Source organism: Stenotrophomonas sp. YJH_SMC_138 (assembly GCF_059369855.1).
In genome coordinates, this window is sequence record NZ_JCAFTB010000002.1 from 54,784 (window position 1) to 108,191 (window position 53,408).

Annotated in this window: 60 protein-coding genes (2 of these 60 only partly in view); 15 read left to right on the plus strand and 45 right to left on the minus strand. The window is 67.8% G+C overall.

Annotated elements, in window-relative coordinates; genetic code table 11:
- Window positions 1-622: the 3' portion of a YitT family protein gene (locus AC5P7I_RS05365; RefSeq protein ID WP_014036228.1), read on the plus strand. 86 nt of this gene lie to the left of the window's left edge; the window shows 622 of its 708 coding nt (coding positions 87-708); its start codon lies off the left edge, out of view; the stop codon is at window positions 620-622.
- A gap of 60 nt (window positions 623-682) precedes the next feature.
- Here the strand turns inward: AC5P7I_RS05365 and AC5P7I_RS05370 are convergent, their stop codons facing one another.
- A complete protein-coding gene (locus tag AC5P7I_RS05370; RefSeq protein ID WP_262088352.1) occupies window positions 683-1,228 on the minus strand; it encodes a DNA-3-methyladenine glycosylase I in 546 nt (181 codons plus the stop codon).
- Window positions 1,225-3,012, minus strand: coding sequence for a DUF4153 domain-containing protein (locus AC5P7I_RS05375; RefSeq protein ID WP_164077237.1), 1,788 nt, complete (start codon window positions 3,010-3,012; stop codon window positions 1,225-1,227). The genes AC5P7I_RS05370 and AC5P7I_RS05375 overlap by 4 nt, the downstream gene beginning before the upstream one ends.
- A 91-nt stretch (window positions 3,013-3,103) precedes the next feature.
- Between AC5P7I_RS05375 and AC5P7I_RS05380 the strand changes: the two genes are divergently transcribed.
- Genes AC5P7I_RS05380 through AC5P7I_RS05390 form a run of 3 tightly spaced genes read left to right on the plus strand, consistent with a single transcriptional unit; the run spans window position 3,104 to window position 5,123 of the window.
- Window positions 3,104-3,670 carry a YqgE/AlgH family protein gene (locus tag AC5P7I_RS05380; RefSeq protein ID WP_014646224.1) on the plus strand — a complete coding sequence of 189 codons (567 nt, stop codon included), beginning with the start codon at window positions 3,104-3,106 and terminating at the stop codon, window positions 3,668-3,670.
- On the plus strand, window positions 3,663-4,157 hold the full coding sequence (ruvX, locus tag AC5P7I_RS05385; RefSeq protein WP_046429259.1) for a Holliday junction resolvase RuvX: 495 nt from the start codon (window positions 3,663-3,665) through the stop codon (window positions 4,155-4,157). The genes AC5P7I_RS05380 and ruvX overlap by 8 nt, the downstream gene beginning before the upstream one ends.
- Before the next feature lie 15 nt (window positions 4,158-4,172).
- Window positions 4,173-5,123 (plus strand): aspartate carbamoyltransferase catalytic subunit, encoded by a 951-nt coding sequence (locus AC5P7I_RS05390; RefSeq protein ID WP_014646226.1) that lies wholly within the window; start codon window positions 4,173-4,175, stop codon window positions 5,121-5,123.
- 92 nt (window positions 5,124-5,215) lie between these two features.
- On the opposite strand, the gene AC5P7I_RS05395 is transcribed toward AC5P7I_RS05390, so the two are convergent.
- The 17 genes from AC5P7I_RS05395 to AC5P7I_RS05475 all read right to left on the minus strand — a co-directional run bounded on the left by AC5P7I_RS05395 (window position 5,216) and on the right by AC5P7I_RS05475 (window position 19,385).
- A complete protein-coding gene (locus AC5P7I_RS05395) occupies window positions 5,216-5,707 on the minus strand; it encodes an REP-associated tyrosine transposase (RefSeq protein ID WP_164077236.1) in 492 nt (163 codons plus the stop codon).
- A 171-nt stretch (window positions 5,708-5,878) separates the two neighbouring features.
- Complete coding sequence (locus AC5P7I_RS05400) at window positions 5,879-6,679, minus strand: carboxylesterase family protein (protein WP_080469254.1); 801 nt, start codon at window positions 6,677-6,679, stop codon at window positions 5,879-5,881.
- A gap of 71 nt (window positions 6,680-6,750) precedes the next feature.
- Entirely contained in the window at window positions 6,751-7,017 is a 267-nt protein-coding gene (locus AC5P7I_RS05405) for a hypothetical protein (protein ID WP_032958486.1), read from the minus strand.
- A 105-nt stretch (window positions 7,018-7,122) separates the two neighbouring features.
- Complete coding sequence (mgtE, locus tag AC5P7I_RS05410; RefSeq protein ID WP_008266103.1) at window positions 7,123-8,484, minus strand: magnesium transporter; 1,362 nt, start codon at window positions 8,482-8,484, stop codon at window positions 7,123-7,125.
- A 228-nt stretch (window positions 8,485-8,712) separates the two neighbouring features.
- Window positions 8,713-10,482 (minus strand): phosphoenolpyruvate--protein phosphotransferase, encoded by a 1,770-nt coding sequence (gene ptsP, locus AC5P7I_RS05415; RefSeq protein ID WP_032958484.1) that lies wholly within the window; start codon window positions 10,480-10,482, stop codon window positions 8,713-8,715.
- A gap of 2 nt (window positions 10,483-10,484) precedes the next feature.
- Complete coding sequence (locus AC5P7I_RS05420; RefSeq protein ID WP_005408385.1) at window positions 10,485-10,754, minus strand: HPr family phosphocarrier protein; 270 nt, start codon at window positions 10,752-10,754, stop codon at window positions 10,485-10,487.
- Window positions 10,747-11,139 carry a PTS sugar transporter subunit IIA gene (locus tag AC5P7I_RS05425; RefSeq protein WP_032958481.1) on the minus strand — a complete coding sequence of 131 codons (393 nt, stop codon included), beginning with the start codon at window positions 11,137-11,139 and terminating at the stop codon, window positions 10,747-10,749. Before AC5P7I_RS05425 ends, AC5P7I_RS05420 begins: the two co-directional genes overlap by 8 nt.
- A 498-nt stretch (window positions 11,140-11,637) precedes the next feature.
- Window positions 11,638-12,522 carry an RNase adapter RapZ gene (gene rapZ, locus AC5P7I_RS05430; RefSeq protein WP_014646231.1) on the minus strand — a complete coding sequence of 295 codons (885 nt, stop codon included), beginning with the start codon at window positions 12,520-12,522 and terminating at the stop codon, window positions 11,638-11,640.
- A gap of 27 nt (window positions 12,523-12,549) precedes the next feature.
- Window positions 12,550-13,500 (minus strand): HPr(Ser) kinase/phosphatase, encoded by a 951-nt coding sequence (hprK, locus tag AC5P7I_RS05435; protein ID WP_005408388.1) that lies wholly within the window; start codon window positions 13,498-13,500, stop codon window positions 12,550-12,552.
- Window positions 13,497-13,949, minus strand: a complete 453-nt coding sequence (locus tag AC5P7I_RS05440) for a PTS sugar transporter subunit IIA (RefSeq protein WP_032130191.1) — start codon at window positions 13,947-13,949, stop codon at window positions 13,497-13,499. The genes hprK and AC5P7I_RS05440 overlap by 4 nt, the downstream gene beginning before the upstream one ends.
- Window positions 13,950-13,970: 21 nt before the next feature.
- Window positions 13,971-14,288 (minus strand): ribosome hibernation-promoting factor, HPF/YfiA family, encoded by a 318-nt coding sequence (gene hpf / locus AC5P7I_RS05445; protein ID WP_005415556.1) that lies wholly within the window; start codon window positions 14,286-14,288, stop codon window positions 13,971-13,973.
- Window positions 14,289-14,346: 58 nt separating this feature from the next.
- Window positions 14,347-15,768, minus strand: coding sequence for an RNA polymerase factor sigma-54 (locus AC5P7I_RS05450; RefSeq protein WP_014646233.1), 1,422 nt, complete (start codon window positions 15,766-15,768; stop codon window positions 14,347-14,349).
- Window positions 15,769-15,808: 40 nt separating this feature from the next.
- Window positions 15,809-16,528 carry an LPS export ABC transporter ATP-binding protein gene (lptB, locus tag AC5P7I_RS05455; RefSeq protein WP_005415558.1) on the minus strand — a complete coding sequence of 240 codons (720 nt, stop codon included), beginning with the start codon at window positions 16,526-16,528 and terminating at the stop codon, window positions 15,809-15,811.
- Window positions 16,528-17,094, minus strand: coding sequence for a lipopolysaccharide transport periplasmic protein LptA (gene lptA, locus AC5P7I_RS05460; protein ID WP_032959333.1), 567 nt, complete (start codon window positions 17,092-17,094; stop codon window positions 16,528-16,530). Before lptA ends, lptB begins: the two co-directional genes overlap by 1 nt.
- Before the next feature lie 101 nt (window positions 17,095-17,195).
- Window positions 17,196-17,771 carry an LPS export ABC transporter periplasmic protein LptC gene (gene lptC / locus AC5P7I_RS05465; RefSeq protein ID WP_014646235.1) on the minus strand — a complete coding sequence of 192 codons (576 nt, stop codon included), beginning with the start codon at window positions 17,769-17,771 and terminating at the stop codon, window positions 17,196-17,198.
- Window positions 17,768-18,316, minus strand: coding sequence for a KdsC family phosphatase (locus AC5P7I_RS05470; RefSeq protein ID WP_014036245.1), 549 nt, complete (start codon window positions 18,314-18,316; stop codon window positions 17,768-17,770). The genes lptC and AC5P7I_RS05470 overlap by 4 nt, the downstream gene beginning before the upstream one ends.
- A 67-nt stretch (window positions 18,317-18,383) precedes the next feature.
- A complete protein-coding gene (locus tag AC5P7I_RS05475; RefSeq protein WP_014646236.1) occupies window positions 18,384-19,385 on the minus strand; it encodes a KpsF/GutQ family sugar-phosphate isomerase in 1,002 nt (333 codons plus the stop codon).
- Window positions 19,386-19,439: 54 nt separating this feature from the next.
- Between AC5P7I_RS05475 and AC5P7I_RS05480 the strand changes: the two genes are divergently transcribed.
- From AC5P7I_RS05480 to AC5P7I_RS05490, 3 genes are read left to right on the plus strand one after another with little or no spacing between them, the layout of a single operon-like run.
- Window positions 19,440-19,670: a BolA family protein gene (locus tag AC5P7I_RS05480; protein ID WP_005408396.1), complete on the plus strand. Its 231-nt coding sequence runs from the start codon at window positions 19,440-19,442 to the stop codon at window positions 19,668-19,670.
- A gap of 21 nt (window positions 19,671-19,691) precedes the next feature.
- A complete protein-coding gene (gene murA / locus AC5P7I_RS05485; protein ID WP_014646237.1) occupies window positions 19,692-20,963 on the plus strand; it encodes a UDP-N-acetylglucosamine 1-carboxyvinyltransferase in 1,272 nt (423 codons plus the stop codon).
- Window positions 20,960-21,277 (plus strand): hypothetical protein, encoded by a 318-nt coding sequence (locus AC5P7I_RS05490; RefSeq protein ID WP_032957609.1) that lies wholly within the window; start codon window positions 20,960-20,962, stop codon window positions 21,275-21,277. The genes murA and AC5P7I_RS05490 overlap by 4 nt, the downstream gene beginning before the upstream one ends.
- A gap of 139 nt (window positions 21,278-21,416) precedes the next feature.
- Here AC5P7I_RS05490 and AC5P7I_RS05495 read toward each other — a convergent pair whose 3' ends face one another.
- The 7 genes from AC5P7I_RS05495 to purM all read right to left on the minus strand — a co-directional run bounded on the left by AC5P7I_RS05495 (window position 21,417) and on the right by purM (window position 26,346).
- Window positions 21,417-22,100: a DUF3108 domain-containing protein gene (locus tag AC5P7I_RS05495; RefSeq protein WP_014036249.1), complete on the minus strand. Its 684-nt coding sequence runs from the start codon at window positions 22,098-22,100 to the stop codon at window positions 21,417-21,419.
- Window positions 22,101-22,102: 2 nt separating this feature from the next.
- Entirely contained in the window at window positions 22,103-22,930 is an 828-nt protein-coding gene (locus AC5P7I_RS05500) for a DUF3108 domain-containing protein (protein WP_049405384.1), read from the minus strand.
- A gap of 68 nt (window positions 22,931-22,998) precedes the next feature.
- The gene (gene purN / locus AC5P7I_RS05505; RefSeq protein ID WP_014646240.1) at window positions 22,999-23,658 is read right to left on the minus strand and encodes a phosphoribosylglycinamide formyltransferase; all 660 of its coding nucleotides are present in this window, start codon (window positions 23,656-23,658) and stop codon (window positions 22,999-23,001) included.
- Window positions 23,655-24,317: a DUF2238 domain-containing protein gene (locus AC5P7I_RS05510; RefSeq protein WP_014646241.1), complete on the minus strand. Its 663-nt coding sequence runs from the start codon at window positions 24,315-24,317 to the stop codon at window positions 23,655-23,657. The genes purN and AC5P7I_RS05510 overlap by 4 nt, the downstream gene beginning before the upstream one ends.
- 41 nt (window positions 24,318-24,358) lie before the next feature.
- Window positions 24,359-24,781: a hypothetical protein gene (locus tag AC5P7I_RS05515; protein ID WP_014646242.1), complete on the minus strand. Its 423-nt coding sequence runs from the start codon at window positions 24,779-24,781 to the stop codon at window positions 24,359-24,361.
- Window positions 24,778-25,266 (minus strand): hypothetical protein, encoded by a 489-nt coding sequence (locus tag AC5P7I_RS05520; RefSeq protein WP_032957615.1) that lies wholly within the window; start codon window positions 25,264-25,266, stop codon window positions 24,778-24,780. The genes AC5P7I_RS05515 and AC5P7I_RS05520 overlap by 4 nt, the downstream gene beginning before the upstream one ends.
- 21 nt (window positions 25,267-25,287) lie before the next feature.
- Window positions 25,288-26,346, minus strand: a complete 1,059-nt coding sequence (gene purM / locus AC5P7I_RS05525) for a phosphoribosylformylglycinamidine cyclo-ligase (protein ID WP_014646244.1) — start codon at window positions 26,344-26,346, stop codon at window positions 25,288-25,290.
- Window positions 26,347-26,445: 99 nt separating this feature from the next.
- On the opposite strand from purM, the gene AC5P7I_RS05530 reads away from it, so the two are divergent.
- From AC5P7I_RS05530 to hda, 3 genes are read left to right on the plus strand one after another with little or no spacing between them, the layout of a single operon-like run.
- The gene (locus tag AC5P7I_RS05530) at window positions 26,446-27,585 is read left to right on the plus strand and encodes a DUF2066 domain-containing protein (RefSeq protein WP_032957235.1); all 1,140 of its coding nucleotides are present in this window, start codon (window positions 26,446-26,448) and stop codon (window positions 27,583-27,585) included.
- Complete coding sequence (locus AC5P7I_RS05535) at window positions 27,582-28,751, plus strand: AI-2E family transporter (RefSeq protein ID WP_053496371.1); 1,170 nt, start codon at window positions 27,582-27,584, stop codon at window positions 28,749-28,751. The genes AC5P7I_RS05530 and AC5P7I_RS05535 overlap by 4 nt, the downstream gene beginning before the upstream one ends.
- On the plus strand, window positions 28,751-29,458 hold the full coding sequence (hda, locus tag AC5P7I_RS05540; RefSeq protein WP_014646247.1) for a DnaA regulatory inactivator Hda: 708 nt from the start codon (window positions 28,751-28,753) through the stop codon (window positions 29,456-29,458). Before AC5P7I_RS05535 ends, hda begins: the two co-directional genes overlap by 1 nt.
- A gap of 505 nt (window positions 29,459-29,963) precedes the next feature.
- On the opposite strand, the gene murU is transcribed toward hda, so the two are convergent.
- From murU to AC5P7I_RS05560, 4 genes are all read right to left on the minus strand, one after another.
- Window positions 29,964-30,674: an N-acetylmuramate alpha-1-phosphate uridylyltransferase MurU gene (murU, locus tag AC5P7I_RS05545; protein ID WP_014646248.1), complete on the minus strand. Its 711-nt coding sequence runs from the start codon at window positions 30,672-30,674 to the stop codon at window positions 29,964-29,966.
- Window positions 30,671-31,696 carry an aminoglycoside phosphotransferase family protein gene (locus tag AC5P7I_RS05550; RefSeq protein ID WP_111205814.1) on the minus strand — a complete coding sequence of 342 codons (1,026 nt, stop codon included), beginning with the start codon at window positions 31,694-31,696 and terminating at the stop codon, window positions 30,671-30,673. The genes murU and AC5P7I_RS05550 overlap by 4 nt, the downstream gene beginning before the upstream one ends.
- A 64-nt stretch (window positions 31,697-31,760) precedes the next feature.
- Complete coding sequence (locus AC5P7I_RS05555; protein WP_005415577.1) at window positions 31,761-32,030, minus strand: GlsB/YeaQ/YmgE family stress response membrane protein; 270 nt, start codon at window positions 32,028-32,030, stop codon at window positions 31,761-31,763.
- A 69-nt stretch (window positions 32,031-32,099) separates the two neighbouring features.
- On the minus strand, window positions 32,100-33,593 hold the full coding sequence (locus tag AC5P7I_RS05560) for a M20 family metallopeptidase (RefSeq protein ID WP_262088419.1): 1,494 nt from the start codon (window positions 33,591-33,593) through the stop codon (window positions 32,100-32,102).
- Between the two features lie 199 nt (window positions 33,594-33,792).
- Here AC5P7I_RS05560 and AC5P7I_RS05565 point away from each other — a divergent pair, with 199 nt between their 5' ends.
- From AC5P7I_RS05565 to AC5P7I_RS05580, 4 genes are all read left to right on the plus strand, one after another.
- Window positions 33,793-34,119, plus strand: a complete 327-nt coding sequence (locus tag AC5P7I_RS05565; protein ID WP_014036262.1) for a ComEA family DNA-binding protein — start codon at window positions 33,793-33,795, stop codon at window positions 34,117-34,119.
- A gap of 351 nt (window positions 34,120-34,470) precedes the next feature.
- Window positions 34,471-35,553, plus strand: coding sequence for a L,D-transpeptidase (locus tag AC5P7I_RS05570; RefSeq protein ID WP_262088354.1), 1,083 nt, complete (start codon window positions 34,471-34,473; stop codon window positions 35,551-35,553).
- 17 nt (window positions 35,554-35,570) lie between these two features.
- Window positions 35,571-36,296: a murein L,D-transpeptidase catalytic domain family protein gene (locus AC5P7I_RS05575; protein ID WP_032957373.1), complete on the plus strand. Its 726-nt coding sequence runs from the start codon at window positions 35,571-35,573 to the stop codon at window positions 36,294-36,296.
- 34 nt (window positions 36,297-36,330) lie between these two features.
- On the plus strand, window positions 36,331-36,939 hold the full coding sequence (locus AC5P7I_RS05580) for a HutD/Ves family protein (RefSeq protein WP_014646254.1): 609 nt from the start codon (window positions 36,331-36,333) through the stop codon (window positions 36,937-36,939).
- Between the two features lie 147 nt (window positions 36,940-37,086).
- Here the strand turns inward: AC5P7I_RS05580 and AC5P7I_RS05585 are convergent, their stop codons facing one another.
- From AC5P7I_RS05585 to AC5P7I_RS05645, 13 genes are all read right to left on the minus strand, one after another.
- On the minus strand, window positions 37,087-38,691 hold the full coding sequence (locus tag AC5P7I_RS05585; protein WP_180835089.1) for a sulfite reductase subunit alpha: 1,605 nt from the start codon (window positions 38,689-38,691) through the stop codon (window positions 37,087-37,089).
- Entirely contained in the window at window positions 38,688-39,659 is a 972-nt protein-coding gene (locus tag AC5P7I_RS05590) for an FAD:protein FMN transferase (protein ID WP_262088355.1), read from the minus strand. The genes AC5P7I_RS05585 and AC5P7I_RS05590 overlap by 4 nt, the downstream gene beginning before the upstream one ends.
- Before the next feature lie 52 nt (window positions 39,660-39,711).
- Window positions 39,712-40,515, minus strand: coding sequence for a DUF4198 domain-containing protein (locus tag AC5P7I_RS05595; RefSeq protein WP_262088356.1), 804 nt, complete (start codon window positions 40,513-40,515; stop codon window positions 39,712-39,714).
- Between the two features lie 122 nt (window positions 40,516-40,637).
- Complete coding sequence (locus AC5P7I_RS05600; RefSeq protein WP_005408420.1) at window positions 40,638-41,156, minus strand: DUF2271 domain-containing protein; 519 nt, start codon at window positions 41,154-41,156, stop codon at window positions 40,638-40,640.
- Between the two features lie 26 nt (window positions 41,157-41,182).
- On the minus strand, window positions 41,183-41,821 hold the full coding sequence (locus tag AC5P7I_RS05605; RefSeq protein WP_014646258.1) for a PepSY-associated TM helix domain-containing protein: 639 nt from the start codon (window positions 41,819-41,821) through the stop codon (window positions 41,183-41,185).
- A gap of 191 nt (window positions 41,822-42,012) precedes the next feature.
- Window positions 42,013-44,433, minus strand: coding sequence for a TonB-dependent receptor domain-containing protein (locus tag AC5P7I_RS05610; protein WP_049441069.1), 2,421 nt, complete (start codon window positions 44,431-44,433; stop codon window positions 42,013-42,015).
- A gap of 145 nt (window positions 44,434-44,578) precedes the next feature.
- Window positions 44,579-44,980, minus strand: coding sequence for a hypothetical protein (locus tag AC5P7I_RS05615; RefSeq protein ID WP_197557522.1), 402 nt, complete (start codon window positions 44,978-44,980; stop codon window positions 44,579-44,581).
- A gap of 164 nt (window positions 44,981-45,144) precedes the next feature.
- The gene (locus AC5P7I_RS05620; RefSeq protein ID WP_032957365.1) at window positions 45,145-45,822 is read right to left on the minus strand and encodes a Fe2+-dependent dioxygenase; all 678 of its coding nucleotides are present in this window, start codon (window positions 45,820-45,822) and stop codon (window positions 45,145-45,147) included.
- Between the two features lie 10 nt (window positions 45,823-45,832).
- Window positions 45,833-46,552, minus strand: coding sequence for a tetratricopeptide repeat protein (locus tag AC5P7I_RS05625; RefSeq protein WP_014646262.1), 720 nt, complete (start codon window positions 46,550-46,552; stop codon window positions 45,833-45,835).
- A 68-nt stretch (window positions 46,553-46,620) separates the two neighbouring features.
- The gene (locus AC5P7I_RS05630) at window positions 46,621-48,915 is read right to left on the minus strand and encodes a TonB-dependent receptor (RefSeq protein ID WP_046429352.1); all 2,295 of its coding nucleotides are present in this window, start codon (window positions 48,913-48,915) and stop codon (window positions 46,621-46,623) included.
- 151 nt (window positions 48,916-49,066) lie between these two features.
- A complete protein-coding gene (locus AC5P7I_RS05635) occupies window positions 49,067-49,468 on the minus strand; it encodes a hypothetical protein (protein WP_041863144.1) in 402 nt (133 codons plus the stop codon).
- 173 nt (window positions 49,469-49,641) lie between these two features.
- A complete protein-coding gene (locus AC5P7I_RS05640; RefSeq protein ID WP_014646265.1) occupies window positions 49,642-49,974 on the minus strand; it encodes a non-heme iron oxygenase ferredoxin subunit in 333 nt (110 codons plus the stop codon).
- Window positions 49,971-50,510: a GNAT family N-acetyltransferase gene (locus tag AC5P7I_RS05645; RefSeq protein ID WP_014646266.1), complete on the minus strand. Its 540-nt coding sequence runs from the start codon at window positions 50,508-50,510 to the stop codon at window positions 49,971-49,973. The genes AC5P7I_RS05640 and AC5P7I_RS05645 overlap by 4 nt, the downstream gene beginning before the upstream one ends.
- Before the next feature lie 208 nt (window positions 50,511-50,718).
- Here AC5P7I_RS05645 and AC5P7I_RS05650 point away from each other — a divergent pair, with 208 nt between their 5' ends.
- Entirely contained in the window at window positions 50,719-51,369 is a 651-nt protein-coding gene (locus AC5P7I_RS05650; protein ID WP_262088357.1) for a transposase, read from the plus strand.
- Window positions 51,370-51,765: 396 nt separating this feature from the next.
- Here AC5P7I_RS05650 and AC5P7I_RS05655 read toward each other — a convergent pair whose 3' ends face one another.
- Window positions 51,766-53,022: a cysteine desulfurase gene (locus AC5P7I_RS05655; RefSeq protein ID WP_262088358.1), complete on the minus strand. Its 1,257-nt coding sequence runs from the start codon at window positions 53,020-53,022 to the stop codon at window positions 51,766-51,768.
- Window positions 53,019-53,408: the final stretch of a Fe-S cluster assembly protein SufD gene (gene sufD, locus AC5P7I_RS05660; protein ID WP_049441083.1), read on the minus strand. The gene runs 873 nt beyond the window's last position; 390 of the gene's 1,263 nt are visible here — the last part of the coding sequence; its start codon lies beyond the right edge, outside the window; the stop codon is at window positions 53,019-53,021. The genes AC5P7I_RS05655 and sufD overlap by 4 nt, the downstream gene beginning before the upstream one ends.

The following is a 53,408-nucleotide window of genomic DNA, read 5'->3' on the forward strand; positions in this document are numbered from 1 at the left end:
CAGTGCTGGCACCACCGCCGACGAAAAAGCGCTGCGTCACTCGATCGCCGAGGACGTGCAGGGCATGGTGCTGGCCACGATGGTGGCCTCGCTGGGCCTGGCCATCTTCGCCAAGGGCGGGCTGATGATCGGCGGCATGGCGGGCATGGCCTTCCTGCTGCACTACGCGATGGGCTGGAACTTCGGCCTGGTGTTCGTGCTGGTCAACCTGCCGTTCTATTGGGTGGCGCTGCGGCGCATGGGCTGGGAATTCACCCTGAAGACCTTCGCTGCGGTCACCGCCTGTGGCGTGCTGACCGACCTGCTGCCGCGCTGGATCGACTTCTCGCACATCAACCCGCTGTATTCGGCGATCGTCGGTGGTGCCTTGTCCGGCCTCGGCATCCTGTTCTTCATCCGACACCGCGCCAGCCTTGGCGGCATCGGCATCCTGGCGGTGTACCTGCAGCGCACCCGAGGCTGGAGCGCCGGCAAGGTGCAGATGTCCTACGACGCCTGCCTGATGGTGGCCGCGTTCTTCGTGCTGTCGCCATCGAAGGTGCTGTACTCGGCCATCGGCGCGGTGGTGCTCAGCCTGGTGCTGATGTTCAACCACCGCCCCGGCCGTTACATGGGCGTGTGACCGTTCAACGGGGTTGCCGGCCAGCGGCCGGCACTACCGGCATCCACGCGCGGAGATCCCTCAGCGGACGGCGGCCTGCAACCACGGCGGCGACAGCGTCAGCAGCCGCGCATGCACCGGGCAATCCTCGGCGTGCGCGCCGGGCAGGTAGCCCAGGCTCATCAGGAACTCGCCGGTGATCTCGCCACCGGTGAAGCGGAAGGTCTTCTTGAACAGCTTCACCCAGTCGGCCTTGCTGCGCGGGTGATGCGCATCCAGCCACGCCGCGAAGCTGCCATGACTGGCCCGCAGCTGCTGGATCACCTGCGCGTTGTGGATGGCGGCCAGTACCTTCAGCCGGTTGCGGATGATGCCCGCGTCCGATAGCAGGCGCTCGATGTCCTGCTCGGCATAGGCCGCCACGCGGTCGACATCGAAGCCGTCATAGGCCGCGCGGAAGCCCTCGCGCTTTTTCAGGATCGTTTCCCAGCTCAGCCCGGCCTGGTTGATTTCCAGCACCAGCCGCTCGAACAGCTCGCGCTCGTCACGCTGCGGGTAGCCGTATTCATTGGCGTGGTAGTAGTCGTGCACCGGATGGCCCGGGGCGATGAGGCAGTAGCCGCTCATGGGGAAGACTCGCTGGATTCGGGTTCGGGATCGATGGCCACTGCGGGGCGCCCACCAATGGACAGCATCGGCCAGCGCGGCGGTTCGAGAGTGAGTTTGCCATCACGCAGCGCCTGGTTGATCGCCTCGGCCTGGCCGCTGGCGGTGCCGAACAGCGAACCGGCCCGGCGCCAGTGGGTATCCCTGCCACGTGCGTACAGCACGCAGTCCGGCCCACGGATGGTGTACAGCTCGCACAGCAGCACTTCGCCGGTACCATCGCCGTCGAGGTCGCGATGCACGATCAGGCAGTCGCGCTCGCTCTGGGCGCAGGATTCGCCATCGATCGCGCGCGTGGCCAGTGCCTGCCACCAGTCGTCCGGTGGCGAGCTGGATCCCTTGGCCAGCTTCAACGCGCGCTGCAGGGCGACGACGTCCTGCGGCCCCTTGTCGAGGCGCTGGCCGTCATCCCAGCGCGAGGTACGTGCCAGCGCGGCAGCGATCACCTGTGGCGCGTTGGCATCGGCGGTGATGGCTGGATCACGCTGCAGCTCGCGCAGCGCCCGCACGCCGCGGTGGCCAAGATCGAAGCGCAGCACGTTGACGTCACTGCTGGTGATCGCGGGCGGGTCGGCACGCAGGCGCGCCAGCTGGCTGGACAGGGTCAGCCGCACCGGGTCCAGCAGCGGCGAGTTGCCCAGCAATGCCAGTGCCAGCACCGCCCAGCACATCCAGCGGTTGACCGGCTCCAGCATCTGCAACCAGCGGCGCTGCCGGCGCAGCACCGCCAGCGCGTAGCCCACGGCATAGCCGGCCACGGCCACTGCGACGAGTACCGCCCAGAACCGGTCCACGGTCCAGCCGTACTGCACCACGCGCAGCCCCAGTGCGTACAGCGCCAGTGCGGCGTAGACCGGCAGCGCCAGCAGGCTGGCTTCAACCAGACGGCGCAGCACGACGGGGTAGGGCGCGGTGTCGTCCCCCTGCTGGTAGACCGCATTGGTGAACGTCACCAGCAACAGCGACAGCACCAGCAGCAGGCTGGCGGCCGAGCGGGTCTTCCACAGCGGTTCCAGCCCGGTAAGCGGCAGGCTCAGCACGAACAATACGGCGATGAACGAGAGCAGCGGCAGCAGTCCGCGGCAGATCGCGAACAGCACCTGGCGGGTGATCTGGATCGCGCGGTGCTGGGTGCGCCCGATCAGCACGCCGAACCCGGCCAGGCTGCCGGTAGCCAGCGCAATGAAGGCATCCTGGCGGAACAGGTCGCGGAAGACGGTGACCTCCAGCAGCTGGAACAGCGCCGCCCACAGCCACAGCAGCAGCCAGGTGAGCCCGGTGAACAGTGCCGCCAGGGCGAGGGTCAAACCGTTCTGCCAGGCGCGCTCGAACAGCTCGGGGTAGCTGGCGCGCCAGTGCCCGTGCTGCAGCTGGAACTGCCACCAGGGCAGCACCACGAACACCGCCACGGCCATGCCCAGGGTCAGTGGAAACTGCAGCGCGCTCGACTCCAGCGCGGTCTCGCCAGTGAGGTTCCAGCCGATCCAGGCGGCCAGCGCCAGCACCACCGCCGAGCCGAGCACGGCCTGCAGCCACAGGCGGCGCTGGCCCAGCTCGACCAGGCTCAGCGCCACCGCGCTGGGAATGGCCAGCACCCAGGCGTACCAGCAGTAGCGCCAGCCGATATCGCGGAACGGCCACGCATCGGACAGTTCCTGCGCGGCATACAGCATCAGACCCTGCAGCAGGGCAATCAGGACGATGGCGCTGCGTGCCGGCAGGGTCAGGGGCGATGAAGACTGCATCGATGACCTTCCATGGCAAAGCACCATCCTAGCCCATCGCGGTTCGCCGCCATTGCGCGACCATCCCGCCCCCAGCAGGTAGAATGGGACCATGCCTGTAACGCCGACCTCCCTCGCCGATCACCTCCTCGTCGCGCTGCCGTCGCTGCTCGACGCGACCTTTGCCCGCAGCGTCGCGCTGATCTGCCAGCACGACGAGAACGGGGCGATGGGCGTGCTGGTCAACCAGCCTTCCGAGTACACGCTGGGTGAAGTGCTTGCCCAGATGGACATCACCACCGGTGACGGCGACCTGCAGGCGCGCATGGTGCTCAACGGCGGCCCGGTGCATCCCGAGCGCGGCTTCGTCATCCATGACGACGCGCGGGCGTGGGATTCCAGCCTGATCGTGGGTGACGGCCTGTACCTGACCACTTCGCGTGACATCCTTGAAGCGATGGCGCGTGGCGAAGGCCCGGCCAATGCCGTGGTCACCCTCGGCTGTGCCGGTTGGGGCGCAGGGCAGCTGGAAAGCGAGCTGTCCGAGAACAGCTGGCTGACCGTGCCGGCCGATGCCGAGCTGGTGTTCCAGCTGCCGCTGGAGCAGCGCTGGCAGGGTGCGGCCTCGCGCATCGGCGTGGACCTGTTCCGGCTGACCGACTACAGCGGCCATGTCTGAGCCGGCCACGCCCGTACCGGCTCCTGCTGTCCCGGCGATCCGCCGTGACGGCACCGTTCTGGGTTTCGACGTCGGCTCGCGGCGGATCGGCGTGGCCATCGGCAGTGCCTTCGCTGCGCATGCGCGCGCGGTGGCGGTGGTCGATGTGCACGGCAATGGCCCGGACTGGACCGCGATCGAACGCCTGCTCAAGGAATGGAAGCCCGACGGCCTGGTGGTCGGCGACCCGCTGACCCTGGACGGCCAGGACCAACCCAACCGCAAGCGCGCGCAGGGCTTCGCCCGCCAGCTGCGGGAACGTTTCAAGCTGCCGGTGGTGATGATCGACGAGCGTTCCAGCTCGGTCGAGGCCGCCCGCCGCTTCGCCGTCGAGCGCGCCGAAGGGCGCAAGCGCCGCCGTGATGCGGCCGCGCTCGATGCCGTGGCCGCGGCGGTGATCATCGACCGCTGGCTGTCGTCCCCCGACGACGCCACCCCCATTCCCTGACTGCCCGACACCGCCATGACCGCCCAGCAAATCGATGCCTCCGGACGCCTGCGCCACCTGCTGACCCTGGAGGGCCTGCCGCGCGGGACCCTGCTGCAGCTGCTTGACCGGGCAGGTCAGATCCGCGATGCCGCAGTCGGCCGCGTCGGCAACAAGCGCCACGTGCTGGCCGGTTCGGCGGTGTGCACGCTGTTCTTCGAGCCGTCCACGCGCACCCGCAGCTCATTCCAGCTGGCCGCGCAGCGCCTGGGCGCCGATGTGCTCAACTTCGATGCCTCGACCTCGTCCACCCGCAAGGGCGAAACCGCCTGCGATACGCTGCGCAACCTGGAAGCGATGGGCGTGCGCGGCTTCGTGGTGCGCCACCCGGAGGATGGCGCGGTAGCCGCACTGGCAGAAGCGGCGGGCGAGGGCACCGCACTGATCAACGCCGGTGACGGTCGCAGCGCGCACCCGACCCAGGGCCTGCTGGACATGCTGACCCTGCGCCAGGCCAAGGGCCCGGATTTCTCGAAGATGAAAGTGGTGATCGTCGGCGACGTGAAGCACTCGCGCGTGGCCCGCACCGACCTGCATGCGCTGCGCACGCTGGGCGTGGGTGAGATCCGCGTGTGCGGCCCGCAGTCGCTGCTGCCGGACGATGAGACCCTGAAGGGCTGCGTGGTCGGCGATGATTTCGACGCGATGCTGGAAGGCGTCGACGCGCTGATGATGCTGCGCCTGCAGCGCGAGCGCATGGAAGAAGGCCTGGTGCCGTCGCTGGAGCAGTACCACGCCCAGTACGGCCTGACCCGCGAGCGCCTGGCGCGCGCCGGCAAGGATGCCGCGGTGCTGCACCCGGGCCCGATCAACCGCGGCGTGGAAGTGACCGACGACGTGGCCGACGGCCCGCAGTCGTGGGTGCTGCGCCAGGTCGCCAACGGCGTCGCCGTGCGCATGGCCGTGCTGGAAACCCTGCTGGGCTGACCACGCGCTCTGGTAGGTGTCAATCTTGGTTGACACACTTGCCGCGCGGCTTGTCCGCGCACCGCTCTGGTAGATGCCAACCTTGGTTGGCACTATCCATCCGCGCCCAAGTTGTCGAGCGGATCACACGAAGCCCCAAGCTCCCATTCGCACCATGCATGGGGATATTGCCCAAGCCGCGTCGCCAGCCCGGCCCTGATCGGATTTCCCATCAGGTACATCGCATGCCGGTGCAACGATTCGTCAGAGCGGATCGCATGATCGTGATAGCAGGCCTGCCAGAAGCGCCCGACTCGCCCCAGCCACCGGTTTGCCTGCTGGGCTGTGCGCGACTTGAAACGCTTCATGACGGTTTCCAGCGTTCCCGCACGTAGTTCGACCAGCCAGTGGATGTGGTCGGGCATGACCACGTACGCAATCGAGCGGGTGAAGCCTTCCTGATCCAGTCGCTGGAATTCGCGGACTGCCAAGGCGGCCGCTGCGGCGTTGGTGAAGAGCGGCGCGCGGTCATGGACGACGGCGGTGAGGATATAGCTGAGGCCGATGCTGGAGCGACGACCGAGCAGGAGACGTGTGTTCTGCATGGAGCAAGCATGGACGGGCCTGCTTCCAGTGAACATCGGGGAATGGGCTGGTTTCAGGTAGGCGAGTGCCAACCAAGGTTGGCAACTACCAGAGCAGTCAGTGCCAACCAAGGTTGGCAACTACCAGGGCAGACAATGCCAACCAAGGTTGGCAACTACTGAAGCTGCGGTTCAGCGCTTCTGCGCGAACAGCCATGCCCACATCGCCGGGTCGGCATAGGTGGCGTCCCAGGCGTTGTGGTTGCCTTCCGGGTACTCGGTGTAGCGCACGTCGCGTGCAGCGGCGCTCCGGAATGCGGCGTGCAGTCTGCGATCGTCGTCCGGTGGCACTACATCATCCAGCGCACCGTGGAAGATCCAGATCGGCGTGCCTCTCAGGCGCTGGGCGATGGCCGCATACGGATCGGTTTCCTGGGCGACCTGCTCGACGAACAGGGTCGGGCGCACCGCGCGCGGCGCCAGCACCGCGCCGCACACGGGCACGATCGCGGCGAAGCGCCCGGGGTCATCCAGCGCGATGTTCCAGCTCCCATAGCCGCCCATCGACATCCCGGTCAGGTACTGCCGTGAGCGATCGGCACCGAACTCGGCGATGGTGGCGTCCAGGGCGGCCAGCGCAACGCGGTTGTTGCGCCCGCTCCATTCCTGGTGGCCCGGCACCTGGGGGAATACGGCCAATGCGGGGAAGTCGGCCGCGTGCCTGCGCAGGTGCGGCCCCAGCCCCGCATGGGTCTGCTTGACACCGTCGCCGCCACGCTCGCCGGAGCCGTGCAGGAACAGGATGACCGGGAGTCTGGTGGGAGCGGTGGCCTGAACGCCGGCCGGAATGAACACCTGGTAGTAGGCGGTCTCGCCGTCCACCTTCACTGCGCGGCCCTCGAAGCGGCCGCGCGCGCTGTCCGGCAGCGAAGTGCAACCGCTCATCATCAGAAAGGCCAGCAGTGGCAGCCAGCGCGACATCGATCGGACCATGGGATTTCCCGGGGCGGCAGGGTCAGCTGCATCCTAGCCCGCCGCAGGTCAACGCGGCATCGTGCGGCGCGTCACTCCGGTCGCGGGAAACTGGCAATGATGTCCAGCTGCTCCTGCGCTTCGGCATTGCCCTCGGCGGCGGCCGCCTGCACCTGCGCGATGTCCGGATGCAGCACCACCAGCAGCGGGTTCTCGCAGACCGGGCAGGCGTACTCGGTGGCGTCCTCGTCCAGCTCCATCTCCATGGCACGCGAGCTGCCCTTCCATTCGCAGGCCGGGCAGGTGTGCTGCTGGTCGCGCCAGCCGGGCTGGAAATAGTTTTCGATCGTGGTGGCCATGGGTGTCCAGTTGGAAACGGGTCAGAGCCCCGCGCAGCGGAGATCCGACCCTGGGTTTTGGCGTGGGTCGGAACTCCGCGCGGCGGGGATCGGACCCTGCAGGGTTCAGTGCAGCAGCACCAGCGTGGCCAGGCCGAGGAAGGTGAAGAAGCCCATCGAGTCGGTCACGGCGGTCAGGAAGATGCCGCTGGCCAGCGCCGGGTCGAAGCCGAAGCGTTTCAGGGTCAGTGGCACCAGCACGCCGGCCAGTGCGGCGAACAGCAGGTTGCAGGTCAGCGCGATGGCGATCACTGCCGACAGCCCGGGCGAGTGGAACCAGGCCAGCACGATCAGCCCCAGCACGGAACCCAGCATCACGCCGTTCAACAAGGCGACCCGCACCTCCTTCCACAGCAGCGTGCGCGCGTTGGACGCGCCTACCTGGCCCAGTGCCAGGCCGCGCACCATCAGCGCCAGCACCTGGGTACCGGCATTGCCGCCCAGGCCCGCCACGATCGGCATCAGCACGGCCAGCGCCACCAGCTTGTCGATGGTGCCTTCGAAGTGGCCGACTACGCTGGAGGCCAGGAAGGCGGTGCACAGGTTCACCGACAGCCACATCAAGCGCCGGCGCATGGCGCGCCAGACCGGGCTGAACAGGTCTTCGTCCTCGTCCAGGCCGGCGGCGCCCAGTGCCTGGTGCTCGGCCTGGCCACGGATGATGTCGACCACGTCATCGATGGTGATGCGGCCGATCAGGATGTTGTTGTCGTCCACCACCGGCGCGGAGATCCAGTCATGGTCGGAGAACTGGCGGGCGACCTCCTGGTCGCTCTCGCCGACGTCAATGGCCGGCTGCTCGTCGTCGATCAGGCGGTTGATCGGGGTGGTGTCCTCGTGGGTCACCAGTGCCGCCAGCGACACCCGGCCGAGGTACTGATGGCGCCGGCTGACCACGAACAGGTGATCGGTATGGTCCGGCAGTTCGCCGCGCAGGCGCAGGTAGCGCAGCACCACGTCGACATTGACGTCGGCGCGCACGGTCACCACGTCCGGGTTCATCAGGCGGCCGGCGCTGTCCTCGGGATAGGACAGCACCTGCTCCAGGCGCTCGCGGTTCTCGCGGTCCATCGACTTGAGGACCTCGTCGATGACCGTATCGGGCAGGTCTTCGACCAGGTCGGCCAGGTCGTCGATGTCCAGGTCTTCGACCGCGGCGATGATCTCGTCCGGGTCCATGTCCGCGAGCAGGCTCTCGCGCACGTCTTCGCCGACGTGGACCAGCACCTCGCCGTCATCTTCCGGATCAACCAGGCCCCACACCACCTCGCGCTTGCCCGGCGGCAGCGATTCAAGCAGGTTGCCGATCTCGGCCGGGGCCAGGGTGTTGACCAGCCGACGTACCGGGCCCAGCCGGCCGCTGTCCAGTGCATCGGACAACATCCGCAGTTGGCGCGCAGTCTTGTCGTGGCGTACAGCTTCAGCCATCGCAGCTCCCGCGGGATAAGAAAAGCCGCGATCCCGGCAAGGATGCGGCAACAGGGGTGTTCAGCGCGTCATTATCGCAAGGGGATGTTTCAGCGCATAGCCGCCGGGTGGCGGTAGTGCCGGCCGCTGGCCGGCAACCTCTTGGCCTTCAACGAGACGGGGTCAGATCCCTTTTCCCGCGGAAAAGGGATCTGACCCCAGGCGTGCATGCCCGGCGAGCGGGTGGTGTCAGGGCGTATCGGCCACCAGCGCCAGCCAGCGTTCGATGGCGCGGCGGTCGCGCGCGGCCAGCAGCTTCGGGGCACGGGCGCGCAGCGCACCCAGATCGGCTTCGCGGATGGCACGGCGCACCTCCAGCAACGTACCGGGATGCAGGCTGAACTCGCTCAGGCCCAGCGCCAGCAGCAACGGGGTCATCCGCGCATCACCGGCCATCTCGCCGCAGACCGCCACCGGGATGCGGTGGCGTGCGCCGGTCTCGATCACCATCTGCAACAGCCGCAGCACCGCCGGGTGCAACGGTGAATACAACTCACCCAGCGCCTCGTTGTTGCGGTCGGCGGCCAGCAGGTACTGCACCAGGTCGTTGGTGCCGATCGACAGGAAATCGACCAGATCGATGAAACTCTCCAGCGCCAATGCCGCCGCCGGGACTTCGATCATCGCGCCCAGCGGCACGTGCTCGGACACCATATGGCCTTCGCTGCGCAGCTGTTCGCTCAGCTTGAGCATGCGCCGGCGCACCGCCAGCAGTTCCTCGCGGGTGCTGACCATCGGCACCAGCACGCGCAGCTTGCCGTAGGCCGAGGCGCGCAGGATCGCGCGCAGCTGGGTGTCGGCCACCTTGGGCCGTGCCAGCGACAGGCGCACGCCGCGCAGGCCCAGTGCCGGGTTCTCTTCGTTGCTCAGGGTCAGGCCGGTACGATCAGCCTTGTCCGCACCCAGGTCGAGCGTGCGGATGGTCACCGGCCGGCCGCTCATGCCCAGTGCGGCATCACGGTAGGTCTGGAACTGTTCTTCTTCGTCCGGCAGCTCGTTGCGCTGCAGGAACAGGAATTCGGTGCGATATAGGCCCAGCCCCTGCGCGCCCAGCGCATGCGCCTGGGTGACGTCCTCCAGCGATTCGGCATTGGCCAGCAAGGCAATGTCGACCTGGTCGCGGGTACGGCTGGGCTTGCTGCGCAGGCGGCCAAGCTCGCGCTGCTCGCGCGCGTGTTCCTTCAGGCGTGCGCGGTAGTCACGCAGGTTGTCGGCCAGCGGGTTGACGGTGATGCTGCCGTCGGCACCGTCGATGATCAGCACGTCGCCGTCGGCGACGCGGCTGAGCAGTTGCGGCACATTGACGATCAGGGGCAGGTGCAGGCTGCGCGCCAGGATCGCGCTGTGCGACAGCGCGCTGCCGGCGGCGGTGACGATGCCGACCACCCCCTGCGCCTGCAGCTGCGCCAGTTCGGATGGGGCGATGTTGTCGCAGACCAGGATCTCGCCGGCCAGGCCCTTCATCACCGGCGGGCGTTCGGGTTGCAGGAAGGCGTGGATGCGGCCGATCACATGGTCGAGATCGTCCATGCGGCTCTTCAGGTAGGCATCGTCCATGCCATCGAAGACCTTGGCCAGGCGGTCACGCTGCAGGCGCAGCGCGTAGCCGGCACTGTACGGGCCGCTGCGGATCAGTTCGTCCAGGCCATACAGCAGCTCGGGGTCGTCCAGCAGCAACGCGTGCAGGTCGAGGAACTCGCCCACTTCCTGGTTCAGTGCGCCATGCAGGCGCTGACGCAGTTCGTGCATTTCCGTACGCGCGGCATCCAGCGCACGGTGCAGGCGGGCCAGTTCGGCCTCGACCTGGTGTGCGGCCACGCGTTGCTCGGCCACTTCCAGTGCATGCGGCAGCCGCACGCGCGCCCGGCCCATCGCCGTTCCGCGCGCCGCGCCATGGCCGGCCAACAGCTGTACCGGCCGTTGGCCGGAAGGGAGCTGGCCGGCGCGTGCGCGTGGCACGCTCAGCTGTCCTCGTCGAAGCGGCGTTCGAACAGGCCGACCACCGCCTCCATCGCGGCGGCTTCATCTTCGCCGTTGATGCGCACGGTGACCGGAGTGCCCTGGCCGGCGGCCAGCAGCATCACGCCCATGATGCTCTTGGCGTTGATCTCACGGCCCTTGGCGGCCATGGTCACGTTGCAGCGGAACGGCGCCAGGGTCTGCACCAGCTTGGCGGTGGCCCGGGCATGCAGGCCCAGGCGGTTGCTGACGGTGAGTTCTCGTTCAAGCATCGTCGACTATCGCTCCATTACGGGTACCCGCCGCGGCTGTGGCGGGCAGTTGATCCAGTCCCTGTTCCGGATAATTCATCACCCGCAGCAACATCGGCAGGCTCAGTGCCGACACCCGGCGAACCGGGGTCCCCAGCCGGGCCAGCTGCCCTGCAAGGTTGGCGGGGCTGGCGCCGTACAGGTCGGTCAGGATCAGCACGCCCTCACCACTGTCGACCCGCCGCAGGGCGGCCGAGGCGAGCGGGAGCAGGGCGTCCATGTCTGCGTCGAACGGTACTTCGAAAGCTTCGGTTTTCAGCGGCAATTGCCGCAGGAGCCGGGTCGCCACGTCAAGCAGGGCGGTCCCGACCCCGGGATGTGTTACGAGGAGAATGCCACAGGTCATTACTGCACGTTAACAGGTCAAGGTGAATCGGCGATAGCAGCAGATGAGGGGCACTGTGTCCCGTATTCAGCGTTATCGGGGTCAGAGCCCTTTTCCCCTGGAAAAGGGATCCGACCCCATGCGTTTTTCGATGCCTGGCAGCGATTCATCCACGCATGGTGTGGATCCATCGTGTCGACCAAGGTCGACACCTACCAACAGCGCACGGAATCTGTCAGAGGCGGGGCGGTGTGGGTAGGCAGGACCGTTGGCGCCATGGATGGCGCCATCGAGCCCCCATGGGTGAGGGCGCTTTGCTTGCGAAGCACTGCTTCGCAAGCGCCCGAACGCCCAGCCGCCAGCGGCTGGGCCGGACCCCGGAGGGGGGTTCACGGCGTGTCCTGCCTACCCACACCGCCCCGCCATCCCACGGAATGCCGCTTTTGCTGTTGCTGTTGCTGTTGCCGGCCAGCGGCCGGCACTACCGGCGGGTGCCGGGCGCAGCCCGGCCGGCCCCCCTCAATCCTGTTCGCGGTGGTACGTCGCCACGTCCTGCCAGCCCATCTCGCGGGCATGCCGGGCCATGCGCTCGGCCAGGAACACCGAGCGGTGCTTGCCGCCGGTGCAGCCGAACGCCACGGTCACGTAGCTGCGGGTGCCATCACCCAGTTTCGGCAGCCAGGTATCGAGGAAATCCATCAGCTGGGCCAGGTAGCGCTGCACGTCCGGTTGCGCTTCCAGATAGTCGCGTACACCCGGTTCGCGGCCGCTGAGCGCACGCAGGTCCGGATCCCAGTGTGGATTGGGCAGCACCCGCGCATCGAACACGAAGTCCGCTTCGGCGGGTACACCGCGCTTGTAGGCGAATGATTCGAACAGCAGCGACAGGCCGGTGGCATGGTCCATCGCGAACTCGGTGATGATCCGCCGCCGCAGTTGGTGCACGTTGAGGTTGCTGGTATCGATCACCGCATCGGCCTCGCGGCGCAATGGCGCGGTCAGCTCGCGCTCGCGGGCGATCGCCTCGGGCAATGACAGGCCCAGCTGGCTCAGCGGATGGCGGCGGCGGGTGTCGGCATAGCGCTTGAGCACCGTTTCGTCGCTGGCCTCGAAGAACAGTACCTTCACTTCCACGCCGGCGTCGGTGGCCAGCTGCCGCCAGTCGCCCAGCTGGCTCAGGTCGGCCTGGCCGCGCACGTCGATGCCCACCGCCAGCCGGCGCGGCGCGCTGCCATCGTGGTTGGCCAGCAGGCTGCGCACGAAGTCCGGCAGCAGGTGGATCGGCAGGTTGTCCGAGCAGTAGTAGTCCTGATCCTCGAAGGTCTTCAGGGCGACGGATTTACCCGAGCCGGACAGGCCGCTGACGATGATCAGGGTCGGGGCGGAGGGGGTGGCGGTGCTCATGGACAGGCTCTTCGAGGGGCAGGGGAATCAGGGTGTTCGCCGTTCCAGCAGATTGCTGTGGCGGGCGATGAACATCGCTGCCGGATCAATGCCCTTGGTGCGCAGGATGTGCAGGCGGGTGGCGGCTTCGGTCAGCACGGCCAGGTTGCGGCCGGGCATCACCGGCAGGGTGATCAGCGGAACGTCGAGGTCCAGCACATGGCGGGTGCCCGAGTCGCCGGTCAGGCGCTCGTAGCCATGCGGGGTGGGTTCGGTCATCGGCTTGGTCAGGTGGACGATCAGCCGAAGGTACTTGTTCTTCTTTACAGCCGTGTCGCCGAACATCTCGCGCACATTCAGCACGCCCAGGCCGCGCACTTCCAGCAGGTCCTGCAGCAGTTCGGGGCAGGTACCGTCGAGCACGTCCGGGGCGATCTGGGTGAATTCGGGCGCATCGTCGGCCACCAGGCGATGGCCGCGGCTTAGCAGCTCCAGCGCCAGCTCGCTCTTGCCCGACCCGGCCTCACCGGTGATCAGCACGCCGATGGAATAGATCTCCATGAACACGCCATGCAGGATCACCCGCGGCGCCAGCGTGCGCGCCAGGTGGTAGGACAGGTGGTTGAGCAGTTCGTGGCCGCGCTTGGGCGACAGCCACAGTGGTGTACCGGATTCATCGGCGGCCGCGCGCAGGTCTTCCGGGCACGCCTGGTTGCGGGTCAGCACCAGCGCCAGCGGATGCGACTGCATGATCTTCTCGATGGTCTCCCAACGCTGGCGGGGTTCCAGCGCGTCCAGCCAGGACAGTTCCTCGGTGCCCAGGATCTGCACCTTGTTGGGATAGATCGCATTGAGGTAGCCGGCCAGCGACGGACGCCGCGAGACCGTGTTGCCGGCCTCCAGCTCGCGTTTCTCACCGGATTTGCCAGCGGCCCAGCGCAGCCCCAGCCGCTCGCGCTGCTGTTCGAACAGTTCACGGGCGGTGATGCTGGTATTCATGCGGCACTCGCAGGTGGGGTCATGTCCAGCGCCTCGCGCAGCGCCCGGGCATCGCCGGCTTCGCGCAGGGCCTGGCGGATGTCCGGTGCGGAAAACAGCTCGGCCAGCTCGGACAGCAGCATCAGGTGCTGGTGGGTGTAGTGGGCGGGGACGGCCATCGCGAACACCAGGTCCACCGGTTCGTCGCCGCCGAAATCGACCGGGGTCGCCAGTCGCAGCAGGGCGCCACGGGGGCGGTCCAGGGTCGGCGCGCGGCCGTGGGGGATGGCGATGCCGTGGCCGATCGCGGTGCTGCCCAGGGCTTCGCGCTGGCACAGGTTCAGATAGATCTGTTCGGCGTTGGCCTGGCGGCAGGCCAGCAACCCGGCGGCGGCCTGCAGGACGCTGTCACGGTCGGTGGCCGTGCAGAGCTGGGTCTGCACGGCCGCCAGGAGGTCAGTCAGGGGCATGTCTGCGGGGAACGGTGGCGATCAGCCACCATTGTCGCCCACCGGCAGCGGTGCGTGCTGCTGTTTTTTCTCCTTGTGCTTGATGACCAGGCGGTCAAGCTTGTCCGCGAGCAGGTCGATCGCGGCATACATGGTCTGGCCGCCGGCCTCGGCGTGCAGGGTCTGCCCCGGAATGTTGAGGCTGGCGTCGACGTGGTGTTCGGTCTTCTGCAGCTTGAGGGTCACCCGCGCTTCGCAGTGCTGGTCGAAGTGTTTTCCGATCCGGGCCAGCTTCTCCTCTACATAGGACTGCAGGGCCGGGGTGACTTCGACGTCTTTGCCAAACGTTTCGATGCGCATCGGGTTTCTCCTGTGTTCGGATGTGCCAATGAACCTCTCCGCCGGGCGCGGCGGCGCGTCAAGCGATTCTGACCCTTTCGTGCGAGGCGGAAATGTTCATGGCTTCACGATACTTCGCCACGGTGCGTCGCGCTACTGGAATTCCCGACGACTTGAGCAGGTCAGCCAGCTTGGCGTCAGAAAGCGGCTTGCGCGGGTTCTCGTCGTCGATCAGGCGGCGGATCATCGCCTGGATGGCCGTGCTGGACGCCTCGCCACCGCCTTCGGTATCGATGCCCGAGGCGAAGAAGGCGCGCAGCGGCAGGGTGCCGCGCGGCGTGCGCACGTGCTTGCGGGCGATCGCGCGCGACACCGTGGATTCGTGCAGGCCCAGCTCGGCGGCGATCTCGCGCAGGGTCAGCGGGCGCAGCGCCTGCTCGCCGAATTCGAGGAAGCCGGCCTGTTGCAGGATCAGGCTGCGCACCACCCGCAGCAGGGTTTCGCCGCGCTGCTGCAGGCCCTTCAGCAGCCAGCGCGCCTCCTGCAGCTGGCCGCGCAGGTAGCCGGCGTCGGCCTCGCCACAGCGGCGGATCAGCTGTTCGTAGCCACGGTGGATCACCACCTTCGGCCCGGCATGGGCCGCCAGCGCTGCGCGCCAGATGCCGTTCTGCCGCCACACCACCACGTCGGGCACCACATAGGTGTCCTGCGACAGCGGCGCGATCTGCGTGCCCGGACGCGGGTCCAGCGAGCGCAGCAGCGCGACTGCCGTCTCGACCTCGTCCAGTGGCTGTTTCAGTTCATGCGCCAGCCCGGAGACGCCACTGCGCGGCAGCCGTTCCAGCGGGCCTGCGGCAATCTGTCGCGCCAGCGCCAGCCCCGGCGTGTCGGCAGGCAACACGTCCAGCTGCAGCTGCAGGCACTCGCCGAGCGTGCGCGCGGCAACGCCGACCGGGTCGAAACGCTGGATGCGATGCAGCACCGCGAGGATTTCATCCTCACCGGCATGGACCGCCGGCAGCAGGGTTTCGGCGATGGTGGCCAGCGGTTCGCGCAGGTAACCATCGTCGTCCAGGGCATCGATCAGTGCAGCGCCGATGCTGCGGTCATGCGTGGAAAGATGCGACAGGTGCAGCTGCCACAGCAGGTGGTCGGCCAGCGTTTCGGTTTCCGCCACGCGCTCGGCGGCACTGCCGGTGTCATCGTCATCGTCGAAGCTGCCACCACTGCCGGCGGCACTCCAGTCGAGTTCGGCCGGCGCCCAGTCGTCGCCGTTGTCGGTGCGTTCGGCGGGCGCGTCGGCATCGGTGCTGTCGCTGGCCTCATTGGCGGCACTGCTGTCGTTGCTGTCGGCCCAGTCCAGCAGCGGATTGCTCTCCACGGCCTGGGCGATTTCAAGCTCCAGCTCGGTCGTGGACATCTGCAGCAGCTTGATCGCCTGCTGCAGCTGGGGCGTGAGCACCAGCTGTTGTCCCAACGATGTCTGCAGCCGAGTCTTCATGCCTGTGCCGAACGGAAGGAAAGGGACCCGGCGCCTGCGGTCACAGCTTGAAGGAATCCCCAAGGTAGACGCGACGTACGTCGGCGTTGTCCAGGATCGCCTCCGGCGAGCCCTGGGCCAGCACGGTGCCCTCGGCGAGGATATACGCGCGGTCGCAGATTCCCAAGGTCTCGCGCACGTTGTGGTCGGTGATCAGCACGCCGATGCCACGCTGCTTGAGATGGGTGACGATGCGCTGGATTTCACCCACCGAGATCGGGTCGACACCGGCAAACGGTTCGTCGAGCAGGATCAGGCGCGGCTGCGCGGCCAGTGCGCGGGCGATCTCGCAGCGACGACGTTCGCCACCGGACAGGCTGGCGCCGAGCTGGTCGGCCACATGGCCCAGCTGCAATTCGTCGAGCAGGCTGTTCAATTCGCGTTCGCGGCCGGCCGAATCCAGGTCTTCGCGAAGCTCCAGTACCAGGCGGAGGTTGTCGGCCACCGTCAGCTTGCGGAACACCGACGGCTCCTGCGGCAGGTAGCCCACGCCCTGCTTGGCACGGGTGTACATCGGATCGCTGGTGATGTCCTTGCCGTCGAGCACGATGCTGCCGGCATCGGCGGCGACCAGGCCGACGATCATGTAGAAGCAGGTGGTCTTGCCGGCACCGTTGGGGCCGAGCAGGCCCACCACTTCACCGGCGTCGAGGGTCAGCCCGAAGTCCTTCACGACTTCGCGCTGCTTGTAGCGCTTGCGCAGGCCCTTGGCGACGAGCATTACTTCTTGCTCCCGGCCGGCTTGGCCGACGTGCTGGCCGGCGCCGCCGCCTTGGGCGTGGCCGCCGGCTGTGCCGCCGCGTTCTTGTTCTTCGGCGGAATGACGGTGCGCACGCGGCTGCCATCGCCACCGGAATTCATTTCGCCGCTACGGGTGTTGTAGACCATGCGCTGGCCGGCATTGGTGCCGCGCGCGCTGGTGACCTTGTAGTTGCCGGTCAGGGTGATGATCTCGGTCTTGATGTCGTAGTCGATGCGATCAGCCACCGCGTCCATCCAGGTGCCATCGTCGAGCTGCTGCTTCATCGTGGCCTGCTTGCCGGTGAACACCGCACGCACGGCCTCGCCGTCCTTCAGGTAGATCTCGGCTTCGGACGAGCGGATGTCCAGCGAGCCCTGGGTGACGGTCACGCCCTGCGAGAGCACGGTCTTGCCATCGCCGGTGAGCACGCCCGACTGCGCGCCGGAGTCGATGTTCATGTTCTCGTTGCGGTCGGTGGACTTGGCAAAGGCAGCGCTGGGAACAAGGAGACCGAGCGCGAGTACGGCTGCAAAGGGAATCTTCATCGGGGTCCGTTCTACCGGTGGGGCCGCCCGGGAAACCGGGGGCGGATGGGTGGGCTGCCTGCCTTGCGCCTGTCCGGGGACGTCGCAGGAGGGCGGCGGAATCAGCGTCGGGGCGTGTAACGGCCCTTGGACTGGCTGAGGAAATGATACGTGTTGTTCTTCGAATCCACCTCGAAGCCAACGCCGGACTGTTCCATGCCGGGGCGGGTCATGGTGACCAGCGCATCGGTGCGGGCACGGTTCTCCTTCGGGAACACGTCCAGGTGGTCGGTGCGGAAGGTGGTCGGCACCACGCCCGGATCGGCCGGGCTGTCGCCGGCGACATTGCCGCGCAGCTTCATCTGGTCGCCCTTGGCGCTGAGCCAGCCCGTCTCGGCACGCAGGGTCCAGTGCTTGCCATCCTTGTCCGGCATCTCGAACAGCGGCGTGGCGATGTTGATGGTCTGGTCGCCACGCTGGCGCTCCAGCAACGGTGCGCGCAGGGTGGTCGATTCCTTGCCGTGCTCATCCAGGGCGACGACCTGGAAGTCGTGCAGGACGTAGTCCACGCCGACATCCTGGCCGGCAGTGGCCGGACCCTTGTCGCGGTTGCGCAGGGCCGCCCAGCTGCTGAGCAGGGCCGCCAGCAGCAGGCCGATGCCGAGCAGGGTGCGCCAGTTCAGGCTCGGCAGGTTCATGCACCGAACCTCGCCAGGACCGCGTCCACATGTCCCTGCGCGGCCAGCAGGATGTCACACAGCTCACGGGCTGCACCACGTCCGCCATCGGCGCGGGTCTGCCAATGCACGCGCTCGGCGATCCACGGGTGGGCGTTGGCCGGCGCCACCGCCAGGCCGACCGCGCCCAGCGGTGCCAGGTCCGGCAGGTCGTCGCCCATGAAGGCCACCTGCTCCAGGCCGATGCCGTGCTGCGCACACAGCGCCTGCACGCTGGCCAGCTTGTCGCCCACGGCGATCTGGGTATCGATGCCGAGGTCGGCGCCGCGCCTGAGCGCGGACTGGCTGTTGCGCGCGGTGATCAGCACGGGGTGGATGCCGTGCTGCTGCAGCAGTTTCAGGCCCAGGCCATCCTGCACGAAGTACGCCTTGCTCTCGTTGCCGTCCTTGTCGTAGTACAGCCGACCGTCGGTGAGGGTGCCGTCCACGTCGAAGCAGGCCAGGCGGACGCGGGCCGCGGCGGCATGCAGGTGGGCGGGGAAGGCGGGCAGGGGGGACCAGGGCATCAGGGTGGCAGGCTCGGTGGATTCGGGTTGGGACGGTACAGACTGAATGGGGTCTACGGACTGTCGGTTAAACCACCCGGGCCCGCAACAGGTCATGAATGTTCAGGGCACCGACCGCCCGGCCCTGGTCGTCAACCACGATCAGGCCCGTGATCTTGTGGGTCTCCATCAGCCGGGCAGCCTCCACCGCCAGCTGGTCGGCGCCGATGGTACGTGGGTTGCGGGTCATCACATCGGCGATCTTCGCGGTGCGCACGTCCAGCGCGCTGTCCAGCGCCCGGCGCAGGTCACCGTCGGTGAACAGGCCGATCAGCACACCGTCGGCATCGACCACGGCGGTCATGCCCAGCCGCTTGCGGCTCATTTCGACCAGCGCCTCGCTGAGGCTGGCGTCGGCCCCCACGCTGGGCAGGTCCTCCCCGGTGTGCATGACGTCGGTGATATGCAGCAGCAGGCGGCGGCCGAGGCTGCCGGCCGGGTGCGAGCGGGCGAAATCGTCGGCGGTGAAGCCGCGTGCGTCGAGCAGGGCCACGGCCAGCGCATCGCCCATCGCCAGCGAGGCGGTGGTGCTGGAGGTCGGCGCCAGCGCCAGCGGGCAGGCCTCGGCCGGCACGCTGACGTCCAGGTGGATATCGGCGGCGGTGGCCAGGCTGGACTGCGGGCGGCCGGTCATGGAAATCAGCACGTTGCCCTGGCGCTTGAGCACCGGCAGCAGCATCAGCACTTCGTCCGATTCGCCCGAATAGGACAGGGCCAGCACCACGTCGGCCTCGGTGATCATGCCCAGGTCACCATGGCCGGCTTCGCCCGGATGCACGTAGAACGCGGGAGTGCCGGTGGAGGCCAGCGTAGCGGCGATCTTGCGGGCGATGTGCCCGGACTTGCCCATGCCGGTGGCGACCACCCGGCCGCGGCTGGCCAGGATCGCCTGGCAAGCCTGCTGGAAGGCCTCGCCGAGGCGGTCGGCCACGGCATCCAGCGCCTGCCGCTCGATCTCGAAGACGCGGCGGCCGCTGGCGACCAGGCCGGCAGGGTCGACGGAACGGGGGGGCAACAGGGATTCGGCCATGCGGACGCCACGCAGCGGAAGTAGAATGGAGGCACATTTTATTAGGAAAGCCCGTTGGACGCCGACACCATCCGCAACCTGATCGAAACCGGCCTGCCCGGCGCCCGCGCCGACGTGCAGGGCGACGATGGCGTGCATTTCGAAGCGACCGTGGTCTGCGAGGCCTTTGCCGGCAAGATGCCGCTGGCCCGCCACCGGATGGTCTATGCCACCCTGGGCGACCTGATGGGCGGCGCGATCCACGCGCTGGCGCTGAAAACCGTGACCCCGGCCGAAGCCGGCTGAACCGCAGAAGATCCCGAATACATGGCCAAGATCGTTGTGACCGGCGGCGCTGCGCTGCACGGTGAAGTGAGCATCTCCGGCGCCAAGAACGCCGTCCTCCCCATTCTCTGCGCGACCCTGCTGGCCGATGCGCCGGTGGAGATCACCAACGTGCCGCACCTGCACGATGTGGTCACCACGGTGAAGCTGCTGGGTGAACTGGGTGCCAAGGTCACCATCGACCAGGGCACGCTGTCGCGCGGCAGTGCGATCGTGGTCGACCCGCGTCCGGTCAACCAGCATGTCGCCCCGTACGAGCTGGTCAAGACCATGCGCGCCTCGATCCTGGTGCTGGGCCCGCTGCTGGCCCGCTTCGGCGCGGCGGAAGTGTCGCTGCCCGGCGGCTGCGCGATCGGCTCGCGTCCGGTCGACCAGCACATCAAGGGCCTGCAGGCGCTGGGCGCCGAGATCGTGGTCGAGAACGGCTTCATCAAGGCCACGGCCAAGCGCCTGAAGGGCGGCCATTTCACCTTCGACATGGTCAGCGTTACCGGCACCGAGAACGTGCTGATGGGCGCGGTGCTGGCCGAAGGCACCACCATCCTCGACAACTGTGCGATGGAACCGGAAGTGACCGATCTGGCGCATTGCCTGATCGCGCTGGGCGCGAAGATCGAAGGCCTGGGCACTGCCCGCCTGGTCATCGAAGGCGTCGAGCGCCTGTCCGGCGGCCGCCATGAAGTGCTGCCCGACCGCATCGAGACCGGCACCTTCCTGGTGGCTGCGGCGATGACCGGCGGCAAGGTCACGGTCAACCGTGCGCGCCCGAACACCATGGACGCGGTGCTGTCCAAGCTGGTCGAAGCCGGTGCGAAGATCGAGACCACCGACGACACCATCACCCTGGACATGCAGGGCAAGCGGCCGAAGGCGGTCAACCTGACCACCGCACCGTACCCGGCGTTCCCGACCGACATGCAGGCGCAGTTCATGGCGCTCAACTGCGTGGCCGACGGCGTCGGCGTGATCAACGAAACGATCTTCGAAAACCGTTTCATGCACGTCAACGAGTTGCTGCGCCTGGGCGCGGACATCCAGGTCGAAGGCCACACCGCCATCGTGCGGGGCAGCGAGCACCTGAGTGGCGCACCGGTGATGGCCACCGACCTGCGTGCCTCGGCCTCGCTGATCCTGGCCGGCCTGATGGCCAGCGGCGAGACCACCATCGACCGCATCTACCACCTTGACCGTGGCTACGAGAACATCGAAGAGAAGCTGTCTTCGCTCGGTGCCACCATCCGGCGCGTGCCATGATCCTGCGCGGCAAGTTCAGCCCGCGTCGCAAGGCGCTGCTGGCGCTGGTGCTGATCGTGCTGGCGTGGCTGGGCTACGCCTGGTACGCCAACATCGCCATCACCCAGGGCATCGAGCAGAAGGACATGGACTGGAATGGCGATGGCACGGTCTCGCGCGACGAGATCATCGAGTCGTTCTATGCGGTTGCGGTGAATGACAGCCAGGACGGCAACCGCCATTGCCGCACCTTCGTCTGGCGCAGCACCGGCGAGCAGATCCGCGTGGACTGCCGTACCGAGTTCAAGCCGGCGGCGGCCGAAGAAAAGAAGTAAGAAAAACGCCCGCGAAAGCGGGCGTTTTCTTTTCGCGGGGCCCGGGGTCGGAGCCCTTTCCATCGGAAAGGGCTCCGACCCCAGCCACACAACCGGGGTCAGAGCCCATCCCCGAGGGGATGGGATCCGACCCCGGCACTCAGTTCATCGCCTTGATGGTCAGGTCCAGGGCATCGCGGTCGTTCTCCCGCTGCAGCATGCGTGCCGGCACCGGGAACTCCGGCACGATCCAGGCGATCAGCTCCTTGTTGCCGTCGGCACGCGAGACCTTGGTCGCTTCGTAGCTCTTGCCGCCCACGGTGATCGACTCCTTGCCGATGACGCGGTAGGTCATGTTCTTGATGCGGCCTTCGTCGACCATGCGATAGGTCAGCGGCTTGCCGGCGGCGAGGTCACGGGCGATCGCCAGGTTGATCAGCAGCGCGTCCATGTCACCGGATTTCAGTGCGATAGGTCCAGCGCGGTCCGGCTTGATGTCGCCGGTCCAGGTGGCCTGGTTGCTGGTCCAGTTGTAGTTGGCCTGCACGTTGCGCTTCTTCACCAGCAGCGCCGAACGGTCCTGGCTGCTGAGCGGGCGCAGCTGGCCGCGCACTTCTTCGAACACGGTGCTCTGGCTCAGGTCGGCCAGCTGGTTCTTCACCTGCAGCGTGTAGCGCCACTTGTTGGCACCCTCGCTGCTCAGCGTCATGCTGCCATTGGCCTGCATGCCCATGTAGCTGGCCAGGTAATCGGCCTTGAACGGCTGCAGGGCCATGGCCGGCAGGCTGGCCACCGACAGCGCGGCTGCAGCGATCCAGGTGAGGGGGCGGGTCAGGGTGCTCATGCTCAGACTCCTTGGTATTCGATCAGGCGCAGATCGACGCGGTCTTCGCCGTCTTCGCGTTGCAGGATGCGCACCGGGGTGGGGACACCGTTGGCGATCCAGAGGATGGTTTCGTTGTTGCCGCCGTTGGTCCGGTAGACCCGCAGCGCGTTGTAGGACAGGTCGCCGACCTCGACGTTCTCGGTCTGCGGCGCGGCCTGGTAGTCGTGCTGGCGGACCTTGCCCATGTCCACGTAGCGGTAGTGCATGGTGGCACCCGGACGGGCATCCCGCATGATCGCCAGGTTGATCAGCAGGGCGCTCTGGTCGCCCGGCTGCAGCGGAATCGGCTGCGCACGCTTCTTCTCGACGTCGCCGGTCCACTGCGCGGTACCGGCCTGCCAGTTGTACGTGCCGACCGCCTTCTTGCCCAGGAACAGGCCCTTGCGCACCGTGCTCTGGCTCAGCGGTGCATAGGCGCCGGCGCGCTCCTCGAACACCGTGCTCTGCTCGATGTTCAGGCCCAGCACGCTGGCAAAGCCGCGGCGGCCGACCACCTGCATGTCGACCCGCCACTGGTTGCCGCCGGTATGGGTGACCTGCATGCTGGCGTCGCCGGCCTCCTTGCCTTTGTAGAAGGCCTGGTAGGTGGCGCTGAACGGCTGCAGCGGCGGCGGTTCCCACGCCAAGGCCGGCAGGGCCGGGGCCGCCGCTTCGGCCGGCGGTTGCACCGCTGGCACCGGCGCCGGAGCCGGCGAGGCGGCAGGCGCCTGCGCCTGGCCCCAACCCACGCCGGGAAGCACGACAAGCGACAGCAGCAGTGAAGTGGACAGCAGGGTCGTGGTCTTCATGGAAGAGAGGAGCCGCAGGAGGTGGGCAGGATGCCAGCCCCGCAGTCAGCGGGGCGTGTGCGTGGGCGTTACCGGTTCAGGTTCCCGGCGGAATCTAGGGCCAGCGGGCTAAACAGGGGGTGACCGTCCAGTTGCGGCTGGCCCTCCCGTTCAGTCAGGCGGCCGGCGCACAGCAGCTGCAGCGTGGCGATCAGCAGGGGATGCTCCACCGCCAGCACACGCGCGGCCAGCGTGTCGGCGTCATCGCCGGGCAGCACCGGTACCCGCACCTGGGCCAGCACGGCGCCGGCGTCCAGCTCGGGTACGACCAGGTGCACGCTGGCACCGTGCTCGGCATCGCCTGCATCCAGTGCCCGCGCATGCGTGTCCAGCCCCTTGTGCAGCGGCAGCAGTGACGGGTGGATGTTGACCAGGCGGCCATTGAAGCGCTGCACGAAGGCGGCGCCGAGTATGCGCATGTAGCCGGCGCAGACGATCCAGTCCGGTGCGACCGCGGCCAGTGCGTCGCCCAGTGCCTGCTCGTAGGCGGCGCGGTCCTGGAATTCCTTCGGCGCATGCGCCCAGCGCAGGTTGGCGCTGACCCGCTGCAGCGCGGCGGCGGCCGGGCGGTCGGAAAATACGCCGACGACCTCGGCGCGCAGGCGTCCCGCAGCGATGGCATCGAGGATGGCCTGCAGGTTGCTGCCGCGGCCGGAGGCAAGCACGGCAATGCGGGTGGGCGCGGTCATTGCGGGGTACTCCGGCGGATCAGCGGCCAGGTCAGCAGGCTGCCCACGGTGGCCATCAGCATGTCGGCATGGGCGTCCCACATGTCGCCCTGCTGCCCGTTGTAGGCCTCGGCGGCGTCCGGCGACAGGGCGAGCGCGATGGCCCATTCGAACCACTCGTAGACCAGGCTGGCGCACATCACCGTCATCACCGCCAGGGCGAAGGCCTGGCCGCGGCGCAGCGCCGGCCAGGCGTGACGTGCCAGCTGCAGCAGTGCCGGCGTGAAACAGACGCCGAACAGGAAGTGGATGAGGCGGTCGAAATGATTGCGCTGCCAGCCGAACGCCGCATTCGGCGACCAGCCGATCAGCGCCTGCGTCCACGCGTCGTAGGGAACGTTCGAGTACAGCCAGCGGGCGGCCACACAGTGCAGCGCGATGAAGCCGCAGATCGCGATGAAGGCACCGTTGCCCAGCCAGCCACCCCGGCGGTCGACCCACAGCAGGGCGCCCAGGCCGATCACGGTCAGCGTGCTGTGCAGCGCCTGCTCGGTGGGCCACAGCGGCTGGATCCAGCTGACCGCGAATACCGCCAGCACGGCAGCGAAGGCCAGCTTCTTGGGGCGCGAGAAACGGAAGGCGCTGGGTGAAGCGGTCGTGGGGAGGGCAGGCGCGGACATGGGAAGTCGATCAGGAAAGGGCGGGGCGTCTGCCGGCAAGTTCAGACGCGGAGATGGTCGCCGCGGTCGAACAGGGCGGCCATGTCAGGCTTGGACAGGAACACCCAGGCATAGGCGGTCAGGGCCATGCCCAGCGGGCCGGCCAGCACCGCCAGCCAGGCCGCGCGCTGGCACCAGGCCAGCCCGGTGCGGCGCGACAGCAGGCGCGCGGTGTGCAGCTGCACGAAGCCCAGCGCGGCAGCCAGCGCTGAAACGACGCCGTACACGGTGGCCAGTACCGCGCCATCGTCCAGCCCGCGCGAGCTGGCAACCAGGCCGATGAAACCGAGGAAGGCCAGCGCGGCCATCCAGTGGAAAACCGCCAGCGCGTAGAACAGCACCTTCAGCGTCTGCAGGTGGCTGCCCAGCTGAAGGTGCGCCAGGGTCTGCTGCGGCAGCGGCGGCGGTGCGCCCGGGCTCGTCATGCCGCCGTGCCCGCTGTGTCGAACGCGGCCTTGACCTGCGGACGCAGCAGCGTGATCAGGCTGAGTACTCCCAGCACGGTACCGATCGGCGTGAACAGACAGGCCAGCCCGGCCACGATCAGGCACAGCAGGTAGCGGCGGCGGCGGGCCAGGCAACGGCCGGCGTAGGCCACGAACGCGCCCAGGGTGACGCCACCGAACACGATGACACAGCCGATCACGACGAACATCCAGCCGAACACGCGCTGTTCGGCCGGCGACGAGGGCTGGCCGCCGGAGTTCATCGGCAGGTTGCCGGTGAGCGCGGTGACGCCGAGCACGATGTGGACGATGAAGATCAGCGAGAACAGCGCGATCAGGCCGCCGACCACGTAGTGCGCGATTGACAGCATGCGCAGGTGGTCGGCGTCCTGGGGGCTGAACGCCGGTACCGCCGTCGTTGGCGGCGGCACGGGGGTAGGGGGCAGCGGGGGCATTGCGTCCATGCGGGCTCCTCGGGGCCGGGTTCAGCCGATGTGGACGCGCTCGGCGCCTTCAGCAGTGACCACCTGGCCGATGGTCCAGTGGTCCAGGCCCTGCGCCTTGACCGCCTCGGACACGGCGGCGACCTGGTCGGCTGCCACGATCAGCACGAAGCCGATGCCGCAGTTGAAGGTGCGCCACATCTCGCTGTCGGCCACGGCGCCTTCCTTCTGCAGCCACTGGAACACCGGCGGCAGGGTCCAGGACGATGCCTGGATGTCCAGGCCGAGGCCGTCGGGCACCACGCGGATGATGTTCTCGGTCAGGCCGCCACCGGTGATGTGGGCCATGCCGTGGATGGCCTCGCCGTGCGACTTCAGCAGTGCCAGGATCGGCTTCACGTACAGGCGGGTCGGTGCCATCAGCGCGTCGACCAGCTTCACGCCGCCCTCCAGCTCCAGGTCGGCCGGGCGGCCGGCGCGGTCGTAGATGCGGCGCACCAGCGAGTAGCCGTTGGAGTGCGGGCCGGACGAGGCGATGCCGATCAGCACGTCGCCGGCGGCCACGCTGGCGCCGTCCTTCAGCTCGCTCTTCTCGACTGCGGCGACCGTGAAGCCGGCCAGGTCGTACTCGCCCGGGGCATACATGTCGGGCATTTCAGCGGTTTCGCCGCCGATCAGCGCGCAGCCGGCCTCGGTGCAGCCGTTGGCGATGCCGCCCACGACCGCTGCGGCGGTGTCGATGTCCAGCTTGCCGGTGGCGAAGTAGTCCAGGAAGAACAGCGGCTCGGCACCCTGCACCAGCACGTCGTTCACGCACATGGCGACCAGGTCGATGCCGATCGTATCGTGGCGGTTCAGCTGGTGGGCCAGCTTCAGCTTGGTGCCCACGCCATCGGTACCCGACACCAGCACCGGCTCGCGGTACTTGTTGGACAGGTCGAACAGGGCGCCGAAGCCGCCCAGGCCGCCCATCACTTCCGGGCGGAAGCTGCGCTTGACCAGGGGCTTGATCCGCTCGACCAGCGCGTTGCCGGCGTCGATGTCGACCCCCGCGTCACGGTAGGTGAGGGGGGAAGGGGCGGAAGACGGGGTGTTGGTCACGGGCGTCGGCGCTGGCAGGGGTTGAATGAGCGATTTTAACAGGCCGCATTGGCGCAAAGGCCGTATTCGGGCAACAATTCCCCCGGATTCGTCGAGCCAATGGATGTCCTGATGCGCCGCAGCCTGATTCTGACCCTGCTCCTTGCACTGAGCCTGCCGGTGGCCACGATGGCCCAGAGCGGCCTGCGCACCGAGGGAGATGTCGCCACCGCTTCGGGGGCCTACGAGGCCGAAGTGCCCGTCAACAGCCAGGCCGAGGCCGATCGCAACGGTGCCTTGGCCCGTGCCCTGAGCGTGGTGCTGGGCAAGCTGTCCGGCGACCGCAACGTGATGTCACGCCCCGGCGTGGTGCAGGCGCTGCGCAATGCCAAGGACTACGTGGCCAGCTACGACTACAAGCAGGACCAGAGCGTGGGTGCCAGCGGCGCACCGAGCTTCCGGACCCTGCTGGTGGCCCGCTTCCGCGAGGACGATGTCGATTCGCTGGTCTCGGCGCTGGGCCTGCCGCTGTGGCCGCAGCCGCGACCGAAGCCGGTGCTGTGGCTGGCCGTCGACGACGGCAGTGGCCCGCGCCTGGTCAGCGTGCAGCAGGCCAATGCCGCCCGCCCGCTGCTGAACCGCGCCATCGAGCGGGGTTACAAGCTGGGCCTGCCCAGCGGCGGTGCTGCCGAACAGGCCCTGGCCGGTGCCATCTGGCGCCAGGACAGCGCCGCCGTGGCCCGTGCCTCCTCGCGCTACTCACCGCCGATGCAGCTGATCGGCAAGCTTTACCGCGCCAACGGTGGCTGGCAGGCGGACTGGGTGTTCGTCGACAACGGCCGCGAACTGAACAAGTGGACCAGCAAGGACGCCAACGCCATGCGCGCGATGGCCGCCGGTGCCGACGGTGCCGCCGATGCGCTGGTCAAGCGCTATGCCAAGGCCGGCGTTGCCGTCGGCCAGGCCGGCACCTACCGCCTGGTGGTGACCGGCATCAACAGCGCCGATGACTACCTGCGGCTGGCCGCTGGCCTGCGCGAGGTGCCGGTGGTGCGCAACGTCACCCCGCTGCACGCCTCGGCCGGCCAACTGGAGCTGAGCGTGGAGATGACCACCGGCCTAGCCGGCTTCAACCGCATGCTTGGCGACAACGGCGTGCTGGTACCAAGCGCGCCGCTGCCGGCCCTGCCGACCCCGATCGATGACACCACCGGTGCCCCGGTGGCCGCGCCGGTCAGCAACGAGTACCGCCTGCGATGATCCTGAGCCCGGAAGCTGAAATCGCGCAGTTCCTGCGCCGGCTGAAGTACATCCTGTTCGCCGGCCTGATCGGCTGGGTGGTGTGGCTGCTGGCGCCGATCCTGACCCCGTTCGTGCTGGCACTGGCGCTGGCCTGGCTGGGTGACCCCCTGGTGGACCGCATCGAGGCCACCGGCCGCTCGCGCATGACCGGCGTGGTGCTGGTGTTCGCAGCGATGGTGCTGGTGATCGTGGCACTGCTGCTGGTGCTGGTGCCGATGATCGAGCGCCAGATCACCACCCTGATCGCGGCCGCGCCGCAGGCGCAGGCGTGGCTGATGCAGACCGGCATCCCCTGGTTCGAGCACAAGACCGGCCTGGAAGTGATGCAGTGGCTGGATCCGGACCGCCTGATCGAATGGGTGCGCAGCCATTGGCAGCAGGCCGGCGGCTTCGCCACCACGTTCATGGGCTACGTGTCGCGTTCGGGCTTTGCGATGGTGACCTGGGTGGTCAACATCCTGCTGCTGCCGATCCTGGCGTTCTACTTCCTGCGCGACTGGGACAAGCTGGTGGAGCGGGTGGCCTCGGTGATCCCGCGCAACCACATCGGCACCATCAGCGCGCTGGCGCGTGAGTCCAACGAAGTGCTGGGGGCGTTCATCCGCGGCCAGTTCCTGGTGATGCTGGCATTGGGCGTGATCTACGCCGGTGGCCTGTCGCTGGTCGGCCTCAAGCTGGGCCTGCTGATCGGCCTGATTGCCGGCCTGATCAGCTTCATCCCGTACCTGGGCGCGACCACCGGCGTGCTGATGGCGGTGATCGCCGCGCTGGTGCAGGCGCAGGGCTTCGACCTGAAGCTGCTGATCCTGGTCGGCGTGGTGTTCACCGTGGGCCAGCTGCTGGAAAGCTACGTGCTGACCCCGCGCATCGTCGGCGACAAGATCGGCCTGCACCCGGTGGCGGTGATCTTCGCGGTGATGGCCGGCGGCCAGCTGTTCGGCTTCCTCGGCATGCTGCTGGCGCTGCCGGTAGCGGCGGTGACCAACGTGCTGCTGCGCTATGCCCACCAGCGCTATCGGCAGAGCGAACTGTACGTGGGCGAGAAGCCGGCGATCGTGCTTGATGGCGTGGTCGACGCGCCCCATATCATCGTTCCGGACGACAAGGGCCCCGACCTGAAGTGATGGGTGTGCCGCAACTGCCGCTGGCCCTGCATTACCCGCGGGACCAGCGCCTGGAGACCTTCATCGGCGCGCCGGATGGCGCGCTGGCGCAGCTGCGCGCGATCGCGGTTGGCGCCAGCCACGACTGGGTCTACCTGGAAGGTGCGGCGGGAACCGGCAAGACCCACCAGGCGCTGGCGATGTGCTCCAGCGCCGAGCAGGCCGGACGGTTGCCGACGTACGTGCCGCTGGCCAGCGCCGCCGGCCGTGTCCGTGCGGCGCTTGATGGGCTGGAAGCGCGCGAACTGGTGGCGCTGGACGGCCTGGACGAGGTTGCCGGCAACCGCGAGGATGAGATCGCGCTGTTCGATTTCCACAACCGTGCGCGCGCTGCGGGCGTGACCGTGCTGTACACGGCACAGAAGGCGCCGGGCGAACTGGGCCTGGTGCTGCCGGACCTGCGCTCGCGGCTGGGCCAGTGCGTGCGCGTGCTGCTGCAGCCGCTGGATGAGGAAGGACGGGCGGCCGTGCTGCGCGAGCGTGCACTGCGACGCGGCCTGGCCATCGACGAAGCGGCCATCGAGTGGCTGCTGTCGCACACCGGCCGTGAGCTGGGTGGATTGATCACCCTGCTGGACTGGCTGGACCGCGAATCGCTGGCGGCGAAGCGGCGGATCACCGTGCCGTTCCTGCGTCAGGTGCTGGAAGAAGGCCGGCCTCGTTACTGAGGGATGTTGTTCGGCAGGGCTGCGCCCTGCACCCGCAGAAGCAACGTCAACTTCAAAAGCTGGCTTCCTGAGGGGAGGCGGGGCGCTGTGGGCTTGCGGGGCCGCCGTAAACCCGTCCCTGGGGGCTTGGTCGCCGCATCCATGCGGCTCACACCCCGCAAGCCCACAGCGCCCCGCCTTCGACAGGTTCCCGCGATCTGCCTGGTCTCTGTACTGCACTGCTGTTGGTGGGTGTCGACCTTGGTCGATACGTGTCTTGCTTGTGGTGGGTGACGACCGTTGGTCGTCACCAGAGCGAAGCGACCCGCTTCTGCTTTTCTTTCTTTCTTCCGTGGCTGGACGCGCACGGAAACTGTCAGAGGCCGGGCGGGGTGGGTTCGCGGGGGTGTCCGCGGCATGGATGCCGCGGCCAAGCCCCCAGGGACGGGTTCACGGCGTCCCCCGCGAATCCACCCCGCCCGGCCAAGCAAGGCTACTGCTCTCAAAACGTCCAGCCACGAGGGGCTCAGCCGTTCGCCGCCAACTCCGCATCCAGCGCGCGCAGGCGATCCACGGTGCCGACGTCGGTCCAGCGCCCGCGATGGTGCTGCCCGGTCATCAACCCCTGCGCCATGAAGTGCTTCTGCAGCGGCACCACCGAGAACTTCGGTGGCAGCCGCTCGCTGCCCGGCGCATCGCCGATCACCGCGCGCCAGTCGGCCACGATCGAAGGACGGTACACGCCGATGCCGGCATAGGTCAGGCATGGTCCTTCGCGGTCATGGTGCAGGAACCCCTGTGCATCCAGGCGGTAGTCACCATTCGGGTGCTGAACCGGATTGTCGACCAGCACCAGGTGCGCCTGGCCCTGCGGCTCGCGCGGCAGCGTGGCGAAATCGAAATCGGTCCAGATGTCGCCGTTCACTACCAGGAACGGGGCATCGCCCAGCACCGACAGGGCGTTGAGGATGCCGCCGCCGGTTTCCAGCGGGGTCTGCCCTTCGTACAGGAAATGCAGGCGCAGGCCCCACTGGCTGCCATCGCCAAGCGTCGCCGGGAACTGTTCGGCCAACCATGCGGTGTTGACCACCACCTCGCGCACGCCGAGTGCGGCCAGGCGTTCCAGGTGCCAGACGATCAACGGCTTGCCAGCCACTTCCAGCAGCGGCTTGGGCGTGTGCAGGGTCAAAGGGCGCATGCGCTCGCCGAGGCCGGCGGCAAAGACCAGTGCCTTCATCGGGCTACGCGCATCGGTGCACCCAGCTCGGCCAGCGCCGGCTTGATGCGGTCGTCCAGCAGCTGCTGCAGCGGTGCCAGCTCGCGGTAGCGCGGCAGCACTTCATCCAGATAGGTGATGAAGCGCGGTGCGTCGTCGAGGTAATGGCCCTTGTTGTCGCGGTAACGCAGCCGGCAGAACAGGCCCAGGATCTTCACGTGGCGCTGGATGCCCATCCAGTCGGCATCGCGCAGGAAGGTGGCGCGGTCGGGCACCGGCAGGCCGGTGTCGCGGGCGCGCTCGTGATACTGCGCCAGCCATTCGTCCACGCGTTGCAGTGGCCAGCTCAGGAAGGCGTCCTTGAACAGGCTCACCGCATCGTAGGCGATCGGGCCGCGCACCAGGTCCTGGAAATCCAGCACTGCGGGGCCGTCGTCGACCGGCATCAGGTTGCGCGGCATGTAGTCGCGGTGGGTCATCAGCTGGGCCTGGCCCAGCGCGTTGTCCATCAGGCGGCGATGCACCAGCTGCAGGCCTTCGATCTCGCCGCAGTCCAGTTCAAGGTTCAGGTGGCGCTGCAGGAACCATTCGTCGAACAGGCCGGCATCGCGCTGCAGCAGTGCTTCGCCGAACTGGCCGAAGTCGGCCGGCACCGGGATCGCCTGCAGGCGCAGCAGCTGCTCGATCGAACGACCGAACCATTCGTCAGCGTTGCGCTCGTCGAGGATCCTGGCCAGGGTCGGGCCGCCGAGATCTTCCAGCAGCAGGAAGCCGGCATCCAGGTCCTGCGCGAGCAGCATGGGCACGCGCAGACCGTTGTCGTGCAGCAGGCCGCGCATGCGCAGCCACGGCCGCGGATCTTCCAGCCCCGGCGGGGCGTCCATCACGATGTGGCTGCCGCGCGTGCTGGTGGCGCGCCAGTAGCTGCGCATGCCGGCGTCAACCGAAGCGCGTTCGACCACCGCGTTGGCATCATCGAGCTGGGTACGGGCCCACTGCAGGCGCTGCGCGCTGCGCTGGGGATCGGAGGCGGGTTCGGTCATGCGGGCATATCCGGGCGCGCCGGGCGCGCCAACGTCGGCAACAGGAAGGGAAGGGGGAGCGGCGTCAGCGGCGACCGCTGAACAGGCGCAGGACGGCCAGCACGGCCACCGCGCCCACCACCGCGCCGAGGAAACCGGCCGGTTCGCCGGGGGCGTACCAGCCCATGTACTGGCCGAACCAACCGGCCAGCAGGGCACCAAGGATGCCCAGCACGATGGTCAGCAGGCAGCCCATGCGGTTGTTGCCGGGCATGAAGAAACGCCCGAGCAGGCCGACGAAGAAGCCGACCAGCAGGATGTACAGCCAGCTGCTGCTGCCGAACAGACCATTCATGCGCGCGGATTCCGCTTGAGTGTGGACGCAGCCTAGCAAGGCCAGGCTGCGTCCGTCACGAGTGCCGGATCAGCAGCAGCCGTGGTCGCCGTGGCGGGTGCCGCTGTCGGCAGCCACCGGCGAGCCGCTGGTCTCGCCGCGCAGGCTGGCGGCGTAGTGCTCGCTGATCACCTTGGACACGCAGGCGGTGACCTTCTTGCCCATCGGGATGTGCAGGAACTCGTTCGGGCCATGCGCATTGGAGTGCGGGCCGAGCACGCCGGTGATCATGAACTGCGCGCCCGGGAACTTCTCGCCCAGCATGCCCATGAACGGGATCGAGCCGCCCTCGCCCATGTACATCGCCGGCTTGCCGAAGAAGGCCTGGCTGGCGTCGTCGATGGCCTGGGTCAGCCACGGCGCCATCGCCGGGGCATTCCAGCCGGTGGAGGCCTTTTCCAGGTCCAGGGTGACCTGCGCGCCGTTCGGCGGGTCGCGCAGCAGTGCTTCCTTCAGCAGCTCGCCGCAGGTCTTGCCATCGGCGGTCGGCGGCAGGCGCAGCGACAGCTTCACCGAGGTCTGCGGACGCAGCACGTTGCCGGCCGATTCCAGCGGCGGCATGCCACCGACGCCGGTGACCGACAGCGCCGGGCGCCAGGTGCGGTTGAGCACCAGCTCGGTCAGGTCCTCGTTCATGGGGCGCAGGCCGTCGACCATCGGGAACTTCTCGAAGATCTCGGTATCCACCACTTCGGCGGCACGCTTGGCCTGTTCCAGGCGCTCGGCCGGGATCTCCACGTTCATGCCGTCGATCAGGATGCGGCCGGTATCCTGGTCCTCGATGCGCGAAAGGATCTGGCGCAGCAGGCGGAAGCTGGACGGGATCACGCCGGAGGCATCGCCGGAATGCACGCCTTCGTTGAGCACCTTCACGGTGAAATTGCCGCCGGTCAGGCCGCGCAGCGAGGTGGTGCACCACAGCTGTTCGTAGTTGGCGCAGCCCGAATCCAGGCAGACCACCAGCGACGGCTTGCCGATGCGGTCGGCCAGGTGGTCGACGTAGGCCGGCAGGTCGTAGCTGCCGGACTCTTCACACGCTTCGATCAGCACCACGCAGCGGGCGTGCGGCAGGCCCTGGGCCTGCAGTGCCAGTACCGCAGCCAGCGAGCCGAAGATCGCGTAGCCGTCGTCCGCACCGCCGCGGCCATACAGCTTGTCGCCGCGCAGGACCGGGGTCCACGGGCCGAGGTCGTCGTCCCAGCCGGTCATTTCCGGCTGCTTGTCCAGGTGGCCATAGAGCAGGATGGTGTCGTCGCCGGTTTCGGCGCCGGTAGCCGGAATTTCCAGGAAGATCAGCGGGGTACGGCCTTCCAGGCGCACCACCTCAACCTTCAGGCCGGGCAGCTGCTGGGCCTTGGCCCAGTTCTCCATCAGGGTGACCGCCTGTTCCATGTAGCCGTTCTGCACCCAATTGGCGTCGAACATCGGCGACTTGTTGGGAATGCGGATGTAGTCGACCAACTGCGGGACGATTTCGCTGTCCCACTTGTCATTGACGAATTGGCCGAGCTTGGCGCTGTCCATCTGAAACTCCGGTTGCATGGGCTGATCCGGCCATTCTACGCCTGTGCCGCGGGTAGGGTTTTTCCTACATCACGTCGGGTATTTGGCTGGCTTACGGAAATCCGGGAAACCGATAGGCTGTGCACATGTGGTGACGGACACTGTTCCTGCCGACGGGATTGCCGGTCGGGGCGGCCAGAATCACAGGGAGATACACGTCGTGCCTTGGTTTGTCGTGTTGAGGGCGCTGGTGCTGGTAGTGGGGATCGCTGGGGCGCATGCCGCCGAACCGATCGACATCAACCGCGCCGATGCCCAGGCGCTGCAGCAGGGATTGACGATGGTCGGAGCCGCCAAGGCCGAGGCGATCGTCGAGCACCGGCGCAGACACGGCCCGTTTCATCGCGTCGAGGACCTGACGCAGGTGAAGGGGATAGGGAAAGCGATCGTCGAACGGAATCGACAGCGGATCACCGTAGGCAACAGGTTGTTGCCGGCGGATCCGGTACCCGGATCGGTACCGGTGCGGACCGTACCCAGGCGCTGACAGCAGGAATCGTCGGAACCGGCAGGAGGCTGGTTCACCGGTCACGGACAGGAAGGCCGTGACCACCGACCGCCGCAGGACGCGGCACCAATCACCAGGATGGTGGCATCACAGACCTGTGGAAGGGGCTGAGATACAAACAGGACAGACGCGGCCGCGTGCAGGATGCAACGCTACCCCCACAGCGCAGGATGCGAGGGGGCGGCAGCAGGCCGACAAGGACGTAACGATTGCCCGGTACGACACATGGCTGTGTCGCCGGGCAATTTCATTTCCGGCGCCTGGTTTTGCCGCGGCCACCACGGGCCGATGGTGTACGGTGGCCGCTCCGCATGGAAAGGACCCCGCTGGATGCTTGTGCACCGCCCCACGACCCTGATGCTCGCCCTGGCACTGACCCTGCCACTGCTGGCCCATGCCGCTGCGCCGACGCCGACAGTCAAGCCTGCGGCCGAAGCCAGCACCGCCGACGTGCGCGGGCCGACCGACCTGAAACCGGGCGAGTACCTGTGGCATCCGGAAATCTCGCCGACCGGCCCGATCGTGCTGGTGGTCAGCCTCGATGAGCAGCGTGCCTACGTTTACCGCAACGGCATCGCCATCGGCCTGACCACGATCAGCTCGGGCAAGGCCGGGCACGAGACGCCGACCGGCGTATTCACCATCCTGCAGAAGGACAAGGACCACAAGTCCAACCTCTACAACAGCGCGCCGATGCCCTACATGCAGCGGCTGACCTGGGACGGCATCGCCCTGCATGGCGGCAGCCTGCCCGGGCACCCGGCCTCGCACGGCTGCGTGCGCCTGCCGCAGGCGTTCGCGCAGAAGCTGTTCAGCGAAACCCAGCGCGGCGATACGGTGGTGGTGGCCGACGCCAAGAGTTCGCCGATGACCCTGGCCTATCCTTCGGTGCTGGCCCCGGTCAACGCGCGCGGCCAGGCTTTGCCGGAAACCGAGGGCGGGGCCCCGGCGCAGGCCTGGTGGGACGACAGCGCAGCCCCGGCCGGGCAGGTCGGCATCCTGGTCAGCCTGCATGACCAGCGCCTGTACGTGCTGCGCGATGGCGTGATGATCGGCGAGTCGCCGCTGAAGGCCGACGCCCTGCCGGCATTCCAGGGCACCACGCTGTTCGTGATGGGGCAGGGCTACAGCGATACGCCCAGCCCGCTGGACGTGAACCAGCGCCTGCACCAGTGGACGGCCTATCCGCTGCTGGGCCAGGATCGTGCCCAGGCCACCCCGGACCTGCTGGCCACGCCCTCGTTGCCAATGGCGCTGCCGGCCGATTTTGCCCGCCAGCTGTACCAGGTGCTGGTGCCGGGCACGACCCTGCTGGTGACCTCGTTGCCGGCGGTCCGCCCAAGCCCGGCTGAATCCGGAATGCAGCCGGTCTTGGAATCCGAGCCGCCAAGGTCCACCCTCAAGGGCAACTGAGTCCCCTCGTTGTGCCCATGACTGCATCCCGCCTGTGCCGGCTGGCCGCGTTCGGCCTGCTGGCGACCTCGGCCAGCGCCCCGGCGCTGGCACAGACGCCCGCCCTTGCCACCAGCGCTGATGATCTGGCTGCCTTGCTGTCGCGCAGTGCGCCCAAGGCTGACCGCCACGTGTTGCAGCTGGCGGCGCACGCCATGCGCTGTGCGTTGCAGCGTCCGGAGCTGGGCATCAACGGTGATCGTCTCAGCGTGATCGATTATTCGCGGCCGTCCACCGAGCCGCGCCTGTGGGTGTTCGACCTGGCCCACCAGCGCCTGCTGTTCGAGGAATGGGTGGCGCATGGCCGCAACAGCGGCGAGAACCGCACCCAGCACTTCTCCAACCGCGATGGGAGTTTCATGTCCAGCCTCGGCGCGTTCACCGCGCAGGAGACCTACATGGGCGGTAATGGATATTCGCTGCGCCTGGCCGGGCTGGAGCCGGGCTTCAACGACCGTGCGCGCGAACGCGCGATCGTCATCCACGGTGCGCCGTACGTGAACCCGGCCACCGCGCAGCTGCAGGGGCGCTTGGGTCGCAGCCTGGGTTGCCCGGCGGTGCGCCTTTCGGTGGCCAAGCCGCTGATCGATGCGTTGCGTGGCGGCACGATGGTGTTTGCTTACTACCCTGACCAGGATTGGCTGAAGCACTCGCAGCTGCTGGCCGGCGGATGCGGTGGCCAGGGCACGCTCGCTACGCGGTGATGCATGATGGCGCGTGGCGTGATGCAATGCGCCGATGAACGTCGACTCCCTGTTGCACACTCCGAGCCAGGTCATTTCCAGCCTGGACTATCGTCGCGAACGCTGGCGGAATGGACTTGGCTGGACCCGCGAGATCCTGCGCCTGCCCGCAGAGGGTGATGACTGGGCGCTGCGCCTGTCGGTGGCCGAGATCGAGCAGGACGCTGCGTTCTCCACCTTCCCCGGCGTGGAGCGAGAACTGGTGCTGCTGCAGGGCAATGGCGTGCGCCTGCGTTTCGAGGATGGCCGCGTGGCCCAGGTGCTGCCGCCGCACGGGCGGGTGCGCTTTGCCGGTGAAGAAGCGCTGCACGGTGAACTGGTCGATGGCACCACCCACGACTTCAACCTGATGTGGAAGCGCGAGCTGCTGCAGGCCGAACTGCTGCACCGGCCGCTGGTGGGGTCGATGTTCTTCTTCTGCGAACCGGGCGTTGCGTGGGCGCTGCATCTGCTGGCCGGACAGGCGCAGTTCGGTGCCGATAGTGGCCTGCCGGCGCTGCAGGCGGGAGACACCGCGTGGTTGGCGGCGGGCGAGAGGCAACGGCATGCGCTCAGCGGTGGTGGCGAGTTGTTGGCGATACGGGTGAGCGCGGCGGGGGCATGATTCCTGGGCGCCGGTGGGCGCCATCCACGCATGGCGTGGATCTACTGCCGTGCGGTTGCCACCATGCCTGGGCACGCCGTCATGGTGCGGCTGTGGTTGGGGTCAGAGCCCTTTCCTGCGGAAAGGGAACCGACCCTGACGGTTCGTTCAATACACATCGCGCCGGTAACGACCGGCCAGCAGCATCGCTTCCTTGCCTGCGGTACCCAGCACCCGCTCGATCACTGCATCCACGCCCGGGGCCATGCCCTGCAGGCTGCCGCAGACCAGGATCGTCGCGCCTTCATCGACCCACTGCCGCAGCGTCGCCGCTTCGGCCTGCAGCCGGTCCTGCACATAGCGATGCGCGCCGCCGTCGCGGCTGAACACTGCATCCAGCCGTGCCAGCGTGCCGCTGGCCAGCATCGCCTGCAGTTCTTCGCCGAAATGGAAGTCGTGCGCGGCGGTGCGCTCGCCGAACAGCAGCCAGGTGCGGCGCGCGCCGCGCTGGGCACGTTCGTGCAGGTGCGCGCGCAGGCCGGCGATGCCGGTGCCGTTGCCGATCAGCAGCAGCGGTACATCGGTGGGCACGCCATGGAAATTGTCGTTGCGGCGCAGCCGCAGTTGCACCGGTTCGCCGATGGGCGCGTGGTCGCACAGCCAGCCGCTGCCGATGCCGGGTGTACCGTCGGCGCGCAGTTGGCGGCGCACCAGCAGCTCCACCGCGCCGTCGGCCATCACCGAGGCGATCGAGTACTCGCGATGCGGCAGCGGTTGCAGGGTTGCCAGCAGTGCGGGCAGATCACCCGGGGGAACCAGCGATGGCAGATGTGAGCGCTCGATACGGGCCAGCAACGCCTGCCCGTCATCCAGCACGGTGTCTGCATTGAAGCCCTGTGCATCGAGCCAGGCGCGCGCGCTGTGGCGTGGGTGCTGCGGGCCGATCTCGGCGATGTCGCCGGCCTGCCACTGCACATCGACGCCAGGCGGTGGCTGCAGGCGCACCCGGTACACCGGGCCGCCGGGGCTGCCCGGATTCAGATGCTGGCGTTGCAGCAACGTCCACGGCTGATACTCGGCCGGGCTCCAGTCGGGCAGTTCAGTGGCGCCTCCGCCAAGTTGTCCCAGCAACTGCTGCCAATGTCGCAGCGCCGCCGGATCGGCATTGTCGACCTCGATCGCATCGAACAGCGGGTGCGCGCCATGCTGGCGCAGCCACTGGTCCAGCTGGTGGCCGAATCCGCAGAAGTGGCCATAGCTGCGGTCGCCCAGCGCTAGCACGCCGTACTGCAGATGCTGCAACGGAGGCGGCGCGGCCATCACCCCGCGCAGGAACCGCAGGGCGTGGTCGGGCGGATCGCCTTCGCCGGTGGTGCTGGCAATGAACAGCGCGCGCTGGCTGTCGGCCAGCAATGCGGCGTCGACCTCATGCAGCCCGCGCACACGCACCGGCACGCCGGCACCACGCAGGGCCTCGGCACTGCGTTCGGCCAGTTCGCGGGCAAAGCCGGTCTGGCTGGACCAGACCAGCAGGAGCGGTGCGGTATCGGCGGACGCCGCATCATCGCGCGGACGAGTGCGCCACCACAGGGCTGCGCAGGCCAGCGCGTACAGCGCGGTGGCGATGATGGCGATCTGCGATTGCCGTGCCGGCGGTGCGCCCTGCCACCAGGCGTCGCCGAGGTGCAGGCGCAGCAGCGCCCAGGCGATCAGCGCCAGTACGATCAGTACAAGTGTGTTGCCGAGCCACGCACGCGATGGCCGAGTGCTCATGCGTCCTGCCCGTCGAGCAGGCGCTGGAAGGCGCTGCTGAGAAATTCCTGCGGGCCGTCTGCGGTGCGTTGCAGGTAGCGCGCGGCCAGTCCTTCGCGCTCGGCCAGCGCCATGCCCTGTTCGCGACCCAGCACGGTCAGTGCGGTAGCCCAGGCATCGGCGTGCATGGCGTCGTCGGCCACGACGGTGACCGCTGCGGCGACCTGCTGCACCGGCCTGCCCGTACGCGGGTCGAGGCTGTGGCTGTAGGCCTCGCCATCGGCCTGGTACTGGTGCCAGCGATCGCCCGAAGTGGCCACCGCCTTGCCGTCCAGCGCCAGCACCCGTGGCGGGGTTTCGGTGTGCACATCCTCTTCCGGTGCGGATTCCACCAGCACGCGCCACGGTTGGCCGTCCGGTTTGCGGCCGTAGCCGGCCAGTTCGCCGCCGACTTCGATCAATGCTGCAGCAATGCCTTGCGCGCGCAGCCAAGCGGCGACGTGATCGACGCCGAAGCCCTTGGCGATCGCAGAGAGATCCAGTTCCAGCCGGCCCGGTTGCAGCAGCGCATCATCCTGCCACTGCAGGCGCTGCCAACCGCAACGCTCACGGGTGGCCTGCAGGGTAGCGGCGTCGGGCTGGCGGCGTTCGCCGGCATGTGCGCCGAAGCCCCACAGTGCAACCAGCGGACCGATGGTGGGATCGAAGGCGCCGTCACTGGCGGCAGCGATGGCCTGTGCGCAGGTCACAACGTGGCGGGTCTCCGCCGGCAGCACGCACCATTGGCCAGCGTCGGCGCGGTTGTAGCGGCTCAGATCCGAGCCGGGCTCCCAAGTGCTCATCTGCGCGACCACGTCGTCCAACCGCGCCTGGATGCCGGCGTGCAGCGGGTGCAGGTCGCGCTGGCGCGACGCGAGCAGCGACACGCTCCAGGTGGTGCCCATGGTGGTGCCACCGAGGCGGGCGATGTCGAGATGGGAATCGGTCATGGTGATGCGTTGCGGTGGCGATGCCGGGGAATGCCCGGCATCGCGGTCCACATTACTGCGGCAGCACTTCCAGCGTGGCGACGTAGCTCAGGCGGCGCTTGGCGGCCTGCTTCACCGACGTCTTGTTGTCCTCGGTGCCGGTCTCCAGCCAGTACATGCCGGCTTCCGGCCAGGTCACCTTGATCTCGCCCTTGGCATCGCTGGTCAGCTTCAGCTCGTCCTGCGCGTTGCGGTAGCGGGTGGCGCCACGCACGATCTCGAACTCCAGGCCGGCGGTCGGCTTGCCATCGACCAGCACGCGGAAGGTGGCTTCCTCGCCGGCGAACAGGTCATTCGGGTGGTCGACGGCGACCAGCTCGATGCCACGGTTGGTCGGCTTCAGCGCGGTGTCGTTCGGCGCACCGTTGGTGACAAAGGTCTCCACGCGGCCGATCGACTGGCTCACTTCCAGCTTCTTCGCGTCCTTCGGCAGTTCACCGAAGGTAGCCACGCTGCCGCGCCAGCGCTTGCGCTCGCCGTTCTGCTCGTACGTGGCGAACAGGCCGTCATTGACCGACGCGATGCGGTAAGTGCCCGACTGCTTCAGTTCGATGTCGAACACGCTGCGGTACTTGCCGGTCGACGCGTTCTGCGGCTGCACGGTGCTGCCGTCCGGCGCGGTGATCACCAGCGATTCCAGGCGCAGCGGCACGTGGTTGAAGTAGAACAGATCGTTGGAGACCGCACCGTCGACGGTGATCCACGGCGCGTTGCCGGCGATCACGGTCTGCGAGGGCAGCAGCCAGGCCTTGTGGGCCAGGGCGGAGAAGGGAAGGGCAGCGGCCAGGGCGGCGGCGAGGACGAGCGTGCGCTTCATGCGGAAGACTCCAGTTGGAAGGGGTCGGATCCCTTTCCAGCGGAAAGGGCTCTGACCCCGAGGGATAGGGCGATGGGGTCAGAGCCCTTCCTGCGGAAGGGATCCGACCCCGGCTCAGGCAGTTATGGTTTGACGGCGAGGGTGACCTGGCCCAGTTCGGTGGCGCCCTGCGCCTTGCCGTTCTGCGCGGCGGTGGCCGGCCAGGTGAAGGGGATCTTCAGCAGTTCGCGGCCACCGACTTCGCGCACCGCTTCCACCACCAGGGTGTAGTTGCCCGGGGCCAGTTGCTTCAGTGCCGGCTGCCTGTCGTTGAACGACAGCGCGTGCTTGCCGGCCGGGCGGGTCGGGCCGGTCACGCCGTCCACCGGCACCTGCAGGGTGCGGCCGCTCTTGCGCCACCACTGGCGCAGGTCGGGCAGCCACTTGGTGCCGTGGCCTTCGCTGTTGCTGGTCTGCTGGTACCAGACCGACAGGTTGGCCGCGACCTTCTGGTCGGCGCCTTCCAGCCACACCGCCACGTACGGGCGGTGGTACTCGGCCACGTTGAGCTTGGGCACTTCGACGTTGATGTCGAGGGTGGTGGCGTACGCCGGCGAGGTGGCCAGCAGGCCGCTGAGGGCGATGGTCAGGGTGACGCGCATGGGGCGGCTCCGGAAACGAAGGAAAGTCAGTGGATCAGCAGCAGGGCGATCAGCAGCGGAATCATCAGGCCGAGGCCGACCAGCGGCCAGGTCATGCGCCGCTGGCGTGCATGCAGGTGCAGCAGGAACAGGCCGGTGATGCAGAACACCAGGCAGGCCACGGCGAACAGGTCCAGGAACCAGCCCCACGCCGGGCCCGCGTTGCGGCCCTTGTGCAGGTCGTTGAGGTAGGACACCGCGCCGCGCGAGGTTGATTCGTACTCCACCGCGCCGGTCCCGCGATCGATGCTCAGCCAGGCGTCGCCGCCGGGGCGCGGCAGCGACAGGTAGATCTCCTCGGCCGACCACTCTGCCGGGCGCCCGCCGATGGCGATGCCCAGCTGCGTGTCCAGCCAGTGCCGGGCCGGGCGCGGAATCGGTGCATTGCCGTTTTCGCGCGTGCCGAGCTGGCCGAGCAGATCGGCCGGCAGTTCCAGATGCTGGTTCTGCACCTGGGGTTTGGCTTCGATCTTCGCGGCGTGGTTGAGGGTCAGGCCGGTCACCGCGAACAGCAGCATGCCGATCAGGCACACCGCCGAGCTGATCCAGTGCCACTGGTGCAGCGTCCGCAGCCAGAAGCCACGGTTCTGTTGCTGCGCCACGGTGGAAGAGGCAGGACGGCTCACGGCACGGTTCGAGGCGGACGGGGACTGCCCATTACATCATTGATGAGAATAGCTCGCAATTGCGTGTCGTTCTGTATCGCTGGAGGGCGATTGCCGGCCAGCGGCCGGCACTACCGATCGGTAGATCCACGCCACGCGTGGATGAAGCGGTGCCGACCAAGGTCGGCACCCACCGGGGCCGGGCGCGGCGATCAGAACTTCGCGTTCAACGAGATCCAGTAGCTGCGGCGCTGGTCCTTGGTCGCGTAGTCGTCCACGCAGTTGAACTCGCTCTGGCTGATCAGCAGGCACGACTGCGAAACGAAGTCCTTGTCGAACAGGTTGTTGACCCGTGCGTTCACCGTCAGCCATGGCGTGGCCTTCCAGCTGCCACCGAGATGGAAGATGGTGTAGTCCTGGTAGTAGCGGGTGTGGCTGGCGCCGTTGGCGTCCAGCAGCGTGTCGCGGTAGCGGTCGTAGCGGCCTTCGCCGATCAGCGACAGGCTGATCGCTTCGTTGACCTGCCAGTTGAGGCTGGCATTGGCCATGTGCCTGGCCGGCATCGTGCCGCTGATCGGCAGGCCCTTCTGCGCGCCGCTGGTCTGCTCGCTCCTGGTCCAGGTGTAGTTGCCGCGCAGCTGCAGGGTGTCGAGCAGGTCGACATGCGCGGCCAGTTCGGCACCGCGGGTCTCGGCCTTGTCGATGTTCACGCTCTGGGTGAACGTGCTGTAGCCCAGTGCCGCCCAGCCCGGGCCGATGTCCACGCAGTAGCCGCTGCCGGCGCGGGCCACTTCGCAGTTCGCAAAGGTGCCGCCGCTGGCGATCTTGTCTTCGAACGTGTTGAAGAAGCCGGTGACGTTGAAGCCCCAGCGCTGGCCTTCATAGTAGGCGGCCAGTTCGTAGTTGGTGCTGGTTTCAGGCTTGAGGTTCGGCGAACCGACCAGTGGCAGCACGCCCTGGCCACCGAAGCCGGTGATGCCCGGGAACAGCTGGTCCGGACGCGGGGTCTTGTAGCCGGTGCTGACGCCGCCCTTGAAGGTCCACGCATCGCTGGCATTCCACACCAGGTAGCCACGCGGACTGACATGGCTGCCGAATACGTTGTGGTCGTCGTAGCGCAGGCCGAAGGTGGCGGTGAGGGTGTCGGTCAGCGCCCAGTTGTCCTCGGCGAACAGCGCCCACATGCGGTGCATCTGCTTGACGTTGCTGCGGTAGCCGGCGCCATCCATGCCGAACACACCGTCGACCATGTCAGTGTCGTTGTACTGGCCGCCCACGGTCAGCGTGTGCGCGCCGAAGTCCAGGTCGAGCATCGTGTCGAGCACGTAGCCTTCCAGTTCCATGGTGCGCAGCGGGCGCGGCAGGAACGCCTGCAGGCGCGCCATCTCGCTCGGGTTGAGGGCAACCAGGGCGTTGCCGCGGCCGGCCGCACAGTTGTTGGCAGCACCGGTGCGGCGGCAGACGTCATTCCAAAGCGTCTGCAGGTTGGCGCGCTCTTCCAGGGTCAGCGGCAGCGAACGGCCCAGGTTGCTGCTCTTGCTGTGGGTCAGCGAGGTCTGCCAGGTACCGAAGCTGTAGCGGCCCTGATGGGTCAGCGACAACTGGTCGCGTTCGTAGCGCTGGTAGGCGGTGTAGCCCACGCGCGGCTGCACCACGCGACGGGTGACGGTACCGCTGCCGTTCGGGTTGGGAATGACGGCATTGCCGACGCGCCACAGGCTGGCCAGGCTGTCGAGGGTGCCGGTCTGGCCTTCGCTGTTGTCGAACTTCTGCCGCGACACGTCGTAGTCCAGCCACAGTTCGTGATCGTCGTTGATGCGGACGTCCAACCGCACGCCGCTGTTCCAGTTGGTGTTGGCCACCGACTTGCCACCACCGCCGAAGCCGATGCTGCGCTCCCACAGGGTGCCGTCGGGCAGGGACAACGCATCCCATTCCGGGTTGGAAGCCTTCGCGTCGTAGTAGCTGCCGCGTACTGCCAGGCTGAGGCGCTCCTTCAGCAAAGGGCCGCTGAGGTAGAGGTCGGTGGTGCGTGCATCGCCGAACTGGTCGTCCTGCTGCACGGTGAAGCCCTGGCTGACCGAACCGTGCCAGCTGTCCTGGTTGCGGCGGGTGATGATGTTGATGACACCGCCCATCGCGTCCGAACCGTACAGCGTGGACATCGGCCCGCGCACGACTTCGATGCGTTCGATCGCGTCCAGCGGGGGCAGGTAGGCGAACTGGCCGCCACCGAAGTTGTTCGGATAGATCTGGCCGACATTGCTCTGGCGGCGGCCGTCGATCAGCACCAGGGTGTACTCGGACGGCAGGCCGCGCATCGACACGGTGGCGCGGCCGTTCTTGTCGGTCGCTTCCAGGCCGACGTCGATGCCTTCGACGTCGCGCAGCGCATCGACCAGGCTGGTGTACGGGCGCTTGCTCAGTTCCTCGCGGCTGACCACGCTGATGCTGGCCGGGGCATCGATCACCTTCTGCTCGAAGCCGGCGGCGGTGACCACCACCTTGTCCAGCGTCTGCGGCGCGCCTGCGGCGTCACCGTGGGCGAAGGCGGGGCTGGCGAAAGCCGCCAGCACGGCGCTGGTCAGCAGGGTACGGGACAGGGAAGAACGGACACGATGGCGCTGAGCCATGGCAGTTACCTCGAAGGATGCAAGGTGGCGCGGTGCCGTGCGCGAAGGGCGCGGCAGGCACGGAAGGGCCGGTCAGGGGCGGCAGGGATGAAGCAGGCAGCGGCGTGCAGGCGCGACCGCGCAGGCGGTCACGTCGGGCCGTGGATCAGGCGAGCGGCGGCGCCTGGCCGCGTTGCTGACGGCGCCCGGGCGCATCGGCCCAGGGCGTGTCCGGAGCGGCCAGCGGCCAGTCCGCGCGCACGCCGGGCATGGCCGGCATGGCGGGTACGAGGTCGAGCTCAGTGCGCAGCCAGTGGCTGGCCAGCAGCAACGGCGGGCGTGCCTTCTCGGCCGACTTCACCGGAGCGGAGGCGCAGCGGCGCAGCTTGGCCGGCGCCTCTTCCTGCAGGGGCGCTTCGCCTCCGCGCTCCTCCAACGGCACCTGCACGGCGATGCCGGCGTGGGCCTGTGGCAGCAGCGGCAGGGTGCCCAGCAGCAACGCCAGCATTGCCACCCACGCCAGCAGGCTGGCCAGCGCAGGACGCTGGCCGCGCATGGCGGTGCCCATCTTGCGATGGATGAGTGGGCGAGGGCGAAGCGGGCGCAGCAAGCGGGGGTCCCCAAGGGTCTGCCGGCAGCGGCCGGCATCAACGGGGCGTGATTGTAATGAGAGCTGTTAGCCGTTGCAAATGAGAATGATTGCCAAAATGCCGCAGGCCGGCCCGGCAAGGCTCAGACTTCGCTCCAGCGCCGCAACAGGTTGTGGTACACGCCGGTCAGCTGCAGGACCGCCTCGGCGTCGCCGCCGGTCTGCCGCAGGCGCTCGATCGCGCCATCCATTTCCCACAGCAGGCGGCGCTGCACATCGTCGCGGATCATGCTCTGCACCCAGAAGAACGAGGCCACGCGCGCGCCGCGGGTGACCGGCCGCACCTGGTGCAGGCTGCTGGACGGATACACGACCAGGTCGCCGGCCGGCAGCTTCACTTCGTGCTCGCCGTAGGTATCGCTGATGATCAGCTCGCCGCCTTCGTATTCGTCCGGCGCCGACAGGAACAGGGTGCAGGAGATGTCCGAACGCAGCTGTTCGCCATTGGCCAGGTTCATCACCGCGCCATCGACGTGGTAGCCATAGGTGCCGCCACCGCTGTAGCGGTTGAAGCGTGGTGGCAGGTACTTCAGCGGCAGCGCGGCACTGAAGAACAGCGGGTGCCGGGCCAGCGCGACGAGGATGATCTCGCCCAGTTCGCGGCGCAGCGGCGAAGCCTCGGGCAGCTGCTGGTTGTGCTTGGCCTGTGCGCCCAGATGCCCCACGGTTTCGCGGCCATCGGTCCAGTCGGCGGCGTCGAGGCGGCGGCGGAAGTCGGCGACCTGGTCGGCGCTGAGAATGTCGGGGATGTGCAGCAGCATGCGGGACTCCTCAGAGGGACGGCGGTGCGACCAGGGCGCGCACCTGTGGATGCGGTGACGCGGCCAGCTCCGGCACGATGTGCGCCATGAATGCCGGGCTGCCGTGCGCCAGTGCGAGCCGCAGCCAGTGCACGGCCTGCTCGACCTGGCCGGCCTGCAGCAGGATCGAGGCGTAGTTGGCCTGGCCGCGGAAATCACCGGCCTCGGCCGCGCGCTGGTACCAGGCCAGCGCCGCCTGCGGATCGGGTGCGGTATCCAGCCCGTCTTCGAGGTGGCGGGCCAGCAGGTTCATCGATTTGGCGTGGCCCAGGTGCGCGGCACGGGTGTACAGGGCCAGTGCCTGCGCGCGGTCCTGCGCAATGCCGCGGCCGGTGGCCAGCAGGTTGGCCAGGTTGTACAGGCCCCAGTCCAGGCCGGTGTCGGCCGCGCGCCGGTACCACACCGCCGCCAGCGCCAGGTTGACCGCCGTGCCGTGGCCCAGCTCATGGCAGCGGCCGAGCATGTTCATCGCCATCGGCGCGCCGTTGTTGGCGGCGGTTTCGTACCAGAGCAGCGCCGCCGAGGCGTCCTGTGCGGTGCCTTTGCCTTCCATGTGCATCTGCGCGAGCAGCAGCTGTGCATCGACCTGCCCAGCCTGCGCAGCGTCGCGCACGCGTGCGAACGCGGCCTGCGGATCGTGCTGCAGCAGCTCGGCCAGGGCGTCGCTGTCGATGGGGGTACGGGTTGCCATGGGGTGAGTATCGCCGGAAACAAAAACGGCGGCAGGAGAGCCTGCCGCCGTGGTGGAGCGAAGCTACATCAGAACTTCACGTTCAGTGCCAGGGTGGTCGAGCGACCCGGGGCGATGCTCGCGTAGTGCGAGGCATAGGCCTTGGTGAAGTAGGTCTTGTCGGTCAGGTTCTGCACGTTGAGCTGCAGGCTGATGTTGTCCTGGATCGCGTAGCTGGCCATCGCGTCGAAGCGGGTGTAGCTGGCGATCCACTTGGTGTTGGCGACGTCACCGTACTGCTTGTCCGAGTAGAACGCACCGGCACCGACGGTCAGGCCGATGGGGAAGCGGTAGGTGGTCCACAGGTTGGCGCTGTGCTTGGCGGTGTTCGGGAATACGTTGCCGTTGTACGGCGAGGGCACGTAGACGTTGGACGGGCAGGTGCGGCCGACCGGTGCACCACAGACGAAGCCGTTGTCCTTCAGTTCCGAGTCCAGGTAGGTGTAGCCGCCGTACAGGCTCCAGGCGTCGGTCAGCTGGCCGGTGAAGCCCAGCTCGAAGCCGTTGATTTCCTTCTTGCCGGCATTCTGGCTGGTGCCGTTGTCGACCGTCACGCGCGCGTTGTTCATCACCGTGTGGAAGATCGCCGCGGTGAGGTTCAGGCGCTGGTCGAACAGGTCCCACTTGGTGCCCAGCTCGAGGTTCTTCGTATCCTGCGGCTTGAGGTCGGCCACGGCGGCGCTCAGGCCGTCCGAACCATCACCACCGTCCATGCCCGGCGGAGTCGAGGAGGTGCCCCACGACAGGTAGATGCTGCCGTTGGCGGCCGGCTTGAACACCACGCCGGCCTGGTAGTTCAGGAAGTCGTTGCTGTTGCGCACGCGGGTCGGTGCCTTGCCGGCCACCGGGGTGGTCAGGGTGGTGCGGAAGTCGTCGTAGCGCAGGCCGAGGTTGATCATCCACTGCTCATTGAGCTCGATGGTGTCGAACACGTAGGCCGAGGTGGTCCTGGTGCGCTGCTCTACGTCCAGTGCCTTGTCGCTGCGGTACACCGAATGGGTGGCCGCCCACGGATCGCGCGGGTTCGGATTGGCGAAATCGGTGCAGTTGTAGCCGGTGGCCGCGCCGGTGGTCGGGCACTTGCTGTTGCCGGTGAGCGGGTTGCTGGTGCCCGGGGTCATCAGATAGCTGCCGCGGGTCATCTTCTCGTCGCTGTATTCCACGCCCGCGCTGTAGCTGTGCTTGAGCGCACCGGTCTGGAAGGCACCGGTCAGGCCCAGCTGGTCGGCGAAGCTCTTGACGTCGACGGCACGGCTGTTGGTCCGGCGCCACAGGGTGCCGTAGTTGTTCGGGTTGCCCTGGCTGTCGTCCGGCTGGGTCCACAGGTAGTCGTTGCTGGTGTTGCCCAGGCGCGCGATGTTGCGCAGCTTGTGGCCGCCGAAGTCGTAGCTGGCATCCAGGGTGCTGATGTCGGCGCGGGTACGCTGGAAGTCACGGTCGACCAGGCCGTAGTAGTTGTTGCGGTCCGGCACCATCGGGCGGCCGTCGACCCACTTCGAGGCCGGCGCACCGTTCGGGTTGCCATACGGGAAGCCACCCGCGTCCGGCAGGTCATCGCTCTGCATGTGGTAGTGGCTGGCGATCAGCTGGGCCGGGCCGTTCAGGCCGAACGCGATCGACGGCGCGATACCCCAGCGGCTGACATTGGCGGCGTCACGGCCAGCGATGTCCGATTCGTGCTTCATCAGGTTCAGGCGCGCGGCGATGCCATCGCCCAGCACGTAGTTGGCGTCCACGGTGCCGCGCGCGTAGCTGTCGGTGCCGATGCCCATGCTGGCGCTGGTCTCGTTCTTCAGCTTCGGCGTCTTGCTCACAAGGTTCAGGCTGCCACCGCCGGAATCACGGCCGCCGTAGGCCGAGCTCGGGCCCTTGACTACTTCCACCTGCTCCAGGTCGAAGATCTCGCGGGTCTGCGAGCCGACGTCGCGCAGGCCATCGACGAAGACGTTGCTCTGCGAATCGAAGCCACGGATGAAGGGGCGATCACCGGTCGGATTGCCGCCTTCGCCGGCACCGAAGGTGATGCCCGGCACCATGCGCAGCGCATCCTGCAGGTTGGTCGCACCGGTTTCGGCGATCAGCTTTTCCGAGACGATCGACACCGACTTCGGGGTGTCCAGCAGCTCGGCGGTGAACTTCGGTGAGGACGGATTGAACCAGCTGCCGCGCACCTGCACCTTGTCCAGGTCGGTGGCCTTGCGGGAGGAGGCTGCGTCAGCGCTGTCGGCCGCCTGTGCAGCCAACGGCGCGAAGCCGGCGGCCAGGGTGGCGGTGGCGAGCAGGGAAACGCGCGGGGCGCGCTTGCGGGACGTGATGTGGGTCATGGCTTGGGTGGTAGTGGCTGGGATCGGAAAGGGGCGAGAGCCGAAGCGCAGACAGCGCGACGGCATGTAGAGGGCGTCTTCTGTAGAGCCGAGCCGATGCTCGGCTGGGCGGCGGACGACTCCAGGCGCACGGCAATGGCCGCAGGGCGCCTCAGCTGGCGTGCGGTGCGGGCGGTGCGTGGCCGGGGTTCAACCGCAGTGCGGGATCGTGCAGCTGCCAGTGCAGGGCATCGGAGCGCCACAGCGGAACATGCGCGACCAGGGCGGCGCGCGGGGGAGCCAGTCCGGTACAGGGCGTTGTGCCCTCGCCATCCAGCGGCGGCTCCGGTGCTGGCACCGCATGGCGCGGGCACTCGTCCGCCGGCGGGGCCGGCATCGGCATAGCCTGCTGAAGATCTTCAGCGTGTGCCTGCCAGCCGTAGGTGGCGGGTCCATCGCGCCCTTCGTGCAGGGCCGACCAGCCCAGCAGCAGCGTCAGCAGCAGGGCCACAGCCAACGGCCACCCATGGCGGGCAAGCTGGCACAGCGTGGCGGCGGGCGCGGGCAAAGCCATGGCGCAGGGGGCGGAGTCGTTACGAAGATGTTACGTAGGATAACATCAACGATAATGATTCGCATATGCGCGGGCGAACGAGCGGTCTGGAGGCCCGGGGAGGCCCCTGAACGCCTCTCAGCGCGCTCCGCTGGTTCCACCCCTGGGCGGAGTCGCCGGCGGCCAGGGGCGCTTCAATCGCGGTCGTCGCGGGTCCAGACGGCGTCGTGTTCGCGCTTCACCGGGAACTTGGGTACCGGCGTATAGGCCGGGGCGCACAGGGCGCGGCCATCGCGCACGTCGAAGCGCGCGCCGTGCAGCACGCATTCCACGCTGCCTTCGTCGGTGTTGAACTCGCCCGAGGACAGCTCGAACTCCTCATGCGTGCACTGGTCTTCCAGCGCGTACAGCTCGCCGTCGAGGTTGAACACCACGATCGGCGTGCCGGTCACTTCGTCGAACACGCTCTTCATTTCACCGGGCAGCAGCTCGTTGCCGGCACACACGAAGGTCCAGGTATCGCTCACGCGGCGGCTCCGGCCAGTGGCTTTTCCAGGACCTCGAAGCGCAGATCGTCGCGCTTGGGGATTCCGAAGCGTTCGTCGCCATATGGGAACGGCTTCTTGATGCCGGTACGCTGGTAGCCGCGGCGCTCGTAGAAGGCGATCAGTTCGTCGCGTACGTCGATCACCGTCATCTGCATCACCGGCACCTTCCATTCGCGTGCGGCGTGCGCTTCGGCGGCGTCCATCAGCTGCTTGCCGACCCCGCCGCCCTGCTGGGCCGGATCGACCGAGAACATGCCGAAGTAGCCGTTGCCGTCGACGTCGGCAACGTGGGCGCAGGCCACCAGCTGGCCCTCGCGCTCGGCCAGCAGGATCGTGGAGCGCGGGCGGTCGAGGTCGGCCTGGATGCCTTCGGCGTCGATGCGGGCGCCATCCAGCAGGTCGGCTTCGGTGGTCCAGCCAACGCGGCTGGCGTCGCCACGGTAGGCCGAGGTGACGAGGGCGATCAGGGCGGGGATGTCGGCCGGCGTGGCGGCGCGGAAGGTCAGGGTGCTCATGGCCCCATTCTAGGTGGGGCGTGGGCGGGCGCAAATGGGGGAGTGGGGTCAGATCCCTTTCGCAACGCGAAAGGGATCTGACCCCGGCATCTACTGACTCAACGGCAGGCCATGGACCGACTGGCACGGGCCCGGAATCGGCAGATGCTCGGGGTCAGATCCCTTTGCGCAGCGAAGGGCCCTGACCCCCTGCTACCAGGAGCAGCCCATGCCAAGGCCACGGCGCATCGATGCGCCCGGATATCCGCAACATGTCGTCCAGCGCGGCAACAATCGTCAGCGCGTGTTCTTTGCGGATGGCGACCGCGTCGCCTACCTGCGCCTGCTGTGTCATGACGCAGGTCAGCAGCAGTGCCGGGTCCACGCCTATGTGCTGATGGACAATCACGTCCATCTTCTGGCAACGCCTGATCTCTGCGGCGGGCTGTCGCGGATGATGCAGGCCGTGAACCGGACCTACGTACGTCGGGTGAATGATCGGCAGGGCCGCATCGGCACGTTATGGGAAGGGCGCTTCCACTCCACGGTGGTGGATACGGATCGCTATCTGCTGGCCTGCCAGCGCTACATCGAGCTCAATCCGGTGCGGGCGGGGAAGGTGGCGCATCCCGGTGACTATCGCTGGTCGAGCTATCGTGCCAATGCGCGTGGCAGGCCCAATGCGCTGCTCGAGCCGCATTCGGCATTTGAGCTGATGGGTTCTGATGCGGATGAACGGTGCAGGCGCTATGTGGAGTTCATCGAGGCGGGTATTCCGGCGGGGGATCTGCTGGCGATCCGGCGGGCATTGCAGTCGCAACGGCGGCTGTCGGGAATGCTGGTGGGGTCAGATCCCTTTCGCGTGGCGAAAGGGATCTGATCCCGGTGTGCTGCGGGCGGTATGCCGCGTTCATCTGGTCGCGATCCGGCGGGCATTGCGGTCGCAACGGCGGTTGTCGGGAATGCTGGCGGGGTCAGATCCCTTTCGCGTGGCGAAAGGGATCTGACCCCGCTGTGCTGCGGGCAGTATGCCGCGTTCATCTGGTCGCGATCCGGCGGACATTGCAGTTGCAACGGCGGCTGTTGGGAATGCTGGTGGGGTCAGAGCCCTTTCGCGTGGCGAAAGGAATCTGACCCCGGTGCGCTGCGGGCGGTATGCCGCGTTCATCTGGTCGCGATCCGGCGGGCATTGCGGTCGCAGCGGCGGCTGTCGGGAATACTGGTGGGGTCAGATCCCTTTCGCGTCGCGAAAGGGATCTGACCCCGGTGTGCCGGCTCAGCCCAGAAGCTTGCGTACCTTGGTCAGCGCGGTCATGAAGCGCTCGATCTCGGCGTGCGTGTTGTAGAACGCCAGCGAGGCACGGCAGGTGGCGGCGACGCCGAAGTACTGCAGCAGCGGATGTGCACAGTGCTGCCCCGAGCGCACGGCCACCCCTTCCAGGTCGAGCAGGGTGGCCAGATCGTGCGCATGCGCGCCATCGATCAGGAACGAGACCACGGCGGCCTTCTCCGGCGCTTCGCCGATGATGCGCAGGCCGTCGACGCGGCGCAGCTCCTCGGTGAAGTGCGCCAGCAGTTCGGCTTCGCGGGCTTCCACGTTCTCCTGGCCGAGCTGCTGCAGGTAGTCGGCGGCCACGCCCAGGCCGATGAAACCGGCGATGTTCGGGGTGCCGGCTTCGAACTTGTGCGGGGCATCGTTGAACACGGTGCCGTCGAAGCTGACTTCCTTGATCATCTCGCCGCCGCCGAGGAACGGCGGCATCGCGTCCAGGTGCTCGCGGCGCGCCCACAGCGCACCAGTGCCGGTCGGACCGCACATCTTGTGGCCGGTGATGGCGTAGAAGTCGCAGCCGATCGCGGCGACGTCGACCTTGCGGTGCGGCACCGCCTGCGAGCCATCGACCACGGTGATGATGCCGCGCTTGCGCGCTTCACGGCAGATCTCGCGCACCGGATTGACCGTGCCCAGCACGTTGGAGACATGGGTGACCGCCAGCAGCCTGACCTCCGGGGTCATCGCCGCGCGCAGCGCATCCAGGTCCAGCGCGCCATCGGGCGTGATCTCGGCCACGCGGATGGTGGCGCCGGTACGTTGCGCGACCAGCTGCCACGGCACGATGTTGGCATGGTGTTCCATGCGCGTGATCAGGATCACGTCGCCGGCCTTCAATCGCGGCAGCGCCCACGAGTAGGCCACCAGGTTGATGGCGAAGGTGGTGCCGCTGCACAGCACCAGGTCGCTGGCGCTCACGTTGAGGAAGCGTGCCAGCTTGTTGCGTGCGCCTTCGTAGGCGTCGGTCGCTTCGCTGCCCAGTGCATGCACCGCGCGGCTGACGTTGGCGTTGTAGCGGCGGTAGAACTCATCCACCGCGCCGATCACCTGTACCGGCTTCTGGCCGGTGTTGGCGTTGTCGAAATAGACCAGCGGCTTGCCGTGCACTTCACGCATCAGCAGCGGGAAGTCGAGGCGGACGCGATCCCAGTCCGGGGCGCCGGTGCGTTCTTCGATCGGGCGTGGCGTGGACAGGTTCATGCCACACCCGCCTCGGCCAGGGCCTTGTCCAAGCGGCGTGCCAGCTGCTCGCGCAACGCGTCCGGCAGGATCTTCAGCGGTTCATGGCAGAACGCAGCGCTCAGCAGTGCCTGCGCCTGGACCTGGGGCAGGCCACGCGAGCGCAGGTAGAACAGCGCATTGGCATCGAGCTGGCCGACGGTCGCGCCGTGCGCGGCCTTCACTTCATCGGCGTCGATCACCAGCGTCGGCTGGGTGTCGATCTCGGCATCGGCCGACAGCAGCAGGTTCTTGTTGGACAGGTTCGCGTCGGTGCCGTCGGCGCCTTCGCGGATCTGGATGCCGCCATGGAACACCACGCGGCTGCGGTTGGCGGCAACGCCGCGCCACAGCAGCTCGCAGGCGGT

What these genes read in the sequence shown, in the direction of transcription:
- AC5P7I_RS05370 (WP_262088352.1), bottom strand. Translation starts at nt 1,228, where the DNA reads ATGAGCGGCTACTGCCTCATCGCCCCGGGCCATCCGGTGCACGACTAC.
- AC5P7I_RS05375 (WP_164077237.1), bottom strand. Translation starts at nt 3,012, where the DNA reads ATGCAGTCTTCATCGCCCCTGACCCTGCCGGCACGCAGCGCCATCGTC.
- AC5P7I_RS05380 (WP_014646224.1), top strand. Translation starts at nt 3,104, where the DNA reads ATGCCTGTAACGCCGACCTCCCTCGCCGATCACCTCCTCGTCGCGCTG.
- ruvX (WP_046429259.1), top strand. Translation starts at nt 3,663, where the DNA reads ATGTCTGAGCCGGCCACGCCCGTACCGGCTCCTGCTGTCCCGGCGATC.
- AC5P7I_RS05390 (WP_014646226.1), top strand. Translation starts at nt 4,173, where the DNA reads ATGACCGCCCAGCAAATCGATGCCTCCGGACGCCTGCGCCACCTGCTG.
- AC5P7I_RS05395 (WP_164077236.1), bottom strand. Translation starts at nt 5,707, where the DNA reads ATGCAGAACACACGTCTCCTGCTCGGTCGTCGCTCCAGCATCGGCCTC.
- AC5P7I_RS05400 (WP_080469254.1), bottom strand. Translation starts at nt 6,679, where the DNA reads ATGGTCCGATCGATGTCGCGCTGGCTGCCACTGCTGGCCTTTCTGATG.
- AC5P7I_RS05405 (WP_032958486.1), bottom strand. Translation starts at nt 7,017, where the DNA reads ATGGCCACCACGATCGAAAACTATTTCCAGCCCGGCTGGCGCGACCAG.
- mgtE (WP_008266103.1), bottom strand. Translation starts at nt 8,484, where the DNA reads ATGGCTGAAGCTGTACGCCACGACAAGACTGCGCGCCAACTGCGGATG.
- AC5P7I_RS05420 (WP_005408385.1), bottom strand. Translation starts at nt 10,754, where the DNA reads ATGCTTGAACGAGAACTCACCGTCAGCAACCGCCTGGGCCTGCATGCC.
- AC5P7I_RS05425 (WP_032958481.1), bottom strand. Translation starts at nt 11,139, where the DNA reads ATGACCTGTGGCATTCTCCTCGTAACACATCCCGGGGTCGGGACCGCC.
- rapZ (WP_014646231.1), bottom strand. Translation starts at nt 12,522, where the DNA reads ATGAGCACCGCCACCCCCTCCGCCCCGACCCTGATCATCGTCAGCGGC.
- hprK (WP_005408388.1), bottom strand. Translation starts at nt 13,500, where the DNA reads ATGAATACCAGCATCACCGCCCGTGAACTGTTCGAACAGCAGCGCGAG.
- AC5P7I_RS05440 (WP_032130191.1), bottom strand. Translation starts at nt 13,949, where the DNA reads ATGCCCCTGACTGACCTCCTGGCGGCCGTGCAGACCCAGCTCTGCACG.
- hpf (WP_005415556.1), bottom strand. Translation starts at nt 14,288, where the DNA reads ATGCGCATCGAAACGTTTGGCAAAGACGTCGAAGTCACCCCGGCCCTG.
- AC5P7I_RS05450 (WP_014646233.1), bottom strand. Translation starts at nt 15,768, where the DNA reads ATGAAGACTCGGCTGCAGACATCGTTGGGACAACAGCTGGTGCTCACG.
- lptB (WP_005415558.1), bottom strand. Translation starts at nt 16,528, where the DNA reads ATGCTCGTCGCCAAGGGCCTGCGCAAGCGCTACAAGCAGCGCGAAGTC.
- lptA (WP_032959333.1), bottom strand. Translation starts at nt 17,094, where the DNA reads ATGAAGATTCCCTTTGCAGCCGTACTCGCGCTCGGTCTCCTTGTTCCC.
- lptC (WP_014646235.1), bottom strand. Translation starts at nt 17,771, where the DNA reads ATGAACCTGCCGAGCCTGAACTGGCGCACCCTGCTCGGCATCGGCCTG.
- AC5P7I_RS05470 (WP_014036245.1), bottom strand. Translation starts at nt 18,316, where the DNA reads ATGCCCTGGTCCCCCCTGCCCGCCTTCCCCGCCCACCTGCATGCCGCC.
- AC5P7I_RS05475 (WP_014646236.1), bottom strand. Translation starts at nt 19,385, where the DNA reads ATGGCCGAATCCCTGTTGCCCCCCCGTTCCGTCGACCCTGCCGGCCTG.
- murA (WP_014646237.1), top strand. Translation starts at nt 19,692, where the DNA reads ATGGCCAAGATCGTTGTGACCGGCGGCGCTGCGCTGCACGGTGAAGTG.
- AC5P7I_RS05490 (WP_032957609.1), top strand. Translation starts at nt 20,960, where the DNA reads ATGATCCTGCGCGGCAAGTTCAGCCCGCGTCGCAAGGCGCTGCTGGCG.
- AC5P7I_RS05495 (WP_014036249.1), bottom strand. Translation starts at nt 22,100, where the DNA reads ATGAGCACCCTGACCCGCCCCCTCACCTGGATCGCTGCAGCCGCGCTG.
- AC5P7I_RS05500 (WP_049405384.1), bottom strand. Translation starts at nt 22,930, where the DNA reads ATGAAGACCACGACCCTGCTGTCCACTTCACTGCTGCTGTCGCTTGTC.
- purN (WP_014646240.1), bottom strand. Translation starts at nt 23,658, where the DNA reads ATGACCGCGCCCACCCGCATTGCCGTGCTTGCCTCCGGCCGCGGCAGC.
- AC5P7I_RS05510 (WP_014646241.1), bottom strand. Translation starts at nt 24,317, where the DNA reads ATGTCCGCGCCTGCCCTCCCCACGACCGCTTCACCCAGCGCCTTCCGT.
- AC5P7I_RS05515 (WP_014646242.1), bottom strand. Translation starts at nt 24,781, where the DNA reads ATGACGAGCCCGGGCGCACCGCCGCCGCTGCCGCAGCAGACCCTGGCG.
- AC5P7I_RS05520 (WP_032957615.1), bottom strand. Translation starts at nt 25,266, where the DNA reads ATGGACGCAATGCCCCCGCTGCCCCCTACCCCCGTGCCGCCGCCAACG.
- AC5P7I_RS05530 (WP_032957235.1), top strand. Translation starts at nt 26,446, where the DNA reads ATGGATGTCCTGATGCGCCGCAGCCTGATTCTGACCCTGCTCCTTGCA.
- AC5P7I_RS05535 (WP_053496371.1), top strand. Translation starts at nt 27,582, where the DNA reads ATGATCCTGAGCCCGGAAGCTGAAATCGCGCAGTTCCTGCGCCGGCTG.
- hda (WP_014646247.1), top strand. Translation starts at nt 28,751, where the DNA reads ATGGGTGTGCCGCAACTGCCGCTGGCCCTGCATTACCCGCGGGACCAG.
- murU (WP_014646248.1), bottom strand. Translation starts at nt 30,674, where the DNA reads ATGAAGGCACTGGTCTTTGCCGCCGGCCTCGGCGAGCGCATGCGCCCT.
- AC5P7I_RS05550 (WP_111205814.1), bottom strand. Translation starts at nt 31,696, where the DNA reads ATGACCGAACCCGCCTCCGATCCCCAGCGCAGCGCGCAGCGCCTGCAG.
- AC5P7I_RS05555 (WP_005415577.1), bottom strand. Translation starts at nt 32,030, where the DNA reads ATGAATGGTCTGTTCGGCAGCAGCAGCTGGCTGTACATCCTGCTGGTC.
- AC5P7I_RS05560 (WP_262088419.1), bottom strand. Translation starts at nt 33,593, where the DNA reads ATGGACAGCGCCAAGCTCGGCCAATTCGTCAATGACAAGTGGGACAGC.
- AC5P7I_RS05570 (WP_262088354.1), top strand. Translation starts at nt 34,471, where the DNA reads ATGCTTGTGCACCGCCCCACGACCCTGATGCTCGCCCTGGCACTGACC.
- AC5P7I_RS05575 (WP_032957373.1), top strand. Translation starts at nt 35,571, where the DNA reads ATGACTGCATCCCGCCTGTGCCGGCTGGCCGCGTTCGGCCTGCTGGCG.
- AC5P7I_RS05580 (WP_014646254.1), top strand. Translation starts at nt 36,331, where the DNA reads ATGAACGTCGACTCCCTGTTGCACACTCCGAGCCAGGTCATTTCCAGC.
- AC5P7I_RS05585 (WP_180835089.1), bottom strand. Translation starts at nt 38,691, where the DNA reads ATGAGCACTCGGCCATCGCGTGCGTGGCTCGGCAACACACTTGTACTG.
- AC5P7I_RS05590 (WP_262088355.1), bottom strand. Translation starts at nt 39,659, where the DNA reads ATGACCGATTCCCATCTCGACATCGCCCGCCTCGGTGGCACCACCATG.
- AC5P7I_RS05595 (WP_262088356.1), bottom strand. Translation starts at nt 40,515, where the DNA reads ATGAAGCGCACGCTCGTCCTCGCCGCCGCCCTGGCCGCTGCCCTTCCC.
- AC5P7I_RS05600 (WP_005408420.1), bottom strand. Translation starts at nt 41,156, where the DNA reads ATGCGCGTCACCCTGACCATCGCCCTCAGCGGCCTGCTGGCCACCTCG.
- AC5P7I_RS05610 (WP_049441069.1), bottom strand. Translation starts at nt 44,433, where the DNA reads ATGGCTCAGCGCCATCGTGTCCGTTCTTCCCTGTCCCGTACCCTGCTG.
- AC5P7I_RS05615 (WP_197557522.1), bottom strand. Translation starts at nt 44,980, where the DNA reads ATGGGCACCGCCATGCGCGGCCAGCGTCCTGCGCTGGCCAGCCTGCTG.
- AC5P7I_RS05620 (WP_032957365.1), bottom strand. Translation starts at nt 45,822, where the DNA reads ATGCTGCTGCACATCCCCGACATTCTCAGCGCCGACCAGGTCGCCGAC.
- AC5P7I_RS05625 (WP_014646262.1), bottom strand. Translation starts at nt 46,552, where the DNA reads ATGGCAACCCGTACCCCCATCGACAGCGACGCCCTGGCCGAGCTGCTG.
- AC5P7I_RS05630 (WP_046429352.1), bottom strand. Translation starts at nt 48,915, where the DNA reads ATGACCCACATCACGTCCCGCAAGCGCGCCCCGCGCGTTTCCCTGCTC.
- AC5P7I_RS05635 (WP_041863144.1), bottom strand. Translation starts at nt 49,468, where the DNA reads ATGGCTTTGCCCGCGCCCGCCGCCACGCTGTGCCAGCTTGCCCGCCAT.
- AC5P7I_RS05645 (WP_014646266.1), bottom strand. Translation starts at nt 50,510, where the DNA reads ATGAGCACCCTGACCTTCCGCGCCGCCACGCCGGCCGACATCCCCGCC.
- AC5P7I_RS05650 (WP_262088357.1), top strand. Translation starts at nt 50,719, where the DNA reads ATGCCAAGGCCACGGCGCATCGATGCGCCCGGATATCCGCAACATGTC.
- AC5P7I_RS05655 (WP_262088358.1), bottom strand. Translation starts at nt 53,022, where the DNA reads ATGAACCTGTCCACGCCACGCCCGATCGAAGAACGCACCGGCGCCCCG.